This window comes from Streptomyces longwoodensis, assembly GCF_001514125.1.
Lineage (GTDB): Bacteria > Actinomycetota > Actinomycetes > Streptomycetales > Streptomycetaceae > Streptomyces > Streptomyces longwoodensis.
The window spans coordinates 1,024,193-1,081,358 of the sequence record NZ_KQ948549.1 but is presented as its reverse complement, the minus strand read 5'-3'; the positions used below and the strand labels follow the sequence as shown (position 1 = coordinate 1,081,358).

The window sequence follows — 57,166 nt, the reverse complement described above, 5'->3', positions numbered from 1 at the left end:
CCCCCGACCGACGGCCCCGGGTCCGATTCCGCCCCCGGCACCGGCCGCGGCCCCGCCGCTCCCCCGTCCGGTCCGTCGCCTTGGCCCTCTCCCTCGTTGCCGCGCTCAACGGGCTCACCGCGTCCACCGCCGGTCGCCCGCCCGCGCCGGCCGCGCACCCGGCACCGGGCGCGGGCCCCGCCCTGCAAGGAGCAGGGGTCGCCACCCCCGCCCCCCTCACCTGGACCGCCGACGACCACACCCTCGGGCTCACCAGCTGCGGCGAGGACTACGTCGTGGCCCAGCCGCCGCAGAACGTCCCTCCGCCGCCCCACCCCGAGGACATCGCCGCGTGGGCCACCTCGCAGCGGGCGGTGCACGCGGGCACGACCGGCGTGCGGATCACCGTGCAGGGACGCGGCTCCGCGGCCGTCGTCCTCCAGGCGCTGCACGTGCGCGTCGCCCACCGGACCACCCCCGACCGCGACCGGGGAGCCGTCTACTCCCTGAGTGACGGCTGCGGCGCCGGCATCACCCCCCGCTTCTTCTCCGTGGACCTCGACGCGTACCAGCCCGTGGCCCGTTCGATGCCCGGCGACGACGGGGCGGGCACGCCGGTCCCCGCGATCGGCTTCCCCTACCGGGTGTCCCTGCAGGACCCCGAGGTCCTGATGGTGTCCGCGCGCACCGAGTCCTGCACCTGCGACTGGTACCTCGACCTCACCTGGTCGTCCCAGGGCCGCACCGGCACGGTCCGCATCGACGACCACGGCCGACCGTTCCACAGCACCAGTTCCACGGGGCTGCCGGGCTACCGGTACGACCGCGTCTCCCACCGCCCCGGCCGCTGGGTCCCGATCCCCGCCGCGAACCTGGACGCCACCGCCGACTGACCGGGGGACGCCGCCGGGCCCGCCCCCGGACGCAGCCGGGAGGGGGCCCGATGGGACATCCGTACCGTCAGCGGGCGCTCAGGGTGCGGATGTCGGTGACATCACCGGACGCCGGCTCCAGCACGACCACCAGACGGGTCGTCACCGTCGGCGTCTCCCCGCCGCCGAAGGCGTGGGTGACGGCGACCTCGCCCGCGCGGGCGCCCTCGGTCACCGTCCAGTCCACGGGCACGTTCTGGGCGCGCAGGACGCCGTCCGCCCCGTTGGTGCGCTCCCAGGCCGCCAGCCGCTTCGCGTAGGCCGGGGTGAGGTAGTGCGTGCGCAGGGCCTTCGCCAGCGCGGAGTCCGGGCCGGCGGCGGCGTCCTCGGCGTCGACGTACGCGCCGTAGAAGTCGGCGACCCGAGTGACCGAGTCGCCCGTCCTGCCGCTGACCGACCGCGCCGCGGCGGGCGTCTTGGCGCGGGCGGCGCCCGTGACGCGGATGTCGGAGATGCCGCCGGCCGCCTCCTGCGTCACGACGAGCCTGGTGGTCGTCGTCGGGGACTCCCCGCCGCCGTAGGTGAGGGTGACGACGGCGTCGAGGCCGGTGGTGCCCTCGGTCACCGTCCACTCCACGGGCACGTTCTGGCCGCGCAGGACGCCGTCCGCCCCGTTCGTCCGCTCCCAGGCCGCCAGCCGCTTCGCGTAGGCCGGAGTGAGGTAGTGCGCGCGCAGGGCCTTCGCCAGCGCGGAGTCCGGGCCGGCGGCGTCGTCCTCGGCGTCCACGTAGGCGCCGTAGAAGTCGGCGACCTGGGTCACCACGTCGCCGTTGTAGCCGGTCACCGACCGCGCCGCGGCGGACGCCCGGACGGCGGCGGGAGCGGAGACGGCCTGCGCCGTCACCTGTGCCGACGCGCCGAGCCCGACCGCCAGGAGGAGCCCTGCGGCGACGGTCGCGCGGCGGCCCGGGCGACGGCGGGCGTGGGTGTTGCTGCTCATGTCGTGACTTCCTTCGTGAGGTGGCCGGCGCCGTGCACCGGTCATCCGGGCCCTGCGGGCATACGGATGCCCGGTGCGCGGGCTCGGGACGGGAGTCGTCACCGGCCCGCCACGAGGTCCTCGGAAGGCCCTCGGATCGACCGGGCCGGTGCGACACCCACAGCTTCGAGGACGCCGGGAGACCACCGCAACGCCCCCGGCCGCATCCGCGACGGCGCAACGGTCCCGCCCCTCCTGACCTGCAGGGACGTGGTGTGGGTGAGATGCCGTCCTGGGGTGCGGGGACGGCCCGCGTGCGGCCGGGGAGGCACGCGGGGCCGCCGGTCGCGGCGCTGGTGGAGCGGGGAAACGGTCAGGGCAGGATCGCGTCGACGTACCCGCCGTCGACGCGCAGCGCTCCCCCGGTGGTGGCGGAAGCCTGCTCGGAGCTGAGGTAGACGACCATGTGGGCGATCTCCTCCGGCTCGATCAGGCGTTGCAGCAGGGACTGCGGGCGGTGCTCGCGCATGAAGGCGCGCTGGGCCTCGTCCCAGGGCAGGGACCGGTCGACGAGTTCGTACACGAAGTCCTCGACCCCGCCGGTGTGGGTGGGTCCGGCGATGACGGAGTTCACCGTCACGCCGGTGCCCGCCGCCTTCTTGGCGAAGCCGCGGCTCACCGCGAGCAGAGCGGTCTTGGACATCCCGTAGTGGATCATCTCGGCGGGGATGACGACGGCGGAGTCGCTGGCGACGTACTGGATCCGTCCCCAGCCGCGCTCGGTCATCCCGGGCAGGTAGGTCCGGGTCAGCCGTACGGCGGCCAGGACGTTGACCTCGAAGTACCGCCGCCACTCGGCGTCGGTGATCTCCAGCGGGTCGGCGGAGCCGAAGATGCCGAGGTTGTTGACGAGGATGTCGACCCGCGGCAGCAACCGGGCCACCCGTTCGGCGCCCTCCTCGCCGGCCACGTCCGCGGCCACCGGCACCAGTTCAGCGCCGGGGACCTCCCGGGCCAGCCTGGCGACCGCGGCCGACACGCTCTCCTCGCTGCGTCCGTTGACCGCCACCCGGGCGCCGGCACGGGCGAGACCGGCGGCGATGGCGGCACCGATGCCCTGCGTCGAACCGGTGACGAGGGCCGTGCGTCCAGTCAGATCGATGTGCATGCGAGGACAGGTTCCCCGGGAGCCGGCCGCCCTACCGGGTTCCGGCCCGGCACGCCCACGCGTGCGTGTCGGCTCTCATGGATGGCGCGGCCCGACGGGTGGTGGAAGCATGGAGGTGGTGCTGTGCGCCACTCCACACGCCACTCCACGCTTTCGCGAGGAGGGATGGTCATGGCCAAGCGTCTGGTCGTCTGCTGCGACGGCACATGGAACTTCGCCGACCAACCGAGCAAGACGAACGTGGCAAAGGTCGCCCTGTCGGTGCGTCAGGGGTCCGCCGAGGGGGCGGACCAGCGGGTCTACTACCACAGCGGCGTCGGTACCCGGCAGTGGGAGCGGCTGCGGGGCGGCGCCTTCGGTGCGGGGCTTTCGCGCAACGTCGTGGACGCCTACCGGTTCCTCGTCGAGACCTACGAGCCCGGCGACGAGCTGTTCCTCTTCGGTTTCAGCCGGGGCGCGTTCACCGCCCGCAGCCTGGCGGGACTGGTGCGCAACAGCGGCATCCTGCGGCGCGAGCACGCCGACCGCGTGCAGGCCGCGTGGTCCCTGTACCGCAACCGGATCGAGCATCCGAACGGCGTGGCGTCGACGTTGTTCCGCCGCTCCCACGCGCGCGAGACGCGGATCCACTTCATCGGGGTGTGGGACACCGTGGGTGCCCTGGGCATACCCCTGCCGGACGCCGCACCGCTCCAGTCGGCGGTGAACGAGTTCAACCACCGCTGGGCGTTCCACGACACCGAGCTCAGTGCCTGGGTCGACGGGGCCTTCCACGCGCTGGCCATCGACGAGAAGCGCTCGGCGTTCCGGCCGACGCTGTGGCACCAGCGGCCCGACGCCGCCCGGCAGGGGCAGGAGTTGAAGCAGGTCTGGTTCGCCGGGGTGCACTGCGATGTCGGTGGCGGATACACGGAGGCGGGCCTGTCCGACATCGCCCTGCTGTGGATGGTCGATCAGGCCCGGCGCTACGGGCTGGCGTTCGACGCCGAGGCGCTCACCGCGGCCGGGCCGCAGGAGATGAGGCCGCGGCAGAGCGTGGACTTCCGGGTCGAGCCGGACGGCTCGGGTGAGCTGCACGAGTCGCGGACGCGCCTGTACCGGCTGGCCAAGGCCTACCACCGGCCGCTGCGCAGCGCGGTGAACGACCGGAACGAGCCCGACGGGAACGAGTTCCTGGCGGTCCCGGCCAAGGAGCGCTACGACCGCGACGCCGGATACCGGCCACCGGAACTCACGCGTTATCTCACCCGTCAGGAGGGGGTCCGGCTCGAGCCGGTCCTGCTGCCGGACCTCGCGGCCGGCCTCCCTCCGATGACGCCCGCACCGGCTGAGCCGAGGGCCGGGCGCACCGGCTGAGCCGGGAGCCGGCCGCACCGGCTGACGAGGCGCCCAACTCCCCTCCGGAGCCTGGCGGGCCGCTCCGCCCCGCCCGGGTCGGCGGCTTCCGCAAAGGCCTCACAGCGGGCGGGTGAACATCTTCCGGTCGGCGAAGTTGCGGTAGCCGGCGCGCTGGAACGCCTTGGCCATGGCCGTGTTGCCCGCGTCGCAGTCCCCGCGGATCTCGCCGCAGCCCGCCTCGGCCAGCACGTAGGTACCCCGGGCGACCACAGCGGTGGCGTAGCCCCGGCCCCGGCCGGCCCTCGCGACCGCCACGAGGCCGATCACCGCCGAGCTTGCCGTGCGCGCCGGCATGCTGAGGGCGACGGGCTCATCCGCCGCGTCATAACCGATCTCGAACCAACCGGGCCGGTGGTCCATCTCCAGCATGTCGGCCACGTTGCGTTCGGCAGCACCGCGCAGGCCGTGCTCGGCGATCTCGGCCCGGAAGATCGAATCCGCGGTGTCGGTGAACGTGTCGGCCAACAGGTCCACGAACGGCTCCACCCCCAGGTCGGCCAGGGAGCGCCAGTGCAGCCGCTGGTCCTGGGCCGGCATCGGGTCGCCCACGGTCCACGCGAATCGGCGGCCGTCGCGGGCCACGGTGAAACCGGCGCCGACGAGCAACGCCTCGCGCTCCTGCGGATCCCGTTGGAACTGGGGCGCCTGGGCCGGCGTGTCCAGCACGTGGCCCTGGACCTCCGCGCCGAGATCGCGGGCCTGCTGGGCGGCGTGGGCCAACAGCGCCCGGCCGGTGTCCGGGTCCCCGGGTTCCAGTAGCACGATGTCCGTCGGAACCTGTCGTCCGGGCATCGTCCAGAGCACGACGTTGCCCGCCAACCGGCCGTCCTGCTCGGCCACCAAGCACCACTCGGGCCGAGTGCACCCGCTCTCCAGCAGGGCCGTCAGGTAGGCGGCGGTGGCGGCATTACGCTCACCGTCGTCCGACGAGGTCGTCAGCGCGGGGAGCTCGTCGGGCCGGGCGGTACGGAGGGTCAGCATGTTCGGCATCCTTCACTCTTCGGTGAGCGGGCGAGCCACGCACAACGGCGCGACAGCGCCCCGTCCTTCGGGTACACGTGACGCAGGTCACGGGAAGTCGGGCCGGGCGCACGACAGGTTCCTGAGGTGAGCATCGACATGCGTTCCCGGCTGCGGGCGGGACAACCGGCGGCCTTCGCCGAGTTGTTCGACACCTACGCCCGCGGCGTCTACAACCACGCCTTCCGTCTGACGGCGGACTGGTCGACGGCCGAGGAGGTCATGGCCACCACCTTCCTGGAGGCGTGGAAGCTGCGCCACAGAATTGATCCCGAGGGCGGCCCTGGCGAGTGCGGCCGCGGAGCTGAACGTGCCGGACCACGCGGAGGAAGTCACCGACCAGCTGGACGACCAGCGCCGACTGGCCGTGGCCCTGGCGGGCCCGCCGGTGCCGCCTTCACCTGCTTCGGCGTTGTCCAACCCCCGAGTGCTGGAGCATGGGAAGCAGCAGACGGCTCGTCCTCCCCGGTGCGACGCTCACCGTGCGGTCCGGCAGGCGTACGTCGATGGGCCGCAGGTCGGAGGGCGGGACGCTGATCTCCATCCGGCCGCTCTCCAGTCGCAGCCGTACCCCCCAGTGCCCCTGGTAGTGCAGGGAGAGTCCGTACGACGACAGTTCCGGCAGCGGGACGGGGTCCAGCCAGAGCACTCCCCTGCGCGTCTCCAGACCGGTGAGGCCACGCTGGACCAGGTCCAGGGTGCCGGCCATCGCTCCCAGGTGGATGCCCTCGCCCGTCGTCCCGCCCTGCAGGTCGGCCACGTCGCCCTTGAGGGCCTCCAGGCAGAAGTCCCATGCTTCGGAGCGCCGGGCACGGGCCAGGATCCAGCCGTGCACGAGGCCGCTGAGTGTGGAGCCGTGGCTGGTGCGGGCCAGGTAGTAGTCGACCGTGCGCTGCCAGGTCTCCTCGGACAGGTCGTGGCCCAGCCGCTGGAGGAGGGACCGCAGTTCGGCGGGTGAGAACAGGTGGCCGAGCATGAGCGCGTCGGCCTGTTTGGACGCCTTGTAGCGGTTGACGGTGTCACCCTCGGCCTCGAGGATCCGGTCCAGCCGGCGGATGTCCCCGTACCGCTCGCGGTAGCCGTCCCAGTCGAGTTCGGCGAGGTCGCCGTAGCCGTCGAACTGGCTGATGACGTCCTCGTGGAAGGGGACGTGCAGGGTGCGCGAGACGTCCTCCCAGTGCTCCAGCTCACCGGCGTCCAGGGCGGCGCGCTCGAAGAGTTCGCGCCGGCGTGGTGCCGGGAGGTCGCGCAGCACCTCCAGGGTCCGGGTCAGCACCCAGGCGGCGGTCACGTTGGTGTAGGCATTGTCGTCCAGGCCCGGCGTGTCCGACCCGGGACAGGCGTCGTGGTACTCGTCCGGGCCGATCACGCCGCGGATGCGGTGCCGGCCCAGGTGGTCGTCCCACGTCGCGGAGTCCGCCCAGAACCGGGCGATGTGCAGCAGCATCTCGGCGCCCTTGGTGTGCAAGAACTCGGTGTCGCCGCTGGCCTCGCAGTACTGCCAGACGTTGTACGCGATCGCCGACCCCACGTGGTGCTGGAGGTGCGTGTGGTCCGGCAGCCAGCGCCCCGATCGCGGGTTCAGGTGGAGCCGTTGGGTCTCCTCACGCCCGTCGCTGCCGCTCTGCCAGGGGTAGAGCGCTCCCCGCCGGCCGATGGCCCGGGCCGCCGCTCGGGCCCGGTCCAGCCGGCGGTGGCGGTAGCGCAGCAGGGCGCGTGAGACCTCGGGGAAGTGCAGGTTGAGGTAGGGCAGCACGAACACCTCGTCCCAGAAGACGTGACCGCGGTAGGCCTCGCCGTGCAGTCCCCGGGCGGGCACCCCGACGTCGAGGCCCGCGGTGTGCGGGGACAGGGTCTGCAGCACGTGGAAGAGGTGCAGCCGGAGGATCGCGCCCGGCTCGCCGGGGACGTCGATCTGCGCCCGGCGCCACAGCTGGTCCCACGCCGCGCGGTGGGACGCCAGCAGTTCCTCGTACGCGGGTGCGGCGCTCACCCGGTCCACGGCCGTCTGCAACGGGTCGCTGATCGCCGGGTCGCGTGAGGTGTGCAGCGCGACGGTCTTGTCCACGGTGCGGCCACGGCCGGGCGTCAGCTGCAGGCGCAGCCGCTGCACGGCACGAGTGGCCTCGTGCGCGTCGGTGACGGGTGCGTCCGAGGTGAGCCGGGCCGCCAAGGCGATACGGACGTCCGAGGTGCGGGTACGGCTGCGCAGCCACACCACGTCCTGCCCGGCGCTGCCGGCGTGCACGTGGGTCAGGTGGCGCCCTTCCAGGCCGGAGTACCGCGGTACTCCGGCGTTGGTGACTCCGCCGTCCAGGGCCGCCTCCACCTCCAGTTCCACCTCCGCCCCGTCCACGGTGAACGTGGTGCGCAGCGCGGCGAGGTACGGGTCGGCCATGTGGACGAGGCGCTCCTGACGGACCCACAGCGTCGGCTGCCCGTGCAGTCCGTACCGGGTGGCCCGCTCCAGCACTCCGGAATCCAGGTGGAGCACCTGGCGGTGCTCCAGCACCGGCGCGGTGTCCGGTGCGAGCCACGCTCCCCCCGCGGGCCGGAAACGCAGCACGAGCCAGTTGGGCAGGTTGACCATGTCCTCGTTCTCGACCTGCCGCCCCGCCACGACGGAGGTGAGCCGGTTGTAGCAGCCGGCCGCGTACGTGCCCGGGTAGTGGACCGCGTCGGCGTCGCACTCGGGCAGTGCCCCGCGGGTGGCGAAGCGGCCGTTGCCCAGCGTGCACAGCGATTCGCGCAGGCGTTCGCCGGTGGGCTCGTATCCGTCGTACTGCCAGGTCCACGTCGCCATGGGGATGTCATACCCGCTGCGGGACCACCGCGACGGGGCAGGACGCCCGGTGCAGCAGGGTGTGCGTCACCCGGCCGAGCTGGAGACCGACGTGGGCGGACAGGCGGCGGGCGCCGACGATCACCAGGTCCGCGGCGGCCGACCGATCGACCAGGAGCTTGCCGGCCGGCCCCTCCATCACTGTGCGGCGGACCCGCACGGCGGGGCGGTCCTCGGCGGCCTCGGCGATCAGCGAGTCGATCAAGGCGAGGGCGCGTTCGTCGTGCCGGTGGGCGGGCTCCGCGGACGGTGTCGCGTGATCGGTGGCGCAGCGCCAGCAGTGCACGACGTCCACCTCGCAACCGCGCGTCTCCGCCTCCTGGAAGGCGAACCGGACGGCTTCGGCGCTCGTCTCGGCGTCCTTGACACCGAGCGTGATCCTCTCGTGGGTGGCGGCCAGCGCGGCCTTGTCGCCCCGGACGACGACCACCGGGCAGTAGGCACGGGCTGCGACCGCCAGGCTCACGGAACCCAGCAGGGTCTCCGCCACCTGTCCACGGCCCCAGGCGCCCAGGATGAGCGCGGAGGCGTTGTCGCCCTCGCTCATCAGGGCGAACACCGCTTCCGCGGGCAGCGTCTCGACGGTGACCTCGAGGTCGGGGGCCGTCCGCTGTACGCGCTCCGCGGCGGACGCCACGATGTGCTCGGCCAGCACCCGCCCCGAGGCACGCTCCCGCCTCAGCTTCGGGACCGCCTTCTCGTAGCGCTCCCACAGAGAGGCGTAGATCAGTCGCAAGGGCAGACCGTGGCGGGCCGCCTCGTCCACCGCCCAGTCGACGGCCGCGAGGCTGCCGTCCGATCCGTCCACGCCTACGACGAAGGGCAGTTCCATGACGCCACCGCCTTCTTCCGGGCTGCCTCACCGTGCAGCAGGGCTCTCACTGTCACGGTCCTCCCCCCGCGACGGTCCGGGCTTGAGCGGTTCGGTCCCTTTCCAGGGACCTTCGGGCCCCTGCCCTGCACGCCTTCCGGAGCGCACGCTGGCAGTGGAGGACAGCGGAGGGAGGTCGTGATGCCTGAAACCCTGTACAAGGTGAGCGACGTGATGACGCACACCGTCGTCGCCGTGGGCAGCGAGGCGCCCTTCAAAGACGTCGTGGAGCTGCTCGACCAGTGGAAGGTCAGCGCCGTGCCGGTGCTGGCCGGAGAGGGCCGGGTCGTGGGCGTGGTCTCCGAGGCGGACCTGCTCGCCAAGGAGGAGTTCCGCGACACGGACGAAGGCGGCCTCGCCGAGCGGGTCAAGGCGAGCGCCCTGACCGCGGGCGAGCTGATGAGCGCACCGGCCGTCACCGTGCACGCGGACGCCACCGTGGCCGAGGCGGCCCGCATCATGGCACGTCGGCACGTCAAGCGCCTGCCCGTCGTGGACGGGGTCGGCCTGCTGCAGGGCGTGGTCAGCCGCAGCGACCTGCTGAAGGTGTTCCTGCGCTCCGACGAGGACATCGCCGAGGAGGTCCGTCACGGTGTGCTGAGCCTGCTGCCCGTCGGTGACGCCCTCACGGTGTCGGTGACCGACGGGGCGGTCACCCTCGGCGGGTCCCTTCCCGAGCGCGGTCTCGAGCCCGTGATCGCGCGCGCGGTCCGCTCCGTCGAGGGGGTCGTGGACGTCCGGCTGGAACTGACCCACCGGTGAAGCATCACGGCACGGGGTCGGGGAGCGGGCCGTGAGCCGTCGGCCGGCTCGCGACCCCCTCCCCGTCTTCCAGGTCTTCTAGGCGCCGGCACCCACGGTGAGGTCCGCGGCGACCTGCTTCGCCCAGTCCGCGATGCGGGCGAAGTCCCGGAAGTCGCCGCCCTTGCCGCTGCGGAGGATCATCCGGGCGATGCGCCCCTCGGCGCCCTCTTCCAGGCGGCCGCCGAAGGTGACGTGGTCCCGGGCGTCGAGCCGCAGCACGGTGCGCCGCACCCCGGGGACGGGCGGGATGTCCCGCTCGGAGGCCGAGGGGTCCAGCGGCCCGCTGCTGAACAGCCACACCGGGCGCTCCCGCAGGGCACTCCGGTGGCGGCGCACGAACCGGCGGGCGTCCTTGTGCCAGCGTCCGGCGTACAGGGCGCCGCCGACGACGACGGCGTCGAACTCCGTCACGTCCTCCACCGTCGCGGCCGGTGCGGTCCGGACGGTCAGGCCTTCCTCGCGCAGCACATCGGCGACGGTCTCGGCGATGCCCGCGGTGGAGCCGTTGGTCGTTCCGAAGGCGACCAGTACGTTCGTGGTCATGGGATGCCGTCCTTTCGTCACGGTCGGCGGGTCCGGGCGACCGGCGATCGTTTAGTGCGGGGGCTCATGCGTCCTCACCTCAGCCGCCGCAGGTACGGGTCCCGGGGTCGGCGGGGCAGCAGGTGGACGCGGGCGTCGAGGACGCTGACACCGCCCGGCGCCGCGAGCAGGGGGTTGAAGTCCGCCTCGGCCAGTTGCGGCAGGTCGCTCGCCATCCGCGACAGGCGCAGCACCACCTGCTCCAGCGCCGCGAGGTCGACGGGTGGACGCCCTGCGCCTCCCAGCAGCAGTGGGGCGCACCGGGGTGACGTGATGAGGTCGTGGACGTCGTGGTCGGTGAGCGGGGCGAGCCGGGCGGCGTGGTCGGCGAGGACCTCGGTGGCGGTTCCGCCCGCGCCGAACACGACCAGCGGGCCGAACACGTCGTCCTGGACGACACCGGCGAGCAGTTCGGTGCCGCGGTCGGCGAGCGGCTGCACCACGACGCCGGTGAGCAGGCCGGCGAACCGGGTCTCCAGGTCGCGGTAGGCGGCCCGCACCTGCGCGTCGTTCTGCAGGTCCAGCAGGACGGCACGCCGGGCGCTCTTGTGCAGCAGTCCGGGCCAGTGTCCCTTGAGCACCACCCGGCCGTCGGGCCCGCGCAGCCGCTGGGCGGCGAGGACGGCGGCGTCCTCGGTGTCGGCCCAGGCCCACGGCGACTGCGGGATGCCGTAGCAGGCGAGCAGGTCGGCGCACTCGCGTGGCTCCAGCCAGCCGCCGTCCGGGTGGGTGTCCAGGTAGGCGTCCACGAGCCGCCGGGCCCGTTCCGTCTCGACGTCCGGCAGGGTCGGTACGGTGCCCGCCGGCCTCGCCAGCCAGGCCGCCCTGCGAGCGGCGTGGGCCAGCGCCCGGGCCGCGGCCCGGGGTTCGGCGTAGGAGGGGACGCTGGTGCCGTCCGGGGCGGGCAGCAGCTCGACGGGCAGGGCCTGTTCGAGACGCACGAGGACGACCGGCTTGCTGCCCCGGCCCACGGCGCCCGTGACGGCTCGTACGAGGTCGTCGCCGGTCGCCGCGGCCACTGCGGTGGGGACGAGGGTCACGAGGACCGCATCGGTCTCGTCGGAGTGCGTGACGCGGTCGAGGCAGACGCCGAGCTGCTGCTCCGTGACGGTCGCGCCGGCATCGGCGGGATTGCCCGGGGCGGCACCAGGGGGAAGCACGGTGCCCAGGTCGGCCGCCAGGGCCGGGGTCGGCTCCGGCACGGTCAGGCCGGCTTCCGCGCACGCGTCGGCCGCGAGGACGCCGGCTCCGCCCGCGTTGGTGACGATGACGACGCGGGGTCCGTCCGGCAGGGGCTGGGTGTGCAGGAGGGCGGCCGTCTCGAGGAGTTCGCCGATCGAGTGGGCGGCGGTGATGCCGGCCTGGGTGAACAGGGCCTGGCGGGTCATCGTGGGGGTGGCGGCGGCTGCCGTGTGCGAGGCGGCGGCCCGCCGGCCGGCGTCGGTGCGTCCGGCGTCGACCGTCAGCACGGGCATCCGGCGGGTGACCCGGCGTGCGGTGCGCGAGAAGGCCCGCGGGTTGCCGAAGGACTCCAGGTGCAGCAGGGCGAGGTCGGTGCGGCCGTCGCTCTCCCACCACTGCAGCAGGTCGTTGCCGCTGACGTCGTACTTGTCGCCGAGGGAGACGAAGGAGGACACGCCGATGCCCAGCCGGGACAACCCGTCCAGCAGGGCGATGCCGACGCCGCCGGACTGCACGGCGAGGCCGGCGGTCCCGGCACGCGGATGACCGGCGGCGAAGGTGGCGTCCAGGTCGACACCCGGCTCGGTGGTGGAAATGCCGAGGCAGTTGGGTCCGACCATACGCATGTCGTGGTTGCGGCAGGCCGCGAGGAGCTGCCGGGACTGGTCGGCGTCGAGGCCCGCGGTGACGACGAGCAGGGCCCTGGTTCCGCTCCTGCCGCACTCCTCGGCGACGGCCGGGACCGCCTCGGCCGGGACGGCGATGACGGCGAGGTCCGGTGGGACGGGCAGCGCGCTCACGGACGGGTAGGAGGGCACGGCGAGGAGGGAGTCGGCGGCCGGGTTGACGGCGAACAAGCGGCGGGTGAAGCCACCGGTCTTGATGTGGTGCAGGATCGCGCGGCCCACTGAGCCCGGACGGCGCCCGGCGCCGACGACGGCCACCGTGTGCGGCTCCAGCAGCGGGACCAGGCTGGCGAGGTCGGCGGCTCGCCCGCGGTCCTCCACCGCCGACAGGTAGGTGTCGCTCGCGTCGAGGGCGATGGTGCACTGCACCTCGGGGCCGTCGAAGTGGCGGGTCGTGCGCAGCCCGAGGTCGGCGAATACCTTCAGCACCGCGCGGTTCTCGTTGAGGGCGTCGGCGGTGAAGGCGGTGACGCCCTCGGCGCGGGCGGCCGACACCAGGTGCTCCAGGAGCAGGGTGCCCACGCCTCGGTGGTGCAGCCCGTCCGCCACGGCGACGGATATCTCGGCTTCGGTGCCGCTGCCCCCGGTGTCGTACTCGGCGAGCCCGAGCAGGCGCCCGTGCCGTTCGGCGACCAGGGCCCGGTAGCCGGGCCGGTGCGGACCGCAGGCCCGGACGGCGGCGGCGGCCGCGGAGCTCGGGCTCACCGCGAAGAACCGCAGCCGCAGGTTCTCCGGTGACATCTCCTCGTACAGCCGTCGCACGCCTGGGAGGTCGTCCGGCCGCGCCGGACGGATGCACACGGTGGTGCCGTCCGCCAGCAAGGCGTGCGCCAGCAGGGCGTGCACCGGCGGGGCGTGCGTCGGCGGGTGGTCGAGGATGTCGTCCTGCATCGCGGGCCTCCTTGTGGGCCTTCGCCCTGCTTCGAGCGTTCCGCACGTCGAGGAACCCGCCCAGGGGCCGCACGGCGGTGGATGAGGGCCGACCGGCCCCGTCGGGCGGGGCCCTCTGCGCATCAGCGGTGGGGCACGACCGCCACGGGGCAGACGCACCGGTGCAGCAGCGCGTGGACGGTCCGTCCCAGCCGCGGAACGTAGTGGTCGGACCTGCGCCGCACGCCGACGACCAGCAGGTCGGCCTCGCGCGAAGCTCCGGCGAGCACCCGGCGGGCGCGTCCCTCGGCGGTGTGCCGGTGCACCGTCGGTTCGGGCGCGAGGACCGCGAGCGCGGCCTCCAGCTCGTCGGCGGCGCTCTGCTCGTACGACCGGGCGGGTTCTCCGGCGATGAGCGGGTGATCCACCGCTTCGTGCGCCGGGCAGGTCCAGGCCCGCACGGCGTGCAGGGGCACACCTCGCAGCCTGGCCTCCTCCGCGGCGAAGGTGAGCACGGTCCTCACCTCGGCGCCGTCCCCGACGCCCACCACGACGCCGCCACGGGCCGCCGTGACCGCCTGGTTGTCGTGACTGCCGCGCAGCACGACGACCGGGCAGTCGGCGCGTGCGGCGACTGCCATGCTCACCGAGCCCAGCAGCGTCTCGGCGATGCCGCTGCGTCCTCGGCTGCCGACGACGAGGAGCGTCGCGCCGGCGCTCTCGCGCACCAGCGCGTGCTCCGCCTCTTCCGGCACCAGGTCGGCGGTCACCTTCAGATCGGGTTGCCGCCGCTGGACCCGCCGGCCCGCCGTGTCGACGATGTCCTCGGCCAGTAGTTCCTCGGCGGGCCTGCCCGGATCCCCGGCCAGTGCGGGGCCTTCGTAACGCTCCCACAGGGAGGCGTACACCACGCGCAGCGGCAGCCCCCTCAGGACGGCTTCGTCGGCCGCCCAGTCGGTGGCCCTCAGGCTCGGCTCGGAGCCGTCCACTCCGACGACGACGGGGAGTTCCATCCTCTTCGCTCCCTTTCCAGGCTCTCCAAGCTCTCCAAGCTCCCAAGAAGGGTTCGGTGGGACCGTGGGTCACTCGTGCGCCACGACGGCCACGGGGACGGGGGCGTGGTGCAGGACGGCGTGGGTGACGGGGCCGATGTGCAGGCCGACGGGGCTGCGCCGGACACGACGGCCGACCACGACCAGCGACGCGTCGCACGCGGCGCCGACCAGCCGGTCGGCGGCGCTGCCCGCCCGGGACTCCTCGCTCACCTGGACGGACGGGTACTTCTGGCGCCACGGCCGCAGCACCTCGGCCAGCTCCGCCGCCTTCTCCCGCACGATCTCGTTGTGCAGGGAGGCGTCGAAGGAGAGGCCGTAGAGGTAGTACGCCGGCAGGTACCAGGAGTGGACGGCCCGGACGGCGGTGCGGCGGCGCTCGGCCTCCTCGAAGGCGAAGGCGATCACGTCGTCGGCGGGCTGCTCCGTGTCGACTCCGACGACCACGGGCCGGTAGGCGGTGGCGGCGGACGGGATGCCCGCGGGGTCACTCTCGTGCTCGTCGGCGGCCTGCTCCCCGGCCCGTACGACCACCACGGGCACGTCGGTGCGCGCGATGACGGCCTGGCCCACGGACCCGAGCAGGAAGCCTCCGGCTCCGCTCAGGCCGCGGGAGCCGACGACGAGCAGTTCAGCGGCCGCTGCCGCGCCGACCAGGCGATCAGCCGGTCTGCCGGACAACCGCATCAGGCCGACGTCGACTCCGGGATGACGCAGCCGAAGGCCCTCCACGGCCTCCGCCTGGACGCGCGCGGACCACTGTGCCTGGGTTTCCCCGCCCAGCAACGGAGCCCGGGCCAAGGGGTGCGGGACGGGCTCCTGGACCGTCACGACGGTCAGCGGCAGACCACGCAGGTGCGCCTCGCGTGCCGCCCATTCGGCCGCGGCCCTGCTCTCGCGGGAACCGTCGAGCCCTGCCACAACGGTGCGGACCATGATGGTGCCTCCTGTTCGGCCGTTCCTGCTTCCAGCCTCGCGGCGCACCGGCCACCCCCACAGGGGCCGCACGTCCCGTGCCGGGACCATCCGGCCCAAGGGGCCGCAGCCGCCGGTGGACCCCGGGAGGAGGCCATGTGGCCCATGGCCCGTGCCGCCACCGGGGTCGACGCTGAAGTGGGACTGACGCACAGACCTGGAGGCGCGCCATGAACGCTCCCGTCCTGACGAGCACGCCGCGGGCCCTGCCCGCCGAGCACCGGCAGCAACTGATGGGGCTCGCCCGCGAGGTGGCCTTCCCGACCGGCACCCGCCTCTTCGAGGAGGGGCGTCAGGCCGACCGCTTCTGGATCATCCGGACCGGAACGGTCGACCTCGACATGAGGGTGCCGGGCCGCAGGGCCGCCGTCATCGAGACCCTGGGTCACAACGAACTCGTCGGCTGGTCCTGGCTGCTGGCCCCGCACCGGTGGCGTCTGGGAGCGGAGGCGGCGTCCCCGGTCCGCGCCTGGGAGTTCGACGCCGCCGCGGTGCGCGCGCTGTGCGAGGCCGACCCCGAGTTCGGCAGGGTCATCGCGCAGTGGGTGGGCGGGGTCGTCGCCCGGCGCCTGCAGGCCGCCCGCACGCGGCTGCTGGACCTGTACGGCCCCCACGGCAGCGGAGGCCTGCGATGACCGGAGCCTGGACCGAGGAGGAGAGGGGCCCCCGCGCGTGTGGTCGGTGTCGTGTCCGAGGCGGACCTGCTGCCCAAGGAGGAGTTCCACGACCTCGACCCCGACCGCCGCACCCAGCTGCGCCGGCTGGCCGACCTCGCGAAGGCCGGCTCGGACACCGCGCGTGTTCCCGCGCGACGACGAGGACATCGCCGAGCAGGTGCGGCGCGAGGTGACCGCCTACCTGTTCCCCGGACCGGCCTCCGACATCCGGGTCGACGTCCACGACGGCGTCGTCCACCTCGGCGGCCGCATGCGGGACCGCTCCCTGGTACCGGTGGCCGCGCGGCTGGTGCGCGCCGTCGAGGGCGTGGTCGACGTGCGGTTCGAGCTGGACCCGACCAGGGCGCCGACGGGGCCGATCGACCCCGGTGAGGGCGGACGGGCCGGGTGACGCCAGGTCGGGTGGTGGCTCAGTCGTGCGCGACGACGGCCACGGGGACGGGGGCGTGGTGCAGGACGGCGTGCGTGACCGGACCGATGTGAGTGTCGAGGGCGTGGCGGCGGACGCGGCGGCCCACCACGACGAGTGAGGCCCGCAGGGCGGCGGCGCCCAGGTGGTCGGCGGCACTGCCCACCCGGGAATGTGCGATCGCCTCCACGGCGGGGAACTTCCGCCGCCAGGGGCTCAGGACGTCGGTGAGGCGAGCGGCCTGCTGACGCGCCATCCCGTCGCGGCGTTCCGGGTCAGCGGCGAGTGCGTACACGGAGTACGGCGGTGGAGACCAGCTGTGGACGACCTCGAGGCCGGTCGCCCGGCGGTCCGCCTCCTCGAAGGCGAAGGCGAGTACGGCGTCCGCCGAGTTCGTGATGTCGATGCCGGCGACGACCGACCGGAAGCGGGTCGCAGCGGAGGGGTGCCCGAACGGATCCCGTTCGTGCTCGTCGTCGGCCTGTTCACCAGCGCGGACGAGGACGACGGGGACCTCCGTGTGCGCGACCACCGCGTGCCCGACGGACCCGGCGAGGAAGCCGCCGACGCCACTCAGGGCGCGTGAGCCGAGCACCAGCACGTCGGCGTCCTCGGCAGCCTCGGGCAGGACCTCCTCGGCCCGGCCCGGGATCTACTCCATGGTGACGGCGAGGCCGGGGTGGCGAAGCCGGATGTCGTCGGTCGCCTCCCGGGGAATGCGCTCCCGCCAGTGGGCCTCCGTCTCGGTACCCAGCAGGTGGGCCTGCGCGAGGAACTCCGGCATGGGCTCCCACACGTGCACGATCTTCAGCGGCACGCCCCGCAGCGTCGCCTCGCGCGCCGCCCACTCGGCCGCCGCGCGGCTCTCGTGCGAGCCGTCCAGTCCTGCGAGCACGGTGCGGACCATGATGGGGCCTCCCGATCGGGGCGTCGCCTCTCGAGCCTGGTCGCCCACGGCCGGCTGCCCCAGGGGCCATAGGTCCCCGACACGGGCCGACCGGCCCCACCCGTCCAGGCACCGGCACCGAACGGCCCGGCCCACGGGCCAGGTGGCCCATGGCCGGGCCGACGCCGTCGGCCCACCCTGGAGTTGACGGTTCCCTCGGCCTCCCGGAGGCGCGCCATGAACGCTCATCAGCGGGCACGCGCGACGAAGCCGCCCTCCGCGGTGCTGCGCACACGGGGAGGAGGTGCTCCGATCCGCTTCCAGGACCGCACGCGATGCCAGGACACCAGGCCGGAGGAGGCGGGAGCCCGGATCCCGCCGGCCGGTGAGGACTCGGCTGTCGAGGTACGCACCGGTCGTTTCCGCCTGACCGCCCGGCTCAGCCTGACCGACAGCGACCGCGCCGTGGCCGTCCTGGCCTCGGGAGGGCGGAGCACCCTGGCCGACAGGTATCTCGCCCGGGTGCTGCACCAGGCCGGTTTCGGCACCATGGTGACGGACCTGCTGGCCGCGGACGAGGTGGGCTGCCCCCACGACGCGTTCGACGTGCCGCTGCTGGCCGGCCGTCTGCGGGGTGCGGCCACCTGGCTGCACGGCCGGACCGGCCTGCCGTACGCCTACGTCGCCGCCGACACCGCTGCCGCCGCCGCGGTGGAGGCCGCGGCTCCGGGCCTGTTCGCGATCGTGTCCCGCGGCGGCCGCCCCGACCTCGCTTCCCCGGCCGCGCTCGCCGCCGTCCGCGTCCCCACCCTGGTCGTGGTGGGGTCGCTCGACACCCGGGTGCTGGGCCGCAGTCGGGTCGCCGTCGACTGGATGCGCTGCGAGCACCGGTTCGTGCTGGTGCCGGGCGCCACGCACGTGCTGGACGGGCCTTCGGCGCTGGCCGCGGTCGCCGACCTGGCGCGCGAGTGGCTGTCGGCGCGGTTGCCGCGGACGGTGCGGGAGGAGCGGCCGAGCCCGGTCTGACCGTCGCCCCGGATCCGTGCTGCCGCGGGCGTGCGCGCTGACGCGCTCATGCCTGCGGCAGCGGGACCCTCCACTCCAGGTGGGTGCCTCCGCTCTCGGCCGCCCGCCACGTCAGGCTCCCGCCCAGCTGCTCGGCCCGCTCGCCCATGTTGCGCAGGCCGCTGCGTCGGCCACCGGCCGCGATGCCCACCCCGTTGTCGGTGACGGTCAGCCGCACCTGCCGACCGTCGGACTCCAGCACCACGTCCGCCCGGTCGGCCCGCGCGTGCCGTGCGATGTTGGTCAGCGCCTCGGACAGGACGGCGACGACCTGGTCGGCGACGTCCCGGGGCACGTGCGTGTCCAGGAGGCCTTCCATGCGAACGCTGGGGGCGAAGCCGAGTGCCGGCACCGCGTCGCCGGCCGTCCGCACCGCACGGGTGCGCAGGCCGGATCCGCGGTCGCCCTCCCGGGCGCGCAGACCGAAGATCGTGGACCGGATGATCTTGATCGTCTCGTCCAGGTCGTCCACGGCCCGCACGACGCGCTCGGCCGCCTCCGGGTGCTCGATGAACCGGCCCGCGCTCTGCAGGGTCATGCCGGTCGCGAAGAGCCGCTGGATCGCCAGGTCGTGCAGGTCGCGGGCGATGCGGTCCCGGTCCTTGAGGACGGCGATCTCCTCGGCGTCGCGGCGGTGCTCGGCGAGCTCCATGGCCACCGCCGCCTGTGCCGCGAACCCCTGCAGCGGTTCGATCTCCTTGCTGGAGAAGGCCGTCCGACCGGCTTCCCGTACGAGGAGGACGACACCCCGCACGCCCTCGGCCGTGCCGATCGGTACGGCCACGGCCGGACCGAGCCCGACGAAGCGCCTGGGGCCGGCGGAGACCCTGTCGTCCTGGGAGACGTCACCGCTGGTCACCGGGGCCGCGCTGGAGAACGCCTCACCGATCAGGCTGCCGTCGACCGGCAGGACCAAGCCCTGGTGGCGCTCCGCCTCCGCGCCGATGGCCAGCTCGACCGTCAGCGATCCGGTGTCCTCCATCGGCATCGCGACCACCGCGAGTGCCGCGCCGGCGATGTCGCGGGCGCGTTCCGCGATCAGCCGGAGGACCGCGGTCTGGTCGCAGCCGGACATCAGGCTGTGCGTGATCTCGGCATTCGCCCGCAGCCAGCGTTCGCGCAGCCGGGCTTCCTCGTAGAGGCGGGCGTTGTCGATCGCGACTCCGGCGGCGACGGCGAGGGTCGACAGGACCGACTCGTCCTCCTCGTCGAACTCCGCACCGCCGCGCTTCTCGGTGAGGTACAGATTGCCGAACACCTTCCCCCGGACCCGGATCGGCACCCCGAGGAAGCTGTTCATGGGCGGGTGGTGGGGCGGAAAGCCGTAGGAGGCGGGGTGCTGGGACAGCTTGGGCAGGCGGAGCGGTTCCGGGTGGCGGATCAACTCGCCGAGGATCCCGTGCCCCTCGGGGTAGGGGCCGATCTGCGCGATCTGCTGCTCGCTGACACCGATGGTGTGGAACGCGGAGAGCCGCCTGCCGTCCGTGCCGATCACTCCGAGGGCGGCGTACTCGGCGTCGACCAGTACGGCGGCGGCCTGGACGATGCTGCGCAGTGCCTGTTCCAGGTCGAGTTCCCGCCCTACGGAGAGCACCGCTTCCAGCAGGCTGTGCACCCGGTCCCGGGTGCCACGGGCAGCGTCCAGCCGGGCCTGCAACTCGGCCAGCAGCTCGTCCAGCTTGAGCTGCGGCAACCGGACGCGGGCCTCCTTCTCCCCGGAGCCTGCCACCCGTGGTCCTCCAGATCCGCTCGCCGTGCGGCCTCTCGTCCCTCAGTGCCACGGTAGCCGTCCGGCTGGGGGAGGACCACGGCCGCAGGCGTCACTCCGCGTGGTGCTGGGCCCGGTCCTGTACCTGGGTGGCCAGTACGGCGGCCTGGATGCGGCGCTCCACTCCGAGTTTGGCGAGCAGGCGGGAGATGTGGTTCTTCACCGTCTTCTCCGCCAGGAACAGCCGTTGCCCGATCTGCCGGTTGGTCAGCCCTTCGCCGATGAGGGCGAGGATCTCGCGCTCCCGGCCCGTGAGCCCGGGCAGCTGGTCGGCCTCCTCGGGCTCCTGCTCGTGGCGCAGCCGGGCCATGAGACGAGCGGTGGCGCTGGGGTCGAGCAGGGACTGCCCCGAGGCCACTGTGCGGACGGCGGAGACCAGGTCGGAGCCCTTGATCTGTTTCAGCACGTACCCGGAGGCGCCCGCCATGATCGAGTCCAGCAGGGCCTCCTCGTCGTCGAACGAGGTCAGCATCAGACAGACCAGTTCCGGCATGCGCGAGCGCAGCTCCCGGCACACGGAGACGCCGTCCCCGTCGGGCAGACGGACGTCCAGTACCGCCACGTCCGGACGCAGCGCCGGGACGCGTGCCAGCGCCTGTTGCGCGGTGGCGGCCTCACCGACCACGGTGAGGTCGGCCTCGTCGTCGAGCAGGTCGTGCACCCCACGACGTACCACCTCGTGGTCGTCCAACAGGAAGACGCGGATGGCCTCCGCGTGGCCGGGTCCCTGGTCGTCCGCCATGGTCGCTCCTTGTCGTGGGGTGCCGCGTCGGGCACGCGGAGGAGTGTTCGGTGCGATCATCACGCAGGGGCGGGCTCGAGGGTAAGGGCCGTTCGGCCCTGTGGGGGACCTGCCGTCACTGGCGGTCCAGGCCGTACAGGCTGCGTCCGCCGACTAGCTCGCGCCCGGTCACCAGGTCCGACGAGACGTGGAGGAAGACCTCCCGCGGGGACGGCGCCCAGGACCGCGGGCCGGTGCGCACCAGGCGCTCGTGCTCCTCGGGATCGGTGACCACCGAGGCGGTTCCGGTGACGACCACGCTCCAGCCGCTCTGCCGTACGGCGTCGATGTCGTCCACCTCGAAGGCGACCACGGTGCCGTCGACCGCGCGCACCAGTTCCGACCCGGCGGCGGTGCGCAGTACCACCGTGCCGTCGGGCTCCAGGCAGAAGTTGACCGGCAGGACGGCGGGCAGGGCGCCCCGGGTGTGGACGATGCGGCCCACGGGCACCTCGGCCATCAGCCGGAGGCACTCCTGCCGGTCCAGCTCGCGAAATCCGTCGTTGCGGTACATGAGGTGTCCGTCCCTGGCCCGATGTCCGTCCTTCACACCGTGATCCGGCGTCCGCTGATGCCGGTCGCGTCGATGCGCAGCCACAGCGGGCGTTGTCCGCCGGCCCAGGGCTCGCCGTGGGCCCGCTCGGTCAGCCGGCGCACCTCGTCGGGGTCGGTGACCGCCCGGGCGGTGCCCCGTACCAGAACGCTCCAGCCGCGGCTGAACGCCTCGTCGATGCGGTCGATCTCGAAGGCGACCCGGCGCCCCGCCGCCCGGGCGGGTGTGGCGTGCGGCTCGGTGCGGAAGACGATGCAGCCGTCCACGACGCTGTAGTTGACGGGCACGATGGCCGGCCCGTCGACCGTGGGCACGGCGATCCGGCCCACCGCGTGGGTGCCGAGCAGTGCCCAGCACTCGTCGGCGTCCAGCCGGTCGAGGCCGGCGCCGCGGACGGCCCGGCCCTGCCCCGGTGGCCGCTCGGCGTTGCCGCCGGTCAGCTCGGCCACCGTCGTGCGCAGGGCTCCGGCGAGCCGGAGCAACGTGTCGGCGTTCGGTGCCGCCTCGGCGTGTTCCTCGAGGTGGCGGAGGTAGCTCGTGGCCATGCCCGCACGGGCGGCCGTCTCCTCCCGGGTCAGTCCGAGCCCGGTGCGGCGCAGTGCGAGACGGCGCCCGAGGTCACCGGCGCGGACGCGCACGGAGGCCGGCGCGGTGTACTGCTCGGTCATGGTGCTCACTTCCCTGCTGTCAGGCCGTGGGGACGGCCAGGTCCTTGGGTGGCTGCGCGCCCAGCGCCACCTTGAGCGCGCCGGTCTGTGCGGCCCGGCCGAACACGTCGTACGCCTCCTCCATGCCCTCCAGGGGGAAGGTGTGGGTGACCAGGGCCGAGGTGGGCAGCCGACCTGCCGCCGCCATGCGCAGCAGGGCGGGTGTGGAGTGGGTGTCGACCAGGCCGGTGGTGATGGTCACGTTCTTGATCCAGAGGTCCTCGAGGTGCAGCGTGGCGGGCGCGCCGTGCACCCCCACGTTGGCCACGAACCCGCCCGGGCGGACCATGCGGGTGCACAGCTCGAAGGCGTCCGGGACGCCGACGGCCTCGATGACGACGTCGGCGCCCAGTCCGTCGGTCAGGTCGGCGGCGAGCTCCTCGGGGGTCTCGGCCGGGTCGGCCACCGCGTCGGCGCCCAGGCGGCGGGCCGCCTCGCGGCGTGCGGCTGCGGGGTCGACGGCGATGACGCGCTCGGGCGAGAACAGGCCGGCGGTGGCGATCGCGGCGAGCCCGATGGGACCGGCGCCGACGACGGCGACGGTGTCGCCGGGCCGTACGCGACCGTTCAGGACACCCACTTCGTAGGCGGTCGGGAAGATGTCCGCGAGCAGCACCGCGTCCTGGTCCGCGAGGGTCTCGGGGAGCGGGTGCACGGACAGGTCGGCGAACGGCACGCGGACGTACTCCGCCTGGGTCCCGTCGATCAGGTGGCCCAGGATCCAGCCGCCCCCGCCCCGGCACTGCCCGTACATCGCCCTGCGGCAGTAGGGGCACCGGCCGCAGGCGGTGATGCAGGAGACGAGGACCCGGTCGCCGGGCCGCACGGTACGCACGTCCGGGCCCGCCTCGACGACCGTGCCGACGGCCTCGTGGCCGAGCACGGTACCGGGCAGCACCTCGGGCACGTCGCCCTTGAGGATGTGCAGGTCGGTCCCGCAGATGGTGACGCAGTCCACCCGCACCACCACGTCGGTCGGTTCCTTGACCACCGGGTCCGGCACGTCGTCCCAGGAGGACTGGCCGGGGCCGTGGAAGACGTAGCCCTTCATGACGATCCCTCTCCTCCGCGCTGCGGAAATCCCCCGATGCCCCAAGCGTCGTCGGGGTGCGGGGATGTCGCTTGGGCCGGTCGGCCCCGGTGCCGTGCCGGTCGTCCCGTCCGCGTCAGTGCGCCGCGAGGCCGCGCTCGCGGAACCGGTCCCGTACCCGGTCCACCAGCGCCGGGCCGGGCACCGGGGTCTCGCGCAGGGGGAACGGGATGCCCAGGGCGTCGTACTTGGTGGCGCCGAGCTTGTGGAAGGGCAGGATGTCGACCCGCTCCACGCAGCCGAGGCCGGAGAGGAACCCGGCGAGTCCGTCGACGGCGTCCTCGTCGTCGGTCCAGCCGGGCACCAGGACGTACCTGATCCACACGCGCTTGCCCAGCCGGTCGAGCCGGGTGGCGAAGTTCAGGGTGGGGGCGAGCGCGCCGCCGGTCAGCTTCCGGTAGGTCGTGACGTCGAAGGACTTGATGTCCAGCAGCACCAGGTCGGTGTCGGCCAGGAGCGCGTCCGAGGCACGGGCCCCGAGGAAGCCGGAGGTGTCCAGGGCGGTGTGCAGGCCGGCCTCCTCGCAGCGGCGCAGGACCGCTGCGGTGAAGGCCGGCTGCAGCAAGGGCTCGCCGCCGGTGAGGGTGACGCCGCCGCCGGCCGTGGTGACGAAGCCGCGGTACTTGTCGATCTCCGCCATCACCTCGTCGACGGTGACCTCCCGGCCGTCGCGCAGGTGCCAGGTGTCCGGGTTGGCGCAGTAGAGGCAGCGCAGGGGGCAGCCGCTGGTGAAGAGCACGAACCGGGTCCCGGGACCGTCCACGCCGGTGGACAGGTCCCAGGAGTGGATCCGGCCGGTGACCGCTCCCGGCGCCGTGGCCTTGGGCATCGTGCTCACAGCGATCCGTGGAAGGTGCGGCTGATCACGTCGAGCTGCTGCTCGCGGGTCAGGCGGACGAAGTTCACGGCGTAGCCGGAGACCCGGATCGTCAGCTCCGGATACCTCTCCGGGTGCTCCATGGCGTCCTCCAGCACGGCGCGGTCCAGCACGTTGACGTTCATGTGGAATCCGCCCGCGGACATGTAGGCGTCGAGGATGCCGACCAGGTGGCCGGCCCGCTCCCCGGGGACGTGCCCCAGTCCTTCCGGGGTGATCGTCGTCGTCAGGGAGATGCCGTCGCGTGCCGCTTCGTACGGCAGCTTGGCGACCGACAGGGCCGAGGCGGCCACCCCGTGGCGGTCGCGGCCGTTCATCGGGTTGGCGCCGGGCGCGAAGGGCTGTCCGGTGCGGCGGCCGTCGGGGGTGTTGCCGGTGTGCTTGCCGTAGACGACGTTGGAGGTGATGGTCAGCACGGACTGGGTGTGCTCGGCGTCCCGGTAGGCCGGGTGCTCGCGCACCTTCGCCATGAAGGACTCCACCAGTTCGACGGCGAGGGCGTCGGCGCGGTCGTCGTTGTTGCCGTACGCCGGGAAGTCGCCTTCGGTGCGGAAGTCCACGGCGAGGCCGGTCGCGTCGCGGACGACCTTCACCCGGGCGTGCTTGACGGCGGAGAGGCTGTCCACGGCGACCGAGAGCCCGGCGATGCCGCAGGCCATGAAGCGGTGGACGGGATGGTCGTGGAGGGCCATCTCCAGGCGCTCGTAGGCGTACTTGTCGTGCATGTAATGGATGACGTTGAGGGCGTCGACGTACGTCCGGGCCAGCCAGTCCAGCATCCGGTCGTAGGCGGCCGACAGTTCGTCGTAGTCGAGGTACTCGCCGGTCAGCGGGGGCATCGCGGGGGTGACCTGCTCGCCGGTCATCTCGTCCCGGCCGCCGTTGACCGCGTAGAGCAGCGCCTTGGCGAGGTTGACCCGGGCGCCGAAGAACTGCATCTGCCTGCCCACCGCCATCGCGGACACGCAGCAGGCGATCGCGGTGTCGTCGCCCGTGCGCGGGCGCATCAGGTCGTCGGACTCGTACTGGACGGCGCTGGTGTCCACGGACACCTGGGCGCAGAACTGCTTGAAGCCCTCGGGGAGGCGGGGCGACCACAGGACGGTCAGGTTCGGTTCCGGGGCGGGACCGAGGTTGTACAGCGTCTGCAGGAAGCGGAAGGACGTCCGGGTCACCAGCGGACGGCCGTCGGTGCCGATGCCGCCGATGGACTCCGTCACCCAGGTCGGGTCGCCGGAGAAGAGGGCGTCGTACTCGGGCGTGCGCAGGAAGCGCACGATGCGCAGCTTGATGACGAAGTCGTCGATCAGTTCCTGGGCGTGCGTCTCGTCGAGGAGTCCTTCGTCGAGGTCACGCTGGAGGTAGACGTCGAGGAACGTGCTGGTGCGGCCCAGGGACATGGCCGCGCCGTTCTGCTCCTTCACCGCGGCGAGGAAGCCGAGGTAGAGCCATTGCACGGCCTCGTGCGCGGTGGCCGCCGGCCGGGTGACGTCGCAGCCGTAGGAGGCGGCCATGGTGGCCAGTTCACCCAGGGCCCGGATCTGCTCGGCCAGTTCCTCGCGGTCGCGGATGACGTCGGCGGTCGACGGCATGGCGTCCAGCAGGGCCCGCTCCGCCCGTTTGGCCTCGACGAGCCGGTCGGTGCCGTAGAGGGCGACACGGCGGTAGTCGCCGATGATCCGGCCCCGGCCGTAGGCGTCCGGCAGGCCGGTGATGATGCCGACCCTGCGGGCGGCCCGCATGGCGGGGGTGTAGGCGTCGAAGACGCCGGCGTTGTGGGTCTTGCGGTAGGTGCCGAACACCTTCGTCACGAACGGGTCGGGCTCGTAGCCGTACGCCTTCAGCCCGTTCTCCACCATGCGCAGGCCGCCGTTGGGCATGATCGCCCGCTTGAGGGGCGCGTCGGTCTGCAGGCCGACGATCAGCTCGCGGTCGCGGTCGATGTAGCCCGGGGCGTGCGAGGTGATGGTGGAGGGGGTCGCGGCGTCCACGTCGAGGACACCCCTGCGCCGCTCCTCGGGGAACAGCGCGCTGACCTTCTCCCAGACCACGCGGGTGCGTTCGGTGGGGCCGGTCAGGAAGGAGCCGTCGCCCGCGTAGGGCGTGTAGGTGGCCTGGATGAAGTCGCGCACGTCGATGCGCTCACGCCAGCCGCTGCCGGCGAACTGCCGCCAGGCGTCGGCGGTCCGGGGGCCGACTGTCACCGTCGCGGTCATCGCAGGTCCTCTCGTCGCACGGTCTCGTCACCGTCGATGCTCGTCGTACGGGTCCGCGGCGAGGAGTGCCGGACAGGGCACCGGCGGGTCCCGTGCGGCCCCTGCCGGTCGGGACCTTCGGCCCCGGCCGCGACCGTGGTGCCGCAGGCCCGCGGACCGGCCGGCCCGCACCCGCTCCGGGCCGACCGGTCCCCCGCGCGGGACGGCCGGCACCTCGCGCCGGGCCCGCGCCCGTCCGACGCTGGAAGCACCACGCCCCGACGCCCGAGGAGCGCAGTGACATGGGCCGTTACGTGTACGACTTCACCGAAGGCGGCCGCGACATGGCCGGCCTGCTCGGCGGCAAGGGAGCGAACCTGGCGGAGATGACCCGGCTGGGGCTCCCCGTGCCGCCGGGCTTCACCCTCACCACCGAGGCGTGCCGCGCCTTCCTGGAGGCGGGCAGCGCACCCGCGGGTCTGTGGGAGGAGGTCTCCGCGCACCTCTCGGCCCTCGAAGCCGGCGCCGGCCGGGTTCTGGGCCAGCCGGACGACCCCTTGCTGGTGTCCGTCCGCTCGGGGGCGAAGTTCTCCATGCCCGGCATGATGGAGACGATCCTCGACATCGGTCTCAACGACGAGTCCGTGCTCGGTCTGGCCAAGGTCTCCGGCAGTGAGCGCTTCGCCTGGGACTCCTACCGGCGCCTCGTCCAGATGTTCGGCAGCACCGTCATGGGCGTCGACTCCTCCCGCTTCGAGCGGGCCCTCGCCCTCCTCAAGGACCGGCGCGGCGTCCGGGACGACGTGGGGCTGGCGGCATCCGACCTGGCCGGGCTGGTCGGGACGTACCAGGACCTGATCCGTGAGGAGACGGGCGCCCCCTTCCCGCAGTCCCCCGCGGAGCAGCTGCGCCGGGCGGTCCTGGCCGTCTTCCAGTCCTGGAACGGCGAACGGGCGCGCCTGTACCGGCGCCGCGAGCACATCGCCGACGACCTGGGCACCGCCGTCACCGTGCAGCGCATGGTCTTCGGCAACCTCGGGGCCGACTCCGGCAGCGGCGTCGCCTTCACCCGCGACCCGGCCACCGGACGCCCCGGCCTGTACGGCGACTACCTGCCCGACGCGCAGGGCGAGGACGTCGTCGCCGGCATCCGCAACACCGTGCCGCTGGCCGAGCTGGAGCACGTGGACGCCACGTCCTACGACGCGCTGTGCACGCACGTGCGCACCCTGGAACGCCACTACCGCGACCTGTGCGACATCGAGTTCACCATCGAACGCGGCACCCTGTGGATGCTGCAGACCCGTGTCGGCAAGCGCACCGCCGAGGCCGCCTTCGTCCTCGCCGCCGAGCTGGCCGACGAGGGACTCATCACCCCCGACGAGGCGCTGGCCCGGGTGAACGGCGAGGGACTGGCCCGGCTGATGTTCCCGCGGTTCGACAGCTCCGCGGCCGGCAGCGCGCTGGCCCACGGCGTGCCGGCCTCTCCCGGTGCGGCGGTCGGGGCCGTGGTCTTCGACTCCGGGCAGGCCGTGCGCCGCGCCGCGGCCGGCGAGAAGGTCGTCCTCGTCCGCCAGGAGACCACCCCCGACGACCTGCCCGGCATGATCGCCGCACAGGCGGTCCTGACCAGCCGGGGCGGCAAGACCAGCCACGCGGCCGTCGTCGCCCGCGGCATGGGCAAGGTCTGCGTGTGCGGCGCCGAGGAGCTCACCGTGGACACCGGGGCCCGTCGCCTCACCGCCGCGGACGGCACCGTGGTCGAGGAGGGCACCGTCGTCTCGGTCGACGGCTCCACCGGGGCGGTGTACGCGGGTGCGGTGCCGATGGTGGACTCGGCGGTCATCCGCCACCTGGAGGACGGCCGGGGCGACGGGGGCACGCGGGGCGTGGTCGACGCGGTGAGCCGGGCCCTGGCCCGCGCCGACGCCGTGCGGCGCCTCGAGGTACGGGCCAACGCCGACACCCCGCAGGACGCCGAACGGGCCCGCCGGTTCGGCGCGCAGGGCGTCGGACTGTGCCGCACCGAGCACATGTTCCTCGGCGAGCGCCGCAAGCTGGTCGAGCAGATGATCCTGGCCGGCACGGACGCGGGGCGCGAGCGGGCCCTGGCGGCCCTGCTGCCCCTCCAGCGGCAGGACTTCGCCGGCATCCTGCGGGCCATGGACGGGCTGCCGGTCACGATCCGGCTGCTGGACCCGCCGCTGCACGAGTTCCTGCCCGACCCCACCGAACTGGCGGTGCGGATCGCCTCCGCCCGGGCCCGCGGCGAGGAACCGGACGCACACGAGGTCGAACTGCTGGGCGCCGTGAACCGCATGCACGAGGAGAACCCGATGCTCGGGCTGCGTGGTGTGCGCCTGGGGCTGGTCGTTCCCGGCCTGGTGGCCATGCAGGTGCGGGCGATCGGTGAGGCCGTGGCCGAGCGCCTGCTGGCCGGTGGCGCACCCGAGGCGGAGGTCATGGTCCCGCTCGTCGGTGACGTCCGTGAACTGCGCCTCGTGCGCGAGGAGGTGCAGCGTGTGCTGGGCGAGGTCTCCCGGGAGGCGGGGGTCACCGTCCGCTGCCCGGTGGGAACCATGATCGAGCTGCCGAGGGCCGCCCTGACGGCGGGCCGGATCGCCGAGGAGGCCGAGTTCTTCTCCTTCGGCACCAACGACCTGACCCAGACCACCTGGGGCTTCTCCCGCGACGACGTCGAGGCGGAGTTCTTCTCCGCCTACCTCGACCAGGGCGTCTTCGCCACGTCGCCGTTCGAGACGCTCGACCGCGAAGGGGTCGGCCGGCTGGTGGGCATCGCCGTCGCCGAGGGCCGCGCCGCCCGCCCGGACCTCACGATCGGGGTGTGCGGTGAGCACGGCGGCGACCCCGACTCGGTGCACTTCTTCCACGCCGCCGGGCTGGACTACGTCTCCTGCTCGCCGTTCCGGGTGCCGGTCGCGCGACTGGAAGCGGGCCGGGCGGCGCTGGTGGAGACGCTGGGGAGCGACAGCAGGTGAGACGCGGGGCGGGGCCGGCCGTGGGTCGCTCCGGCCGAGGGCCGACGACGGGTCGCTCCGGCCGGGGGCCGACGGCGGGTCGGTCCGGCCGGGGGCCGACGGTCCCTGCCGGGCCCGGGCCGGACGGACGCGAGTGGGGCCCTTCGGCGCCTGCCACGGCGCCTGGTCGTGCGAGGAGGGTGGAGTCAGGGAGGGGCACCGATCCCCCGCGGTGTCCCTCCCGTTTCCGGGCCGCCGCCCGAGTACGGCGGCCCCTTGACGACGGAGGCTCACCACCATGACCCGACAGGACGAGCGGACCGAGGACCGCGTCGCCACCGACGCCCCGTCCGACACCGCGGTGGCCGTGGACCGTCTGGTCGCGGCCGGCCTCAAGGCACTCGCCGACTACGAGGCCCTCTCCCAGGAGCAGGTCGACCAGATCGTCAAGAAGGCATCGGTCGCCGCCCTGGACCAGCACACCGCGCTGGCCCGCCTGGCGGTCGAGGAGACGGGGCGCGGGGTCTTCGAGGACAAGGCCGCCAAGAACATGTTCGCCTGCGAGCACGTCACGCACAGCATGGGCCACCTGAAGACCGTCGGGGTCATCGCCCGGGACGACATGGAGGACATGGTCGAGATCGCCGAACCGGTCGGCGTGGTGGCCGCGGTCACGCCGGTCACCAACCCGACGTCGACCACGGTCTTCAAGGCGCTGCTCGCGCTGAAGACCCGCAATCCGGTGATCTTCGCGTTCCACCCCTCCGCCCAGCGGTGCAGCGCCGAAGCGGCCCGGGTCGTCCGGGACGCGGCCGTCGCCGCCGGGGCACCGGAGCACTGCGTGCAGTGGATCGAGGCCCCGTCCGTCGAGGCCACCCGCACGCTCATGCGTCATGCGGGCGTCTCGCTGATCCTCGCCACCGGCGGCAACGCCATGGTCAAGGCCGCCTACTCGGCCGGCAAGCCGGCCCTCGGTGTCGGCGCCGGCAACGTCCCGGCCTACGTCCACCGCAGCGCCGACCTGCGCCGGGCCGTCAACGACCTGGTGCTGTCCAAGTCCTTCGACAACGGCATGATCTGCGCCTCCGAGCAGGCCGTCGTCCTGGACACGGAGATCTACGACGCGGCGATCACCGAGTTCCGCGCACTCCACGCCCACGTGGCCACCGAGCAGGAGAAGGCACAGCTGGAAGCCTTCCTGTTCCCGGCCGACGGCGGTTCGGGCGCCGGGTGCGAACCCAAGGTCAACGCGGCAGCCGTCGGACAGAGCCCGGCATGGATCGCTGAGCGGGCCGGGTTCTCGGTGCCGGCCGACACGTCGGTCATCCTCGTCGAGGCCGAACGGGTCGGACCCAGCGAGCCGTTGACCCGCGAGAAGCTCTGCCCGGTCCTCGCCGTGCTGCGCGCCGCGGACGAACGGCACGGCTTCGACCTCGCCGCCGACATGGTCGCCTTCCACGGCCAGGGCCACAGCGCGGTCATCCACACCGGGGACCCCGCGGTGGCGGAGGCGTACGGCATGCGGATGAAGACCGTACGGATCCTCGTCAACTCCCCGTCCTCGCAGGGCGCGATCGGCGGCATCTACAACGGGCTGCTGCCCTCGCTGACCCTCGGCTGCGGCTCCTGGGGCAGCACCTCCGTGTCCGACAACGTCTCCGCCGCCCAGCTCCTCAACATCAAGCGGGTCTCCACCCGTCGCAACAACCTCCAGTGGTTCAAGGTCCCGCCGAAGATCTATTTCGAACCGCAGGCCATCCGCTACCTGGCCTCGATGCCCGACGTCCACCGCGTCACCATCGTCACGGACACCACCATGACGCGCCTCGGCTTCGTCGACCGCATCAGCCGCGTCCTGCAGCGGCGCCACGAACCGGTCACCGTGCAGATCATCGACACCGTCCAGCCCGAGCCCAGCATCGACTCCGTCCAGCACGGCGCCGACCTGATGCGGGACTTCCGCCCGGACACGATCATCGCGCTCGGCGGCGGCTCCCCCATGGACGCCGCCAAGGTCATGTGGCTGCTGTACGAGCAGCCCGGCGTCGACTTCGCCGACATGCGGCAGAAGTTCTCCGACATCCGCAAGCGGGCCTTCCGCTTCCCCACCCTCGGCCGGCTGGCCCGTCTGGTGTGCGTGCCCACCACCTCCGGCACCGGCGCCGAGGTCACCCCGTTCGCCGTCATCTCCGACCCCGCGACCGGCAAGAAGTACCCGCTCGCCGACTACGCCCTCACCCCCAGCGTCGCGATCGTCGACCCCCTCCTGACCACCGCCCTGCCCCCGGCGCTCGCCGCCGACAGCGGCTTCGACGCCCTCACCCACGCCATCGAGGCGTACGTCTCCGTCTACGCCAACGACTTCACCGACGGCCTCGCCCTGCACGCCGTCCGCCTGGTCTTCGCCCATCTCGAGGCGGCCGTGAACGACCGTGCGGACGCCGCGGAAGCCCGGGAGAAGATGCACAACGCCGGCACCATCGCGGGCATGGCCTTCGGCAACGCCTTCCTCGGCATCGTGCACGCCATGTCGCACACCCTGGGCGCCACCTTCCACATCGCGCACGGCCGCACCAACGCGGTCCTGCTCCCCCACGTCATCCGCTACAACGGCACCGTCCCGACGAAGCTGACCGGCTGGCCCAAGTACGAGCACTACCGTGCCCCCGAACGCTTCCAGGACATCGCCCGTACCCTCGGTCTGCCCGCGGCCACTCCGGCCGAGGGAGTGGAGTCCCTCGCCGCGGCCGTCGAGCGCCTGCGCGACGCCGTCGGCATCGAGCCGACGTTCCGGGCCCTCGGCGTCGACGAGCGTGCCTTCCTCGACGCCCTGCCCCGACAGGCCCTCAACGCCTACGAGGACCAGTGCGCACCGGCCAACCCCCGCATGCCGATGCTCGACGACATGCAGGAACTCATGCGCACGGCGTACCACGGGCTGAACCCGGCTGTGGCGTAAGCCGCCGCGGGGCCTGACAGCTCGGGAACCCCGCGGCAGGCCGCTCGTCCCCCTACCGGTGCTCGGGGTTCTCGTAGTCGTGACGGCAGCCGGCGTCCCACGCGGTGCGCTGGTTGCCGAAGGCGGGGATGCCGCCGAGGTCCTTCAGGGCGCGGGCCAGGTGCAGCAGGTTCCAGGTCATGAAGGTGGTGTTGCGGTTGGTGAAGTCGTTCTCCGGTCCGCCCGAGCCGGGGTCGAGGTACGACGGGCCCGGACCCGCCTCGCCGATCCACCCCGCGTCGGCCTGGGGAGGGATGGTGTACCCCAGGTGCTGGAGGCTGTAGAGCACGTTCATGGCGCAGTGCTTGACGCCGTCCTCGTTGCCGGTGATCAGGCAGCCGCCGACCCGGCCGTAGTACGCGTACTGCCCGGCGTCGTTGAGCAGGCTGGAGCAGGCGTAGAGGCGCTCGATCACCTTCTTCATCACCGAGCTGTTGTCACCCAGCCAGATCGGGCCCGCCAGGACGAGGATGTCGGCCGCCATCACCTGGCGGTACAGGTCCGGCCAGGCGTCCGCCGCCCAGCCGTGTTCCCTCATGTCAGGCCACACACCGGTGGCGATGTCGAGGTCCACCGCCCGTACGACGTCCAGCCGCACCCCCTGCGCCTCCATGACGGCCGCGCTGCGGTCGATCAGCCCCTGGGTGTTGCTCGTCTCCGGCGAGCGCTTCAGGGTGCAGTTGATGACCAGTGCGCGCAGGTCGTCGTACCGGGCCGGCGGCGTGTCACGGACGGGCGGCGAAGCAGTCACAGGTCCTCCTGACACCGGTCGCCGCGCGGTGCCGGGCGGCGTGTCCCTCTCTTGGTCCATTGCCAGTGTGTGGGGCACCCGGGGTACGGACCAGCCGCTGTCGGCCGTCCGTGTCGGAGGTGGACCCCCACGATCAGGCCCGCGGCCGCGCCGATCGCACGTTCGCCTCGGCGTTCCGGCGTTCCCTGCTCCGGCGGACGGCGCCCACGACGAGCTTGAGAGCCAGGCCGAAGATGATCAGGTCCGTGAGCATCTGCACGGTGACCACCAGCTGCGCCGTGCCGGTCTTGGGCGTGATGTCGCCGAACCCCACGGTGGAGAACACGGTGACGGTGAAGTACAGCCCCTGGGTGTGGGAGAGGGCCTCGCCGAAGCTGGCCGAGGACTGTGCGGCCATCGCGACGTAGGTTCCCGCGAACAGCAGCAGGAAGAAGGGGACGCCGGTGGCCAGACCCTCGGCGGCCCGCAGCCCCGGGTGCCGGGAACGCAGGATCGCGGTGACCTGGAGGGCTGTCAGGGCGACGAAGACGACCAGTCCGACGGCGAGGATCGTGATGGCGGCAGCCGTGGAGGTGCGGTCCAGGGGCAACAGGTAGTACGCGGTCACCAACACGGTGACCGAGCCGACCACCCGCAGGGCGGTCCAGACGATCCGCAGGGCAGGAGGTCGGCCTTCGACGTCCTCCTGGGGTACGGCTCCGGTGCGCGTGGTCATGACGCCCACCTCATCCCGTGGGAGGGGCCGGTGGAGGGGCCGGAGCCGCTCGGAAGGTGTTTCCTACGATCCGGAAGAGCAGCACGTGATCGCTCACCTCCAGGAAAGCTGCCGCCGGCCCGCCCCTCACCTCCGCAGCCCAACGGGCGGAAGGCTCGTGTGAGGGGCGGGCCGCCCGGCGCGTCAGCGGTCGCCGGTCGGGGCGTGCAGCACGCCGGCGGCGGCCGGGCCCGTCGGGGCCACGGGTGCCGCCTTGACGGCCTCAAGGCTTTCCCGGGCCGCCGCGACGACCGCGTCCGCGGTCAGGCCGAACTGCTCGTACAGGACGGTGTACGCGGCGCTGGCGCCGTAGTGGTCCAGGCCGACGGTCCGGCCGGCGTCGCCGACGAAGTCCCGCCAGCCCAGGGGGACGCCCGCCTCGACGCTGACCCGGGCGCGCACGGTGGGCGGCAGGACTTCTTCGCGGTAGGCCTGGTCCTGGGCGGCGAACCACTCCCAGCACGGCAGTGACACGACCCGCGTCGGGATGCCGTCGGCCTCCAGTGCCTCGCGGGCGGCGACCGCGATCTGCACCTCGGAGCCGGTGCCCATCAGGATGACCTCGGGGGTGCCGCCGGAGGCCTCGGCCAGGACGTAGCCGCCCTTGGCGACGCCCTCGGCCGACGCGAACCGGGTGCGGTCGAAGACGGGGAGGTTCTGCCGTGACAGCGCCAGCCCGGCCGGGCGGTCGTTGTGCTCGAGGATGGTGCGCCACGCCACCGCGGTCTCGTTGGCGTCGGCCGGGCGGACGAAGTCCAGGCCGGGGATGGCCCGCAGCGCCGCGTAGTGCTCGACGGGCTGGTGGGTGGGACCGTCCTCGCCCAGCCCGATGGAGTCGTGCGTCCACACGTAGGTGACCGGCAGCTGCATGAGCGCGGCCAGCCGCACCGCACCGCGCATGTAGTCGGAGAAGGTGAGGAACGTGCCCCCGTACACGCGGGTCCCGCCGTGCAGCGCGATGCCGTTCATGATCGCGCCCATGCCGTGCTCGCGGACGCCGAAGTGCAGCGTGCGCCCGTAGGGGCCGCCGGACCACATCTTGGTCTGCCGGTCCGTGGGCAGGAACGAGGCCTCCCCCTTGACCGCGGTGTTGTTGCTCTCCGCGAGGTCGGCCGAGCCGCCCCACAGTTCCGGCAGGACCGGGTACAGGGCGGTGAGGACCTCGCCGGAGGCCTTCCGGGTCGCCACACCCTTCGGGTCGGCGTCCCAGGTCGGCAGGGCCTCCGCCCAGCCCTGCGGCAGCCGGCGGGTGGACATCCGCTCCAGCAGGGCGGCGCCGTCGGGGTTGCCGGCCTGCCAGGCGTCGAAGCGCTGCTGCCACGCCGCGTGCGCCTGTGCGCCGCGCTCGGCGACCCGGCGGGCGTGGGTGAGGACCTCGGGGGCGACCTCGAACGTCTTGTCGGGGTCGAAGCCGAGGATCTCCTTGGTCGCCCGGACCTCGTCCTCGCCCAGCGCCGCCCCGTGGGCCGCGCCGGTGTTCTGCTTGTTGGGCGCGGGCCAGCCGATGATCGTGTGCAGCACGATCAGCGACGGGCGGCCGGTCTCCTCGCGGGCGGCGGCCAGGGCGCGGTCGACGGCGGCCAGGTCCTCGCCGTCGTCCACGTGCTGCACGTGCCAGCCGTAGGCCTCGTACCGCTTGCCGACGTCCTCGGTGAACGCGACGTCGGTGTCGTCCTCGATCGAGATGCGGTTGGCGTCGTAGACCAGGACCAGGTTGCCCAGTTCCTGGGTGCCGGCCAGCGACGACGCCTCGCCGCTGACGCCTTCCTCGAGGTCGCCGTCGGAGGCGAAGGCCCAGATGGTGTGGTCGAACACGCTCTCGCCCTCGGGGGCGGACGGGTCCAGCAGGCCGCGCTCCCGGCGGGCCGCCATCGCCATGCCGACGGCGTTGCCGACACCCTGGCCCAGCGGGCCGGTCGTCGTCTCCACGCCCGGTGTGTGGTTGACCTCGGGGTGGCCCGGGGTCAGGGAACCCCAGGTGCGCAGCGCCTGCAGGTCGGAGAGCTCCAGGCCGTAGCCGGACAGGAAGAGCTGGATGTACAGGGTGAGGCTCGAGTGCCCCATCGACAGCACGAAGCGGTCACGGCCGACCCAGTTCGGATCGGCCGGGTCGTGGCGCAGCCACTTCTGGAACAGCAGGTAGGCCGTGGGAGCCATGCTCATCGCGGTGCCGGGATGGCCGTTGCCGGTCTTCTGCACGGCGTCCATCGCCAGCACCCGCACGGTGTCGATCGCGCGCCGGTCGAGATCACCCATCCCCTTGGGCAGGGTGGGGCGCGGCTGGAAGGGACTGCCGGTGGGCGCGTCGCTCGCAGCCTCGGCGGGCGCCTCGGGGCGGGTGCTCTCCGTTCCCGTGGCGGAGTCTTTGTCGTTGGTGGTCATCGGTCGCGGTGCTCCCTCGTGGGTGGGGGGGTGGGCGTTCGGGCTGCTCGGCCGAACCGGCGCGCGCCCGTTCGGGCTACGGGGCCGACCGGAGCGCGCCGCATCCGGCCGCCGGTCGGGCAGGTCAAGCGAGTGGGGTGTCGTCCAGCGCCTTGGCGAGGTCGCCGGGGGTGTCGTAGAGGGCGATGGCACCGGCTTCGCGCAGCTCGTCGTCCCCGAAGCCGCCGGAACGGACGACGATCGCCGGCATCCCCGCCCTCTTCGCCGCCTCGACGTCCCACACCGAGTCGCCGACCATCACACTCGGCGCACCGGACGGCGCGCCCAGCTTCTCCAGCGCCACCTGCAGCAGGTCCGGCGCCGGCTTGGACGCCTCGACGTCGGCGCTGGTGGTCCAGTCGTCGACGATGTCGCGGGCGTCCAGCACGTCCAGGAAGGCGTCCACGTGGCGCTGCTGGCCCGAGCTGGCCAGCACCAGGCGGTGACCTCGCTCCTTGACGGCCAGGAGCAGGTCGCGCGCCCCGGGCAACGGCGCCATCTCCTCCAGGAGCGCGTCGACCTCCTGGCCCTGCCGCTCCCGGGCCTGGTCGCCGACCCGGCGCTCCAGTTCCTCGCCGCCGACGGCGGTGACCATCTGGTCCCCGCCCATCCCGATGAGCCGGTGCAGCCGCCACACGGGGTAGGTCTCGCCCACCGAGCGCAGTGCCCGGTACCACGCGAGCGCATGGTGGTAATTGGAATCGATGAGCGTCCCGTCGATGTCCAGGACGGCGATGGCAGAGTCGGTCACGCCCACCGGCTACCCGCCAGCCCGGTACCCACACGAAGTCCGCGAGACCGACAAGGCGGACGCCGGCACGGTCCAGCTCCCCGGACACCGCCGCTCGGCGGACCGTGCGCCGTCCTGTGCTCCGGCTCGGCCACCGCCCCCTGCCCCCGAACTTCCTCGTCGGGCTGCCACCCGACCGGCTCACACCACCCTTGTTGCGCATAGTATGCAACAGCTTGTGATCATCAATAAGGGTGGGGAGCCATGACGGTTCGACGGATACGGACAGCCGCCGCCACGGCGGCGATACTCACGGGTGCCGCGGCGTGCTCGGCCCCCGGCAGCGGCACGGCGAGCGGCAACGGCGCCGGTTCCGTCGTGATCGGGGTGGCCTCCGAGCCGGACACGCTCAGCCCGCTGCTCGGCTACGGCAAGGACGGCAACTCGAAGATCTTCGACGGGCTGCTCGCCCGCGACGCCGGCATGGAGCTGGGACCGGCCCTGGCGAAGGCGCTGCCCGAGGTCACCGCCGACGGCCTGACCTACACGTTCACCCTGCGCGAGGGCGTGAGGTTCAGCGACGGCGAGCCGCTGACCCCCGCCGACGTCGTCTTCACGTACGACACGATCCTCGACGCGAAGACGAACAACGCCTACCGCAGCGAACTGGACGCCATCGCGGACGTGCGGGCGGACGGCGGCGACAAGGTGGTCTTCACGCTCAAGTACCCGTACGCGCCCTTCGCCGGGCGCACGGTGCTGCCCATCGTCCCCGAGCACGTCGCGGGCGGGCAGGACCCCAACACCGGCTCCTTCAACACCGAGCCGGTCGGCACCGGCCCCTACCTGCTCACCTCCTGGAGCAAGGGCGAGAAGCTCACCTTCAAGGCCAACCCCGGTTACTGGGGCGGCGCGCCGAAGGTCGGGAAGGTGACCATGGCGATCGTCAAGGACGACGACGTGCGGGCCACCCGGCTCCGCTCCGGCGACCTCGACGGTGCGGTCCTGCCGCCCAATCTCGCCGCCACCTTCGAGGACGACAGGTCGAAGAAGACGTACGACGCGACGACGTACGACTTCCGCGCGGTAACCCTCCCCCAGGCCGGCGCGGTCACCGGCGACCGCGCGGTCCGCCAGGCCCTGGACGCGGCCGTGGACCGGCAGGCCATGGTCGACGAGATCCTCGACGGCGCCGGGCGTCCGGCATACGGGCCGCTGCCCGTGGACGACCCGTGGTTCGCGCAGGGCATCCAGCGCGGGCAGGACCTCGCCGAGGCCCGGCGCATCCTGGACCGGGCCGGCTGGAGGAGCGGCGAGGGAGGCGTCCGCGCCAAGGACGGGCGGCGGGCGTCGTTCACCCTGCTCTACCCCTCCGGCGACAAGGTCCGCCAGGACCACGCCCTCGCGTACGCCTCCGACGCCGAGAAGGCCGGGATCGAGGTGAAGGTGGAGAGCGCCACCTGGGAGGTCATCGAGCCGCGGATGAAGACGGACGCGGTCCTGGCCGGCTCCGGCAGCAGCGGTGACCCCGACTACGGCCTCTACACCCTGCTGCACTCCTCCCTCGCCGGCGACGGCTTCAACAACATGGCGCGCTACGACGATCCGGTGGTGGACGAGGCGCTCGACACCGGCCGCCGCACCTCGGACGAGGCGACCCGCCAGGCCGCGTACGACGCCCTCCAGCGCGAGTTGGTGAAGAACCCCGGTTACACCTTCCTCACCCACATCGACCACGTGTACGTCCTCGCCGACCGCTGGCAGGCCCTGTCCACCCAGGTCGAACCGCACGAGCACGGCTTCTCCTCCGGCCCGTGGTGGAACCTCCAGGCCTGGCGGCCGAAGAAGTGACGAACTCCCTCCCCTGGGCGGCGATCGCCCGACTGGCCGGGCGACGGCTGCTGTTCGCCGCCCCGGTCCTGCTCGTCGTCACCTTCGGCGTCTTCGCGATCGCCGCCGCCTCCCCCTTCGACCCCGTCAAGGCGTACGCCGGCACGGCCGCCCTCGGCGCGGACGCGGAGACGCTGGCGCGGCTGCGGGAGAACCTGGGCGTGGACCAGCCGTTCACCTCGCGCTGGTGGCACTGGGTGACCGCGGCCGTCACGGGCGACCTCGGGCACTCCAGCGTGATGCGGCAGCCGGTCGGCCAGGTCATCGGCGAACGTCTCGCCTGGTCCACGCTGTTGTGCGCGGTCGCGTTCGCGGTGGCCGTGCTGGCGGGCACGGTCCTGGGCGTGCTGGCGGCCCGGCGCCCGGGATCGCCGCTCGACCGGGCCGTGACGTCGCTGGCCTACTCGCTGGAGGCGGCGCCCGTCTTCTGGCTGGCCCTGCTGGTCGTCTGGCTGTTCGCGCTCCACCTGGGCGCGCTTCCGGCCGGTGGTCTCACCGACACCGCGAGCGAGCAGGTCACCGTCGCCCAAGTCGCCCGTCACCTCGTGCTGCCGGCCGGAGTCCTCGCCGTCTCCCAACTGCCCTGGTTCATCCTGTACGTCCGCCAGGGCGTCGGTGACGCCCTCGCCGAGGACCCCGTACGCGGAGCCCGCGCACGGGGGGTGAGCGAGCGGACGGTCCTGCTCGGCCACGCCCTGCGCTCCGGCCTGCTGCCGGTCCTCACCCTGGTCGGCTCCCGGGTGCCCGAGCTCATCACCGGAGCACTGCTGGTGGAGAGCGTCTTCAGCTGGCCCGGCATCGCGGCGGCCACCGTCCAGGCGGCCACCGCCGTCGACTTCCCGCTGCTCGCCGCCCTCACCACGCTCGCCACCGCCGCGGTGCTCGTCGGCAACCTCCTCGCCGACCTCCTCTACGGCCTGTTCGACCCGAGGGTGACGTTCGATGACATGTGAACCCGTGACCACGGCCGAACCCGCCTGGCGGTCCCACGGCACCGAGCGCCGCTCCACCCGGGCGGTACGCGTCCGCGTCTGCGTCGTCCTGGTGGCGGCGACCGTGCTGGCCGTGCTCCTCGTCCCGCCCCTGGTGCGGCTCGACCAGCAGGCCGTCGACCTGTCCGCCAAACTGCTGCCGCCGAGCTGGTCGCACCCCTTCGGCACCGACGACCTCGGCCGCGACCTCCTCCTGCGCTGCGTCTACGGCCTGCGCGTGTCCCTGCTGGTCGGGGTCGCCGCCGCCCTCACGGCAACCGTGATCGGCACCGCCGTAGGGGCGACCGCCGGAGCGCTGGGCGGCTGGGCCGACCGGGCTCTCATGCGGGTCGTCGACACGTTCTCCTCCGTGCCGCACCTGCTGATGGGCATCTTCATCGTGGCCGTGTTCCGGCCCGGGGTGTGGCCGGTGATCGTGTCCGTCGCGCTCACCCACTGGCTGTCCACCGCCCGGATCGTGCGCGCCGAGGTGCTGTCCCTGCGCGCCCGCCCGTACATCGACGCCGCCGTCTCCGGTGGCGCGTCCCGGTGGCGGGTGACGGTACGGCACCTGCTGCCCGCCGTCCTGCCGCAGGCCGCGCTGGCCGCCGTCCTGATGGTGCCGCACGCCATGTGGCACGAATCGGCGCTGTCCTTCCTCGGGCTCGGCCTGCCCACCCACCTGGCCAGCCTCGGCAACCTCATCCAGGCCGCGCGGGGACCGCTGCTCGCCGGGCAGTGGTGGCCGACCCTCTTCCCGGGCCTGTTCATCATCGTCCCCACCCTCGCCGTCGCCGGGCTCGCCGGCGCCTGGCGGGAACGGATCAACCCGCGCCGCCGATCGGAGCTGATGCTGTGACCGACGATGCTGTGACCGAGAACGAAACGGTCCTGTCGGTACGGGGGTTGTCCGTGCGCTTCCTGATGCCGGGCGGCCGGCGGATCGCCGCCGTCACCGACGCGCACTTCGACGTGGCGGCCGGCGAGTGCCTCGCCCTGATCGGCGAGAGCGGCTGCGGCAAGTCGGTCCTCGCCTCCGCCCTGCTCGGTCTGCTGCCCGCCAACGCCCGGACGGCGGGCGAGGCCCGGCTCGGCGACCTGGACCTGCTGGCCGCCGACGAACGGACACTGGCCCGGACGGTACGGGGCCGCCTGATCGGCCTCGTCCCGCAGAGCCCCGCCGCACACCTCACGCCCGTGCGCACGGTCCGCTCCCACCTGCGGGAAACCGTGGCCGCGTTGACCGGCACACGAGGACGGGCGGCCCTGCGTGCGGCGGTCGAGGCAGCCGCCGCACGCGCCGCCTTCCCCGCCGATCACCTGGACCGCCACCCGCACCAGCTCTCCGGCGGCCTCGCCCAGCGCGCCGCCACCGCCCTCGCCCTCGTCGGCGACGCGCCCCTGCTGCTGGCCGACGAACCCACGACCGGCCTCGACCGCGACCTGGTCGACCACACCGTGGACGAACTGCGCCGCCACGTCGACACCGGCCGCCGGAGCCTGCTCGTGATCACCCACGACCTGGCCGCCGCCGAGCGCATCGCCGACCGGGTGGCCGTGATGTACGCGGGCCGGATCGTCGAACTCGCCGACGCGAAGGCCTTCTTCGGCACACCGGGCCCCCGCCACCCCTACAGCCGGGGGCTCCTGCAGGCCCTCCCCGACCGCGCCTTCGCTCCGATACCCGGCATGCCACCGGAACTCGGCAGCCTCCCCGAAGGCTGCGCCTTCGCCCCCCGCTGCGACCGGGCCACCGACGCCTGCACCGCCCTCCCCCCGCTCGCCGACGGCATCGCCTGCCACCACCCGCGCCTCCCGGAGGACCTCCGTGCTTGAACTGCGCGACATCACCGCCGGATACGACCCGGCCGCACCCGTCGTACGCCACGCCACCCTGGCCCTCGCCCCCGGCGAGAGCGTCGGATTGCTGGGACCCAGCGGCTGCGGCAAGTCCACCCTCGCCCGGGTCGCCGCCCTGCTGCACCGCCCCGACGCCGGAACCGTGACCCTCGACGGCACCCCCGTACGCGGCTGGCGCCACCGCGCGCCCCACGCCCAGCGCACCGCCATCGGCGTGGTCTTCCAGCAGCCCCGCCTCTCCGCCGACCCGCGGCTACGGCTCAGCGACCTGATCGCAGAGCCGTTGCGCGCCACGAGACGCCGGGACGAGATCCCCGAGCGCCTGGCCGAACTGACCCCGGCCGTCGGCCTCACACCCGACCTCCTGGACCGCCGGCCCCACGAGGTCAGTGACGGCCAGCTCCAACGCGCCTGCCTCGCCCGCGCCCTCGTCCTGCGGCCGCGCTGGCTCGTGTGCGACGAGATGACCGCCATGCTGGACGCCTCCACCACCGCCGCCCTGGTGGCAGCCGTCGAGGACTACCGCGCCGCCACGGGCGCCGGACTGCTCGCCGTCGGCCACGACCACGTGCTCCTGCACCGCTGGTGCGCGCGCACCCTCCACTGGAGCGACCTCATCACGACGCAGGACCCAGAACCCGTGTGGCTCCCGGCGGAAGTCGGCCTCCAGTAAGGGGCACAGGACGCGCCGATCAGGCGTCAACGCACCGGGCGGAGACGGTCCAGCTCATCCTCGATCGCCCTGCGCAGGGGGTCGTGCTGCGGGCCGAGGGCGAACTGCTGGCCCCTGGGCAGGTCCGACAGTCTCTCCACCGTCGGGTCGTCCACCAGGAGCACCGAGTAGCCCGGCAGGAACTGCACGTCGCCGATCACGGCGAACCCCGCGTCCAGGCGGCGCAGCACAGCCGGGTTCTCACCTCGCAGAGCACTGCCGATCCGGTCCATCCGCCAGTCACCGACCATGGCCCGAACCTACCTGGCCGGAGGGGCGTTGATCATCAGCTTGGGTCAGTCGGGGAATCCGGCGTGGGGTGTTCGACACGGCAGATCAAGGAGTCGCCCACCACGTCGGCGACGATCGTGTCGCCGGGGCCGGCTTCGTCGGCCAGGAGCAGGGAGGCGATGCGGTTGTCGAGTTCGGCCTGGATGGTGCGGCGCAGCGGGCGGGCGCCGAACTCCGGCTGGTGGCCGTGCGCGACGAGCAGTTTCTTCGCCGCGTCGGTGACCTCCAGCTCTAGGCCCTGGGCGCGCACCCGGCGCCGGCTGCCGTCCAGCAGCAGGTCCACGATGCGGTCGAGGTCGGCCTCGGTGAGGGCGTGGAAGACGACGATGTCGTCGATGCGGTTGAGGAACTCCGGCAGGAACCGGCCGCGCAGGTCCTGCATCAGTTCGTCCTTGATGGCGCCGACGTCGCCGTGGTGGGCGAGGATGCGCTGGGCGCCGATGTTGGAGGTCATGACGACGACCGTGTTGCGGAAGTCGACCGTGCGGCCCTGGGCATCGGTGAGCCGCCCGTCGTCGAGGACCTGCAGCAGGGTGTTGAAGACGTCCGGGTGGGCCTTCTCCACCTCGTCGAACAGCAGCACGCTGTAGGGCTGGCGGCGTACCTTCTCGGTGAGCTGGCCGGCCTCCTCGTGGCCGACGTATCCGGGCGGGGCGCCCACGAGCCGGGAGACGGTGTGCTTCTCCTGGAACTCGCTCATGTCGAAGCGCACCAGCCGGTTGTCGTCGCCGAAGAGCAGCTCGGCGAGCGCCTTGGCCAGTTCGGTCTTGCCGACACCGGTCGGTCCGAGGAACAGGAAGGAGCCGACGGGCCGGTTGGGATCACCCATGCCGGCCCGGTTGCGGCGTACCGCCTGCGCGATGGCGGTGACCGCCTCGTCCTGGCCGACGACCCGCGAGTGCAGGGCGTCCTCCAGTTTCAGCAGACGCTCCTTCTCGGTCTCCGTCAGCTGCGCCACCGGGATGCCGGTGCGCCGGGAGAGGACCTCGGCGATGTCGGCGGCGGTGACCTCCATGACGCCCTCGCGGCGTTCCGCGACGCCGGCGATCTCCGCCTCCACGTCGGCGATGCGGTCCTTGAGTTCGGCGGCCTTCTCGAAGTCCTCGCCGGCGACGGCTTGGTCCTTCTCCCGGTTCAGCTTGGCCAACCGGTCCTGGCGCTCGGTGACCTCGGTGGACCTGCCCAGCGAACGCAGCCGCACCCGCGCCCCGGCCTGGTCGAGCAGGTCGATCGCCTTGTCGGGCAGGAAGCGGTCGGTGACGTACCGGTCGGACAGCACGGCCGCGGCCGCGAGGGCCTCGTCGGTGTAGCGGACCTGGTGGTGGGCCTCGTAGGAGTCGCGCAGGCCCTCCAGGATCTGCACGGTCTCCTCGATGCTCGGCTCGGGAACCATCACCGGCTGGAAACGGCGCTCGAGCGCGGCGTCCTTCTCCACGTAGCGCCGGTACTCGTCCAGCGTCGTGGCGCCGACCACGTGCAGCTCGCCGCGGGCGAGGGCGGGCTTGAGGATGTTCCCGGCGTCCATGGAGCCCTCGCCGGTGGCGCCCGCGCCGACGACGGTGTGCAGCTCGTCGACGAACAGGATCGTCGACTCCGAGGCGGACTTCACTTCGTCGATCACGTTCTTCAACCGCTCCTCGAACTGCCCGCGGTACTGGGCGCCGGCGACCAGTCCGGTCAGGTCCAGAGCGACGACCCGCTTGTCCTCCAGTGTCTTCGGTACGTCTCCCGCGACGATCCGCTGCGCGAGGCCCTCGACGATCGCGGTCTTGCCGACGCCCGGCTCGCCGATGAGGACGGGATTGTTCTTCGAACGGCGCGACAGGATCTCCACGGTCTGCTCGATCTCCTCGGCGCGGCCCACGACCGGGTCGAGCCGGCCCGCCTTGGCCTCCTCGGTGAGGTCGCGGCCGTACTCGTCGAGGGTGGGTGTCGCGCTCGCCGGGCGGCCCTCGGTCCCCTCGGAACGGGCTGTGCCGTCGGCGGCGCGGCGCAGCCCGTCCAGCTCGGCTCCGGAGCGGCTGAGCACCTTGGTGCCCGCGGCATCCGGCGTGTCCAGCAGCGCACCGAGGATGTGCTCCGGGCCGATGTACGACACGCCGGTCGCCTGGGAGCGGGCATGGGCGCGCAGCAGCACCCGCTTGGCCGCCGGGGTCAGACCGGGCTGTGCCGAAGGAGTGCTGCTCTCGCCGGGCAGGACCGCGGCGATCTCCCCGGCCAGGTCGTCCGGGTCGACACCGGCCTGGGCGAGGAGGCCGCGGGCCGGTTCGACCTGGGTGCAGGCCCAGAGCAGGTGCTCGGTGTCCAGGTCGGTGCTGCCCTCATCGGCGGCCTTCCGGGTGGCCTGGTTGATCAGGTCCTGCGCGGACTCGGACAGCAACCGGCCGATGGGCACGCGCTGCACCTGCGGCGGGGAGGCACCCGGGGACATGCCCAGGAAGCGGTTGAGGATATCCGAGAAGGGGTCCTGGCCTCCGAAGGAGGCGCCGAAGGGGGACATCGTCATAGTGGCCGTCCGGGGCACGGGAGAAGGAGACGCAGACCCATGCGAACGGGCCGGCGCCGGCCTCCCGTCCGCCGGGCGCCGCACCACGCGCGTCTGTGGCCTGCCTGCCGTTACCCAGTCGACCAGCACCGACCCGGCCTCGCAACGCGAGAAGGGCGGTGCCGCAGCTGGTGCATCCCCCGCACCCACTCGTGGCGAAGCAGAAGGGGGCAGCGCTCATACCGTCCCGGGTATCACCAGCCCCGACTCGTACGCCACTATCACCAGCTGCGCCCGGTCGCGTGCGCCCAACTTGCCCATGATCCGGCTGACATGGGTCTTCGCGGTGAGCGGGCTGAGCCCCAGCGCTTCGGCGATCTCGGTGTTGTTGCACCCGCGCGCGACCAGGGTGAGCACCTGCCGCTCCCGCTCGGACAGCCCGTCCGGGCCGCCCAGTGCCGACATCAACGTGTCGGGGGCGCGCAGGAATCGGGCGATGAGCCGCGAGGTGGGGCCTGGCGAGAGCAGGGAGTCCCCGGCGGCCACGGTCCGGATGGCGTCGAGGAGTTCGGCCGGCCGGATGTCCTTGACCAGGAAGCCGGACGCCCCGGCCCGCAGCGCGTCGACGATGTGCTCGTCGGTGTCGTACGTCGTCAGGACGAGCACCTTCACGCCCACCAGGTCCTCGTCGGCGGCGATGAGCCGGGTCGCCTGGATGCCGTCCAGGTCGGGCATGCGGATGTCCATCACGACGAGGTCGGCCCTCGCGGAACGGGCGAGGTCCACGGCCTCCCGCCCGGTGCCCGCCTCGCCGACGACCTCCATGTCCCCGGCGGACGCGACGAGCATCGCGAACGAGGCCCGTACCAGGGTCTGGTCGTCGGCGAGCAGGACGCGGATGGGCATCGGGGCCGTCACGAGGGTTCCTCCCGGGGCAGCGGCAGCTCGGCGATCACTTCGTAGCCCACGGTGGGACCCGGGCCGGCGTCCAGTGTGCCGCCCACGCTACGGGCCCGCTCCTGCATCCCGACGAGCCCGAACCCCGGCGTGCCGCCGACGGCTCCCTGCCCGTGCCCGACCCCGTTGCGCACCGCGCCGCTCACCCGGTGGCCCGTCCCCGGCCCCGTCCCGTCGTCGGCGACGGTCACCCGCAGGGTCCCCTCCGCCACCCGCAGTCCCACCCGGACGGTCAGGTCGTCGCGGCCCCCGTGGCGTACGGCGTTGGTGAGCGCCTCCTGCACGATCCGGTAGGCGGCGGCACCCACCGAGGGCGGTACGCCGTCCGCGTGGACGGACAGTTCGACCTCGGCCCCGGCCACCCTGGCCGCCTCCGCGAGCGCGCCCAGCCCGTCGAGCCCGGGCAGCGGCCCGCGCCCGTCCGGGGAGCCGAGACCGGAGCCGGAACTCGACCCGGAGCCGGGGTCGGCCACCCACTCCCGTTCCCCTTCGACACTCTCGCTCACCTCGTTCGCCCGCAGCACCTCCAGCGTCGTACGCAACTCGCCCCGGGCCGTCCGGCAGGTCTCCGCGATGTCGTCGAGCGCCTGGGCGACCGCCTCGCGGTCGAGCCGGTCCGGATCCGCGGTGAGGACGTGGGCCGCCACGGACGTCCGCACACCGATCAGGGTGATGCTGTGCGCGAGCAGGTCGTGCAGGTCGCGGGCGATCCGCAGCCGCTCCTCGGCGACCCGGCGCCGCGCCTCCTCCTCGCGGGTCCGTTCGGCCCGCTCGGCCCGCTCGACGATGGAGGCGACGTACTGGCGGTAGAGACGGGCGTCGACGCCGACGAACAGGACCGCGATGACCCAGCCGGAGATCCGCAGGAGCTCCAGTGCCCCGTCGGGGTTGGTGAAGCTGTTGATGATCAGTGTCGGGCCGAGGACGAGGACAGCGGTGAGCAGCGAGCGGCGTACCGTGCCGGTCGCCGCGACCGTGTAGAGCGCCAGGAGGGTCGCGGGGATCGGTACGGCGTGGTTGTAGTCGAGGACGTGGTACGGGGTGACGCAGGCCGCCACCGCGAACAGTACGAGCAGCGGACGGCTGCGCCGCCACACGAGCGGCACATGGGCGCCCGCCAGCAGGGTCCAGCCGCGCGGACCGAGCGGGAGTCCGTCGTCGACGAGCAACGCGAGGACGACGGCCAGCACGGCGACACCCACGGTGAGGAACGCGTCGTTGCGGGTGCGGTGCGGCGCGGTGAGCGGGTCCCGGTTGACGACCGCCATGACGCGTTCGATGCGTCGGGGCCGCGCGTCACCCCGTACGACGGTGGTTTTCAGGTCCCCTGCGGCTGAGTTCGCTCCCCGATCGTGCACGGCTCCATCTTCCGTCATGGGGGTGTCCCTTCGGCAGGAGGCCGGAGGGACACCCGGTCGGCTGTGGTGAGGTGAGCCCGGTCGGTCAGGGCGTGCCGACCTGTTCCGGCTGCCGCGGCGGCTCGGTCGGTTCGGACGGCCCGGCGCCGCGCGCGGGTTCGCGGGAGAGGCCGCCCGGCCACCACATCTTCCGGCGCAGGGCGACGCTGGCACTGGTCACCAGGTACGTCCGTACGAGGAAGGTGTCGAGGAGTACGCCGACGGCGATCACGAAGCCGAGTTCGACGAGTTGCACGAGCCCCATGTTCATCAGCACGGCGAAGGTCGCGGCGAGGACCAGGCCGGCCGAGGCGATGACGGCGCCCGTGCTGCGCAGGGCGGTGAGCGCGGCGGCGGCCGGTTCCGCGCCGGCCAGGGACTCCTCGCGCATCCGGTGCATGAGGAAGATGCCGTAGTCGACGCCGAGGGCGACGAGGAACACGAAGGACAGCAGCCCGAGCCCCGGATCGGTTCCCTTCAGGCCGAGGACCGGCCCGAAGACCAGCCCGCCGATCCCGAGGGCGGCGCCCCAGACCGCGACCACGGCGGCCACCAGGACGAGCGGCGCGACGAGACTGCGCAGCAGGACGAACAGGATGAGCAGCACCGAGACGAGGACCAGGGGTACGACGATCTTGATGTCCCGGCTGTTGGTGTCCTCCAGGTCGATCTGCTCGGCGCTGTCCCCGCCGACGTACGAGCCCTTCAGTTGGCTGCGCAGGGACTTGATGGTGGCGGTCTCTCCCGCCGACTGGGGTGTGTCCTTCGCGATGACGGAGACCTCGGCCCAGCCGTCCGCGGTACGGCCCTTCTCGGCGCTCTCGACTCCCCGGGTGCCCCGGATCGTCGCGAGGGTCCGGTCGACGCGGTCCGCGGGGGTGATCACGTCGATGGGCTGGGTGCCGCGCTCGGGGTAGGCCCGGGCGAGGGTCTCCATGGCGGTGACGGACTCCGGCTTGGTGACGAAGGAGTCCTCCTGCTTGACCGGTCCCGGCAGGTTGAGCGTGCCGAGGGCGAGGGCGCCGAGCAGGACGGCTCCGGTCGCGAGCACGGTCAGCGGCCTGCGTCCGGCGGAGTCGCCCATCGCGGCGAAGAGGCTCCGCCGCTGTGCGGGCTCGCTGCCGTAGGCCGGTACGAGCGGCCAGAAGACCCGCCGCCCGAGCAGGACGAGGACGGCGGGGAGCAGGGTCAGCATCGCGATCAGCGCGCACAGCACACCGACCGTGCCGAGCGGGCCCATGCCGCGGCTGCTGTTGAGATCGGCGGCGAGCAGGCACAGCAGGCCGGCGGCGACGGTGCCGGAGGAGGCGAGCACGGCGGGCCCGCAGCCGCGCAGGGCGGCGACCATGGCCTCGTACGGGCGCTCGATGCGCCGCAGTTCCTCCCGGTAGCGGGAGACGAGGAGCAGTGCGTAGTCGGTGCCCGCGCCGAACACGAGGATCGTCATCACGCCGGAGCTCTGGCCCGTGACGGTGGTACCGAAGGCCTGGTTGAGCCCGTACGCGACCCCCATGGACAGGTAGTCGGCGATGCCGGCGACGACGAGCGGCACGAGCCACAGCACCGGGCTGCGGTAGATCAGGATCAGCAGGAGGGCGACGACGGCGACGGTGGTGTAGAGCAGCGGCCCGCCGAGTGAGTCGTAGACCTTCCCGGCGTCGGTGCCGAGCGCTCCGGTGCCGCCCACCTCGACGCTCAGCCCGTCCTGGCCGCGGGCGATGCCCCGGACGTCCTCGACGAGCGCGTCCCGCAGCTTCTCGTCGTGCCCGGGCTCGTTGCTGACGACGGGGTACATGAGCGTCGTACCGTCGTCGGACGGAATCCCCTCGGGCGCCCCGCCGACCAGCTCGTGCGCTGCGGCGACCTTCCCGACCTGCCCGGCCGCCACCCGCCGGTCCTCGGCGCTCAGCCCGCCGTCCCGGTGGTACACGATCACCATCTCGGTGCTCTCGCCCCCGGGCAAGGCGTCCTGTATCCGGGCCACTTGGGTCGAGTCGGCGCTGGAGGGCAGGTAGTCGGTGGCCCGGTCGTGCTGCACGTCGGCGAGCTTCGCCGCGAACGGGCCGACCAGGGCGAGCACGGCCACCCAGAGCCCGAGCAGCGCCCAGGGCACGGCCCGCCTGCGTCCCACGCCCTTCGTGGGTGTCTTCCCGACCGTCATGAGCAGTTCTCCCTCACTACGACGACTTCCGTTTCAGCTGTCAGCCTTCCGGCAGGGGGAAGGCTTCGCGTCGGACGGGAGGGGGAGCCCGCGGGTACTGCCTGGGGTGGCGGGGGGTGCGAATTACTCCCGCGGGAGTAAGGGGAGGCGCGGGTGCGTGTTCGCCTGGGGGTAGGGGGCTGGTCGCGCAGTTCCCCGCGCCCCTGAAAAACGCGGCTGCGCCAGTTCTTCGCCTCCGTGGCCTTCGGGTTTTTCCAACTGCTCGCCGGGGCCTGAGCAGCGGCGTAGCGCCCTCGTCAGGTCTGGGGCGGCGTCACCGGCGGCACCGGCGGTACCGCGCCGCGCGCCCGCAGGTCGGCGGCGCCGCCCGCGCCGAGCACCCCGGTGGACCGCTCCAACTCCTCGGCCGGCAGCGCCGACAACGACCGCCGTGCCACCGCCGACACCACCAGCGGCAGCACCGGACGCAGCGGCTGCACCAGGCGCAGCCACGGAGGCGCGTAGACACTGACCGCGCGCCGCTCCACCCCGCGCACCAGCCATCCGGCGACCTGCTCGGGACTGTGCACGCGCCGGGCGGGCGCGGGCTGGTGGGACCGCAGGGCCCGCAGCACCGGATGCTCGTCGAGGGCCGCGATCATGTCGGTGCCGGTCCAGTGCAGGTACGCGATGCCCACCCCCACGCCCGTCGGACGCACCTCGGTGCGCAGGGCCTGGGCGAACGACTCGACGCCCGCCTTCGACGCGCAGTAGGCGCTCATCAGCGGCGCCGAACCGAACGCGGCGGTGGACGCGACCTGGAGGAAATACCCGCCGGTGCGGACGAGTTGGGGGAGGAAGACGCGGGCGGTGTTCGCGCTCCCGATCAGGTTGACCTCGACCACCCGGTCGAACAGTGACGCCTCGCACGTGGCGAACGGGCCCGCGGCGGCGATCCCCGCGTTGGCGACCACCACCGAGGCGGGCCCCAGCCGTGCGCCGACGCTGAGGGCCGCGCCCTGGAGCGCCGCCTCGTCGGTGACGTCGACCTCGAAGCAGTGCGCCTCGGTCGGCAGCCCGTCCGCGACCCGGCGCAACGAGTCGAGTTCCCGGCCCAGCAGTGCCACCCGCATGCCCCGCAGGGCCAGCCGGCGTGCCACCGCCGCTCCCACGCCGCGCGCCGCCCCGGTGACCACCGCGACCCGCGCGTACGGTCCGCCCTCCGCCATGACCGCCTCCCGGCCCACCCTTACGACCCGCGCCGCACCGCGCACCCGGCCAGTCGACCACGCCCCTGCCCGGTCCGCCCGCCACCGCGAGCCGCAAGGGTGACGGAGGGGGAGCCGCTTCGGTCGGGGCGGGGAGTTCACGACCAGGCCATCTCCCCGTGTCGGGAGACGAAGCGTCCGGTGCCCGCACCGGGGGGCTCCGTGGCGAGGGACACGATCGCGTCCGTGCCCTCCGTGACCGTCTGGGGGCCGCTGTGGCCGTTGAGGTCGGTCGCGGTGTAGCCGGGGTCGGCGGCGTTGACGCGGACGTCCTCGAGCGCCTTGGCGTACTGGGTGGTCAGCATCGTCAGGGCGGCCTTGGACGAGGTGTACAGCGGGGCGACGACGCGTGACTCGGGACGGTCGGGGTCGTGGGTGAGGGCAAGGGAGCCCATGCCGCTGCTGACGTTGATGATCACGGGGTCGTCCGAGCGCCGCAGCAGCGGCAGGAAGGCGGTCGTCGTACGGATGACACCGATGAGGTTGACGTCGAGGACGGCGAGGGCGTCGGCGGCCGTGAGGCCGCTCGGGTCACCCAGGGGGCCGTGCACGCCGGCGTTGTTGATCAGGACGTCGATCCTGCCCTCGTGTGCGGCCACGTCCGCCACGGCGGCCGCCACGGACGCGTCGTCGGTGACGTCGAGGGGGACGTGGCGGGCGCCGAGGGCTGCGGCGGCCTCCTGGCCCAGTTCGGGGTCGCGGGCCCCCAGCAGCACGGTGTGGCCGTGCTCGATCAGGCGGCGGGCCGTCTCGCGGCCGAGTCCCTTGTTGGCTCCGGTGATGAAGGTGATCGTCATGCCGTCCATCCTGGGCCCGGCCGGGAGGGCGTGGCCAGGGACGCCGCGACGGTAGGAAGAGCCGTACCACCTTCACGACGACGCGCGCCGCCCCCGATGCGGGAGCATGGAAGACATGCCGACGACACCCGGAACCGGACTGGGCACCATGATCCGCACCTGGCGCGACCGGCTGCCCCCGTCCGCCGCCGGACTGCCCGTGGGCCGGGGGCGCCGGGCGACCGGGCTCCGGCGCGAGGAACTCGCCGAACTGGCCGGGATGTCGGTCGACTACGTCGTCCGCCTGGAACAGGGGCGGGCCACGACCCCCTCCCCGTCGGTGGTGGCCGCCCTGGCACGCGCCCTGCACCTGTCCAGCGCCGAGCGCGACCACCTGTACCGGCTAGCCCGCCTGGCACCACCCGCGCCCGGTGTCATCCACGACCACCTCCCGCCCGGCGTGCAACGGGTGCTCACCCGTCTCGCGGACGTGCCGGTCGCCGTGTTCGCGGCGGACTGGCAGTTGCTGTGGTGGAACCGCGGCTGGGCCGCCCTGCTGGGCGACCCCTCCCCCGCACCGCCCCGGCGGCGCAACTTCGCCCGCGACCGCTTCCCCGTGGACGGCAGCCCTCCCTGCCTCGCGCTGTGGCCGGTCACCGAGACGGACCAGGAGGCCACCGACGTCGCCGTGGTCTCCGACCTGCGCCGCGCCACCGGTCGTTTCCCGCAGGACGAGCGCCTCGCGAGGCTCGTCCGCGAACTCCTCGCGGGCAACGAGCGGTTCGCCGCCCTGTGGGCGACCGGCGAGGTGGCCGCCCACCGCGAGGACCACAAGAGCATCGACCACCCGGCGGTGGGCCCGGTCGAGGTCGACTGCGACGTGCTGACCGACGGCGACTCCGACCTCAAGATCGTCATCCTGACCGCCGCGCCGGGCAGCGAGGACGAGAGCAAGATCCAGCTCGCCACCGTCACCGGCCCACCGGCCACCACGCCGGCCTGAGCGCGCGGCCGCCATGCAGGGCTGGGCGCGCCCAGCCACCGCGCCCGCCCGAGCGCGCCGGCGCATCGACGCCCCGGCTGACGGCGAGCCAGACACCCGCGAGGCGCCGGTGGGGGCCCGGCGACCTGAGTGCGAGGACGACGGCCGCCGGGCTCCGACCTCCGGCCCCGGTCACCGCGGAGAGTCAGCGGCCCCACAACGTCCGCCGACGCTCCGGGCACCGCGAGGCGTCACGCAGGCGCCGTCACCTTCTGCTGACCGAGCCAGTCGGCGAAGGTCTGGGTGCCACGGAGGCCCGGCCCGGTGGGCAGCAGGCCGCCGGAGCTCATGCCGCCGGGGAAGTACATGGGCAGCACCGGCCGCCGCCGCGCGCCCCCCGCGGCGATCAGGGCCCGGGCCATGTCGACCAGCGACTCGACCCGCGGGCCGGCCAGTTCGCCCGCCATGCCCTGCGGCTGCCCCACCACGAGGTCGGCCAGGGCCTCGCCCACCTCCCGTACGGCGATGGGCTGGACGGGTGCCTTCGGCACCGCCGCGATCGGCCCGGGCACACCGCTCAGCACCTGCCCCGCGAACTCGTGGAACTGCGTCGCCCGCAGGATCGTCCACGGCACCGCCCCGCCCCTGGCGATCTCCTCCTGGCGCAGCTTGCCCGCGTAGTAGGGGTTCCTGACCCGGTCGACGCCCACGATCGACAGCGTCACCAGGTGCCGTACCCCGGCCCGCTCGGCCGCCGCGACGAGGTTGCGTCCCGCCCGGTCGAAGAAGTCGACCGCCACCTTCTTGCGCATCGTGGTGACGTTGGCGACGTCGACGACGCCCTCCGCCCCGGCGAGCGCGGCCTCCAGCCCCGTCCCGTCGAGCAGGTCCACCCCCTTGGCACGCGACAGCACCACCGGCTCGTGGCCGCGGGCGCGCAGCGCCTCCACGACGTAGCGCCCGGCCACTCCGGTACCACCGGCAACCGCGATCTTCATGTCCACTCCCATCCGCTAGGCGCTGTACGCAATGAGGACAGCGGGGCGGTTCCGATCGTGACATCCGGGGGCGTGATCCGCCTCACAGGAGGGTTGCGCCTGCCGTGCACGGATCGGGCCTCGTGCGGAACGGTCGTCCGGAGACCGGGGATCACCGACGATCAGAGCCCTGCCGCAGGTGCGGGGGCCGGGCACAGGGGTAACCGGGGGCCATGTTCTTCTTCAGCAACCGTGTCGGCTGCCTCGGTTCCCTGCTCATCAGCGCAGTGGCGACGATCGTCCTGTTCCTGCTGCTCAACCGCTGAGCACGCCCGGCGAGCGCGCGCGGCCCCGGGGCGACGGCAGCACCGGCGAGAGCCGGGCCGCCGAACGGGTGAACGCCGCCGGATGCGCGGCCACGGCGCCGTTCAGGCCGGCGCGTCCGTCGGCCGGTCCAGCCACTCCGCCAGCAGGGCGCGCTCGGCGCCGGTGAGCATCGGCAGCTCCGGTACGACGGCCCGGAACGCGACGGCCGCGGCAGCGGTGTCGTTCGCGTCCACGGCCGGTACGTCGGTGAGGACCGCCCGGGTGACCGCGTCGTACATCGCGTCGGCGAGGCCGAGGTCACGCCGCTCGGGCGGCATGGCGAGCAGGGCGAGCACGGCGCCGGTCCCGGCGGCGTGGATCAACTCCACCGCGCGCCGTTCGGGCACGCGCAGGCGTCCGGCGGTGGCGAGGCGGTGCACACGGGCGCGCAGGACGTCCAGGCCGGCGACCGTGGCCGGTGAGCGCAGCGCGCGCTCGGGGTCCGCGAGGAGGCCGAACACCGCCGGGTTGGTGAGACCGAATCCGATGTGCGTGTCCCACCCGGCCCGCAGGTCCGCCACCGGGTCGCCGTGCTCGGAGCGCTTCCCTGCGACGTAGGTCGCCAGGACGTGCTCGGCGACCGAGTCGAGCAGCCCGTCCTTGTCCCCGAAGAGCCGGTAGATGGCGGGCGCCTGCACGCCCGCGGCCTGGGCGACCGCCCGGGTGGTGACCCCGGCGGGGCCGTGTTCACGCAGGAGGCGCGCGGCGACTTCCACGAGGTTCGTCCGCGTCGCGGACCGGCCGTCCAGGGGCTTGGCGGTGTCTGTCACGGTCCGACGATAACGCATCCCCGCTATCGTCGTTATTAACAGCGATACCGTTGCGACGATAACGGTGATACCGTCGATGGTGACGGCAACCCAGCCATGGAGGTACAGCATGTTCGTCATCACCGGCGCCACCGGTCAGCTCGGCTCCCGGATCGTCCGCCGACTCCTCACCCAGGTGCCGCCGGAGCAGCTCGTCGCCTGTGTGCGCGATCCCGAGCGAGCGGCCGGCCTCCTCGCCGAGGGCGTGGACGTGCGGCGCGGCGACTTCACCGATCCGGCCTCGCTCGCGGAGGCGTTCAAGGGCGCCTCGCAGGTCCTCGTCGTCTCCGTCAACGACAGCGGTGACGGGGCGGTCGCCCAGCACAGGGCCGCGATCGACGCGGCCCGCGCGGCCGGTGCCGAGCGGATCCTCTACACCAGCCACCAGGGCGCCGACGCCGACTCGCTCTTCGCGCCCATGCCCGACCACGCGGCCACGGAGCGGTACCTGACCACCACCGGCGCGCCGTTCACGTCGCTGCGCAACGGCTTCTACGCCGCCACCGTCCCGCTCCTCCTGGGCGGGGCGCTGGAGACCGGCGAGCTGCGGGCGCCGGCCGACGGGCCCGTGTCCTGGACCACGCACGACGACCTCGCCGAGGCGGCCGCCGTCCTGCTCGCCGACGAGGGCCGGTACGAGGGCCCGACCCCGCCCCTGACCGCGGCACGGGCGTACGACCTGGACGACGTCGCCGGCATACTCACCCGGATCGGTGGACGCACGGTCCGCCGCGTGGTCGTGGAGGACGAGGACTGGGCGGCCGGGCTCGTCGGGCACGGCATGCCCGCCGAACAGGCCGACCTGCTCCTCGGCATGTTCCACGCCTCCCGGCGCGGCGAGTTCGCGACCACGGGGAGTGCGCTGGAGGACCTTCTCGGTCGTCCGGCCACGATCCTCCCCGCGTTCCTGGAGGGAGTCGTCCCGGCCGCCCGCTGAGACGAGGAGCGGTGGGTCACGCCGAGCGGGACCGCGAGGGGAAGCCGGATGCGGGCCGGCGACCTGTGTGTGTCGGCCGGCGACCTGTGCGGCCATCGGTCGGATGTCGGTGACCGGTCGGTGCTGTCGGTACGACGTCGGCGATGTGTCGACCGGACCTGGAACCTTCTCCAGCAGAACGGCCGGGACCCCACCCGGCCTGCTCGCGAAGGCGCGGAAGCTGACGCAGACGCAGCCGCGGACGCAACCGCAGCCGCTCGCGAAGGCGACGACGGAGACAAGGACCCACCATGACCACCGACATCACCATCATCGGCGCCGGGCTCGCGGGGCTGACCTTCGCCCGCGTGCTCCACGTCCACGGCATCCCCGCGACGGTCCACGAGGCGGAGGCCTCGGCCGGAGCCCGTTCGCAGGGAGGCATGCTCGACATCCACGAGGACAACGGGCAGCCGGCCCTGGAGGCGGCCGGGCTGACGGACGCGTTCCGTGGCCTCGTCCTGGAGGGGCGCCAGGCCATACGCGTCCTCGACCCCGACGGGACGGTCCTGTTCGACCGGGCCGACGACGGCACGGGCGGCCGACCCGAGGTGCAGCGCGGCGAGCTGCGGCAGCTCCTGCTCGACTCGCTCCCGCCGGGCACGGTCCGGTGGGGGCACAAGGTCAGCGGGGTCCGTTCCCTGGGCGGGGGACGCCACGAGGTGGCCTTCACCGACGGCACGTCGGTCGACACCGGGCTGCTGGTCGGCGCGGACGGGGCGTGGTCGCGCGTCCGGCCGCTGCTGACCGACGCCCGGCCCGAGTACACCGGCAGGTCGTTCGTCGAGACCTACCTGTTCGACAGCGACACCCGGCACCCGGCCGCCTCGAAGGCGGTCGGCGGCGGGTCGATGTTCGCGCTCGCGCCCGGCCGGGGCATCCAGGCGCACCGGGAGAAGGGCGACACGCTGCACACGTACGTGGCGCTCACCCGGCCGCGGGACTGGTTCGACGCGATCGACTTCAGCGGCCCCGAGGCCGACGCCGGCAGCGCCGCGGCGCGGGTCGCGCGGGAGTTCGACGGGTGGGCGCCGGAGCTCACCGCGCTGCTGACCGACAGCGACTCCGGGCCGGTGCTCCGCCCCCTGTACGCCCTGCCGGCCGGGCTCAGCTGGGACCGGGTGCCGGGGGTGACCCTGGTGGGCGACGCCGCCCACCTCGCCGCCCCGAACGGCGAGGGCGCCAACCTCGCGCTGTACGACGGCGCCGAACTCGGCCTGGCCCTCGCCGCGCACCCGGACGACGTCGAGGCCGCCTTGACCGCGTACGAGCGGGCCATGTTCCCCCGCGGGGCGCGGGCCGCCGAGGAGGGCGCGCAGCTGCACGACCTCCTCTTCGGAGAGGACACGCCCCACGGGCTGGTGACCGCGTTCGCGGACCACTAGGGGG

The 57,166-nt window shown here is 73.3% G+C and carries 43 protein-coding genes and 4 pseudogenes (1 of these 47 only partly in view); 17 read left to right on the top strand and 30 right to left on the bottom strand.

The features are described from left to right. A protein-coding gene (locus AQJ30_RS04955) for a helix-turn-helix domain-containing protein (protein ID WP_067228793.1) crosses the window boundary here: on the top strand, positions 1-872 show its 3' portion. The gene continues 409 nt to the left of window position 1, outside the view; 872 of the gene's 1,281 nt are visible here — the last part of the coding sequence; the start codon falls outside the window, past its left edge; the stop codon is at positions 870-872. Between the two features lie 67 nt (positions 873-939). Here the strand turns inward: AQJ30_RS04955 and AQJ30_RS04950 are convergent, their stop codons facing one another. After that, positions 940-1,851, bottom strand: coding sequence for a hypothetical protein (locus AQJ30_RS04950; RefSeq protein ID WP_211278924.1), 912 nt, complete (start codon positions 1,849-1,851; stop codon positions 940-942). Positions 1,852-2,203: 352 nt separating this feature from the next. Further along, the gene (locus AQJ30_RS04945; protein WP_067228790.1) at positions 2,204-2,998 is read right to left on the bottom strand and encodes an SDR family NAD(P)-dependent oxidoreductase; all 795 of its coding nucleotides are present in this window, start codon (positions 2,996-2,998) and stop codon (positions 2,204-2,206) included. Positions 2,999-3,169: 171 nt separating this feature from the next. On the opposite strand from AQJ30_RS04945, the gene AQJ30_RS04940 reads away from it, so the two are divergent. Then, positions 3,170-4,354 (top strand): DUF2235 domain-containing protein, encoded by a 1,185-nt coding sequence (locus AQJ30_RS04940; protein ID WP_067229075.1) that lies wholly within the window; start codon positions 3,170-3,172, stop codon positions 4,352-4,354. 99 nt (positions 4,355-4,453) lie between these two features. Here AQJ30_RS04940 and AQJ30_RS04935 read toward each other — a convergent pair whose 3' ends face one another. Further along, on the bottom strand, positions 4,454-5,377 hold the full coding sequence (locus AQJ30_RS04935) for a GNAT family N-acetyltransferase (RefSeq protein WP_067228789.1): 924 nt from the start codon (positions 5,375-5,377) through the stop codon (positions 4,454-4,456). A gap of 138 nt (positions 5,378-5,515) precedes the next feature. Here AQJ30_RS04935 and AQJ30_RS39120 point away from each other — a divergent pair. Beyond that, positions 5,516-5,792, top strand: a pseudogene (locus tag AQJ30_RS39120) (RNA polymerase sigma factor); the annotation flags it as partial. Positions 5,793-5,813: 21 nt separating this feature from the next. Here AQJ30_RS39120 and AQJ30_RS04930 read toward each other — a convergent pair. Together AQJ30_RS04930 and AQJ30_RS04925 are read right to left on the bottom strand one after the other, a co-directional pair. After that, on the bottom strand, positions 5,814-8,219 hold the full coding sequence (locus AQJ30_RS04930; protein WP_067228787.1) for a glycoside hydrolase family 65 protein: 2,406 nt from the start codon (positions 8,217-8,219) through the stop codon (positions 5,814-5,816). Between the two features lie 7 nt (positions 8,220-8,226). Then, positions 8,227-9,090 carry a universal stress protein gene (locus AQJ30_RS04925; RefSeq protein WP_067228785.1) on the bottom strand — a complete coding sequence of 288 codons (864 nt, stop codon included), beginning with the start codon at positions 9,088-9,090 and terminating at the stop codon, positions 8,227-8,229. Positions 9,091-9,270: 180 nt separating this feature from the next. Between AQJ30_RS04925 and AQJ30_RS04920 the strand changes: the two genes are divergently transcribed. Continuing rightward, complete coding sequence (locus AQJ30_RS04920) at positions 9,271-9,891, top strand: CBS domain-containing protein (RefSeq protein WP_067228784.1); 621 nt, start codon at positions 9,271-9,273, stop codon at positions 9,889-9,891. Positions 9,892-9,969: 78 nt separating this feature from the next. On the opposite strand, the gene AQJ30_RS04915 is transcribed toward AQJ30_RS04920, so the two are convergent. The 4 genes from AQJ30_RS04915 to AQJ30_RS04900 all read right to left on the bottom strand — a co-directional run bounded on the left by AQJ30_RS04915 (position 9,970) and on the right by AQJ30_RS04900 (position 15,241). Further along, positions 9,970-10,476 carry a flavodoxin domain-containing protein gene (locus AQJ30_RS04915; RefSeq protein WP_067228782.1) on the bottom strand — a complete coding sequence of 169 codons (507 nt, stop codon included), beginning with the start codon at positions 10,474-10,476 and terminating at the stop codon, positions 9,970-9,972. A gap of 74 nt (positions 10,477-10,550) precedes the next feature. Next, on the bottom strand, positions 10,551-13,274 hold the full coding sequence (locus AQJ30_RS04910; protein WP_067228780.1) for a bifunctional acetate--CoA ligase family protein/GNAT family N-acetyltransferase: 2,724 nt from the start codon (positions 13,272-13,274) through the stop codon (positions 10,551-10,553). A 122-nt stretch (positions 13,275-13,396) separates the two neighbouring features. After that, the gene (locus AQJ30_RS04905) at positions 13,397-14,266 is read right to left on the bottom strand and encodes a universal stress protein (protein ID WP_067228779.1); all 870 of its coding nucleotides are present in this window, start codon (positions 14,264-14,266) and stop codon (positions 13,397-13,399) included. Positions 14,267-14,335: 69 nt separating this feature from the next. Then, positions 14,336-15,241, bottom strand: a complete 906-nt coding sequence (locus AQJ30_RS04900; RefSeq protein ID WP_067228777.1) for a universal stress protein — start codon at positions 15,239-15,241, stop codon at positions 14,336-14,338. Between the two features lie 209 nt (positions 15,242-15,450). Between AQJ30_RS04900 and AQJ30_RS04895 the strand changes: the two genes are divergently transcribed. Then, positions 15,451-15,915, top strand: coding sequence for a cyclic nucleotide-binding domain-containing protein (locus tag AQJ30_RS04895; RefSeq protein ID WP_067228774.1), 465 nt, complete (start codon positions 15,451-15,453; stop codon positions 15,913-15,915). A 36-nt stretch (positions 15,916-15,951) separates the two neighbouring features. Continuing rightward, positions 15,952-16,348, top strand: a pseudogene (locus AQJ30_RS04890) (BON domain-containing protein); the annotation flags it as partial. Positions 16,349-16,367: 19 nt separating this feature from the next. On the opposite strand, the pseudogene AQJ30_RS04885 reads toward AQJ30_RS04890, so the two are convergent. Next, a pseudogene (locus AQJ30_RS04885) lies at positions 16,368-17,273 on the bottom strand (universal stress protein). 216 nt (positions 17,274-17,489) lie between these two features. Between AQJ30_RS04885 and AQJ30_RS04880 the strand changes: the two are divergent. Continuing rightward, positions 17,490-18,278: a dienelactone hydrolase family protein gene (locus tag AQJ30_RS04880; protein WP_159052294.1), complete on the top strand. Its 789-nt coding sequence runs from the start codon at positions 17,490-17,492 to the stop codon at positions 18,276-18,278. Between the two features lie 46 nt (positions 18,279-18,324). Here the strand turns inward: AQJ30_RS04880 and AQJ30_RS04875 are convergent, their stop codons facing one another. From AQJ30_RS04875 to pflB, 7 genes are all read right to left on the bottom strand, one after another. Further along, on the bottom strand, positions 18,325-20,046 hold the full coding sequence (locus tag AQJ30_RS04875) for a sensor histidine kinase (RefSeq protein ID WP_067228771.1): 1,722 nt from the start codon (positions 20,044-20,046) through the stop codon (positions 18,325-18,327). Between the two features lie 91 nt (positions 20,047-20,137). Next, positions 20,138-20,827: a response regulator gene (locus AQJ30_RS04870; protein ID WP_067228769.1), complete on the bottom strand. Its 690-nt coding sequence runs from the start codon at positions 20,825-20,827 to the stop codon at positions 20,138-20,140. A 115-nt stretch (positions 20,828-20,942) separates the two neighbouring features. Further along, positions 20,943-21,380, bottom strand: a complete 438-nt coding sequence (locus AQJ30_RS04865) for a pyridoxamine 5'-phosphate oxidase family protein (RefSeq protein ID WP_067228767.1) — start codon at positions 21,378-21,380, stop codon at positions 20,943-20,945. A 32-nt stretch (positions 21,381-21,412) separates the two neighbouring features. Further along, positions 21,413-22,087: a helix-turn-helix domain-containing protein gene (locus AQJ30_RS04860; RefSeq protein WP_067229070.1), complete on the bottom strand. Its 675-nt coding sequence runs from the start codon at positions 22,085-22,087 to the stop codon at positions 21,413-21,415. Between the two features lie 19 nt (positions 22,088-22,106). Further along, positions 22,107-23,177 (bottom strand): zinc-dependent alcohol dehydrogenase family protein, encoded by a 1,071-nt coding sequence (locus AQJ30_RS04855; protein ID WP_067228766.1) that lies wholly within the window; start codon positions 23,175-23,177, stop codon positions 22,107-22,109. A gap of 115 nt (positions 23,178-23,292) precedes the next feature. Beyond that, positions 23,293-24,045 carry a pyruvate formate-lyase-activating protein gene (gene pflA / locus AQJ30_RS04850; protein ID WP_067229068.1) on the bottom strand — a complete coding sequence of 251 codons (753 nt, stop codon included), beginning with the start codon at positions 24,043-24,045 and terminating at the stop codon, positions 23,293-23,295. 5 nt (positions 24,046-24,050) lie between these two features. Beyond that, complete coding sequence (gene pflB / locus AQJ30_RS04845; protein ID WP_067228764.1) at positions 24,051-26,309, bottom strand: formate C-acetyltransferase; 2,259 nt, start codon at positions 26,307-26,309, stop codon at positions 24,051-24,053. 281 nt (positions 26,310-26,590) lie between these two features. On the opposite strand from pflB, the gene ppdK reads away from it, so the two are divergent. Together ppdK and adhE are read left to right on the top strand one after the other, a co-directional pair. After that, entirely contained in the window at positions 26,591-29,287 is a 2,697-nt protein-coding gene (gene ppdK, locus AQJ30_RS04840) for a pyruvate, phosphate dikinase (protein WP_067228763.1), read from the top strand. 277 nt (positions 29,288-29,564) lie between these two features. Next, positions 29,565-32,225 carry a bifunctional acetaldehyde-CoA/alcohol dehydrogenase gene (gene adhE, locus AQJ30_RS04835; protein ID WP_067228761.1) on the top strand — a complete coding sequence of 887 codons (2,661 nt, stop codon included), beginning with the start codon at positions 29,565-29,567 and terminating at the stop codon, positions 32,223-32,225. A gap of 52 nt (positions 32,226-32,277) precedes the next feature. Here adhE and AQJ30_RS04830 read toward each other — a convergent pair whose 3' ends face one another. From AQJ30_RS04830 to AQJ30_RS04815, 4 genes are all read right to left on the bottom strand, one after another. After that, positions 32,278-33,015, bottom strand: a complete 738-nt coding sequence (locus AQJ30_RS04830) for a flavodoxin family protein (RefSeq protein WP_067228759.1) — start codon at positions 33,013-33,015, stop codon at positions 32,278-32,280. Between the two features lie 133 nt (positions 33,016-33,148). Beyond that, on the bottom strand, positions 33,149-33,730 hold the full coding sequence (locus AQJ30_RS04825) for a potassium channel family protein (RefSeq protein WP_067228757.1): 582 nt from the start codon (positions 33,728-33,730) through the stop codon (positions 33,149-33,151). A gap of 183 nt (positions 33,731-33,913) precedes the next feature. Continuing rightward, positions 33,914-36,151 carry a transketolase gene (gene tkt, locus AQJ30_RS04820; RefSeq protein WP_067228755.1) on the bottom strand — a complete coding sequence of 746 codons (2,238 nt, stop codon included), beginning with the start codon at positions 36,149-36,151 and terminating at the stop codon, positions 33,914-33,916. A gap of 124 nt (positions 36,152-36,275) precedes the next feature. Continuing rightward, a complete protein-coding gene (locus AQJ30_RS04815) occupies positions 36,276-36,941 on the bottom strand; it encodes an HAD family hydrolase (protein ID WP_067229066.1) in 666 nt (221 codons plus the stop codon). Positions 36,942-37,184: 243 nt separating this feature from the next. Between AQJ30_RS04815 and AQJ30_RS04810 the strand changes: the two genes are divergently transcribed. The 5 genes from AQJ30_RS04810 to AQJ30_RS04790 all read left to right on the top strand — a co-directional run bounded on the left by AQJ30_RS04810 (position 37,185) and on the right by AQJ30_RS04790 (position 42,314). Beyond that, positions 37,185-38,771, top strand: a complete 1,587-nt coding sequence (locus AQJ30_RS04810) for an ABC transporter substrate-binding protein (RefSeq protein WP_067228754.1) — start codon at positions 37,185-37,187, stop codon at positions 38,769-38,771. Between the two features lie 23 nt (positions 38,772-38,794). After that, on the top strand, positions 38,795-39,763 hold the full coding sequence (locus AQJ30_RS04805) for an ABC transporter permease (RefSeq protein ID WP_067229063.1): 969 nt from the start codon (positions 38,795-38,797) through the stop codon (positions 39,761-39,763). Further along, positions 39,753-40,640: an ABC transporter permease gene (locus tag AQJ30_RS04800; protein WP_067228752.1), complete on the top strand. Its 888-nt coding sequence runs from the start codon at positions 39,753-39,755 to the stop codon at positions 40,638-40,640. Before AQJ30_RS04805 ends, AQJ30_RS04800 begins: the two co-directional genes overlap by 11 nt. Positions 40,641-40,705: 65 nt before the next feature. Continuing rightward, positions 40,706-41,617 (top strand): ABC transporter ATP-binding protein, encoded by a 912-nt coding sequence (locus tag AQJ30_RS04795; RefSeq protein ID WP_067229061.1) that lies wholly within the window; start codon positions 40,706-40,708, stop codon positions 41,615-41,617. Continuing rightward, positions 41,610-42,314 carry an ABC transporter ATP-binding protein gene (locus AQJ30_RS04790; protein WP_067228751.1) on the top strand — a complete coding sequence of 235 codons (705 nt, stop codon included), beginning with the start codon at positions 41,610-41,612 and terminating at the stop codon, positions 42,312-42,314. Before AQJ30_RS04795 ends, AQJ30_RS04790 begins: the two co-directional genes overlap by 8 nt. Positions 42,315-42,423: 109 nt before the next feature. Here AQJ30_RS04790 and AQJ30_RS04785 read toward each other — a convergent pair. The 7 genes and pseudogenes from AQJ30_RS04785 to AQJ30_RS04755 all read right to left on the bottom strand — a co-directional run. Then, positions 42,424-42,604: pseudogene (locus AQJ30_RS04785) on the bottom strand (diadenosine tetraphosphate hydrolase); the annotation flags it as partial. A 35-nt stretch (positions 42,605-42,639) separates the two neighbouring features. Further along, positions 42,640-45,150, bottom strand: a complete 2,511-nt coding sequence (locus AQJ30_RS04780; RefSeq protein ID WP_067228747.1) for an ATP-dependent Clp protease ATP-binding subunit — start codon at positions 45,148-45,150, stop codon at positions 42,640-42,642. A 216-nt stretch (positions 45,151-45,366) separates the two neighbouring features. Beyond that, positions 45,367-46,035, bottom strand: coding sequence for a response regulator transcription factor (locus AQJ30_RS04775; protein WP_067229058.1), 669 nt, complete (start codon positions 46,033-46,035; stop codon positions 45,367-45,369). 8 nt (positions 46,036-46,043) lie between these two features. Continuing rightward, complete coding sequence (locus AQJ30_RS04770; protein WP_067228746.1) at positions 46,044-47,354, bottom strand: sensor histidine kinase; 1,311 nt, start codon at positions 47,352-47,354, stop codon at positions 46,044-46,046. A 175-nt stretch (positions 47,355-47,529) separates the two neighbouring features. Next, complete coding sequence (locus AQJ30_RS04765; RefSeq protein WP_067228744.1) at positions 47,530-49,644, bottom strand: MMPL family transporter; 2,115 nt, start codon at positions 49,642-49,644, stop codon at positions 47,530-47,532. A gap of 296 nt (positions 49,645-49,940) precedes the next feature. Next, entirely contained in the window at positions 49,941-50,852 is a 912-nt protein-coding gene (locus AQJ30_RS04760) for an SDR family oxidoreductase (protein ID WP_067228742.1), read from the bottom strand. 137 nt (positions 50,853-50,989) lie between these two features. Then, positions 50,990-51,688, bottom strand: coding sequence for an SDR family NAD(P)-dependent oxidoreductase (locus AQJ30_RS04755; protein ID WP_067228740.1), 699 nt, complete (start codon positions 51,686-51,688; stop codon positions 50,990-50,992). Positions 51,689-51,794: 106 nt separating this feature from the next. Here AQJ30_RS04755 and AQJ30_RS04750 point away from each other — a divergent pair, with 106 nt between their 5' ends. Next, positions 51,795-52,670: a helix-turn-helix transcriptional regulator gene (locus AQJ30_RS04750; protein ID WP_067228739.1), complete on the top strand. Its 876-nt coding sequence runs from the start codon at positions 51,795-51,797 to the stop codon at positions 52,668-52,670. Between the two features lie 230 nt (positions 52,671-52,900). On the opposite strand, the gene AQJ30_RS04745 is transcribed toward AQJ30_RS04750, so the two are convergent. Next, complete coding sequence (locus tag AQJ30_RS04745; RefSeq protein ID WP_067228737.1) at positions 52,901-53,647, bottom strand: SDR family oxidoreductase; 747 nt, start codon at positions 53,645-53,647, stop codon at positions 52,901-52,903. A 407-nt stretch (positions 53,648-54,054) separates the two neighbouring features. Further along, on the bottom strand, positions 54,055-54,762 hold the full coding sequence (locus AQJ30_RS04740; protein WP_245726799.1) for a TetR/AcrR family transcriptional regulator: 708 nt from the start codon (positions 54,760-54,762) through the stop codon (positions 54,055-54,057). 109 nt (positions 54,763-54,871) lie between these two features. Between AQJ30_RS04740 and AQJ30_RS04735 the strand changes: the two genes are divergently transcribed. Next, positions 54,872-55,738 carry an NAD(P)H-binding protein gene (locus tag AQJ30_RS04735; RefSeq protein WP_067228734.1) on the top strand — a complete coding sequence of 289 codons (867 nt, stop codon included), beginning with the start codon at positions 54,872-54,874 and terminating at the stop codon, positions 55,736-55,738. Between the two features lie 290 nt (positions 55,739-56,028). Next, entirely contained in the window at positions 56,029-57,162 is a 1,134-nt protein-coding gene (locus AQJ30_RS04730; protein WP_067228732.1) for an FAD-dependent oxidoreductase, read from the top strand. Positions 57,163-57,166: the final 4 nt, after the last annotated feature.

Bases quoted from the DNA above. Each gene is read 5' to 3' on its own strand.
- AQJ30_RS04950 (WP_211278924.1), bottom strand. From the start codon at position 1,851: ATGAGCAGCAACACCCACGCCCGCCGTCGCCCGGGCCGCCGCGCGACC.
- AQJ30_RS04945 (WP_067228790.1), bottom strand. From the start codon at position 2,998: ATGCACATCGATCTGACTGGACGCACGGCCCTCGTCACCGGTTCGACG.
- AQJ30_RS04940 (WP_067229075.1), top strand. From the start codon at position 3,170: ATGGCCAAGCGTCTGGTCGTCTGCTGCGACGGCACATGGAACTTCGCC.
- AQJ30_RS04935 (WP_067228789.1), bottom strand. From the start codon at position 5,377: ATGCTGACCCTCCGTACCGCCCGGCCCGACGAGCTCCCCGCGCTGACG.
- AQJ30_RS04930 (WP_067228787.1), bottom strand. From the start codon at position 8,219: ATGGCGACGTGGACCTGGCAGTACGACGGATACGAGCCCACCGGCGAA.
- AQJ30_RS04925 (WP_067228785.1), bottom strand. From the start codon at position 9,090: ATGGAACTGCCCTTCGTCGTAGGCGTGGACGGATCGGACGGCAGCCTC.
- AQJ30_RS04920 (WP_067228784.1), top strand. From the start codon at position 9,271: ATGCCTGAAACCCTGTACAAGGTGAGCGACGTGATGACGCACACCGTC.
- AQJ30_RS04915 (WP_067228782.1), bottom strand. From the start codon at position 10,476: ATGACCACGAACGTACTGGTCGCCTTCGGAACGACCAACGGCTCCACC.
- AQJ30_RS04910 (WP_067228780.1), bottom strand. From the start codon at position 13,274: ATGCAGGACGACATCCTCGACCACCCGCCGACGCACGCCCCGCCGGTG.
- AQJ30_RS04905 (WP_067228779.1), bottom strand. From the start codon at position 14,266: ATGGAACTCCCCGTCGTCGTCGGAGTGGACGGCTCCGAGCCGAGCCTG.
- AQJ30_RS04900 (WP_067228777.1), bottom strand. From the start codon at position 15,241: ATGGTCCGCACCGTTGTGGCAGGGCTCGACGGTTCCCGCGAGAGCAGG.
- AQJ30_RS04895 (WP_067228774.1), top strand. From the start codon at position 15,451: ATGAACGCTCCCGTCCTGACGAGCACGCCGCGGGCCCTGCCCGCCGAG.
- AQJ30_RS04880 (WP_159052294.1), top strand. From the start codon at position 17,490: ATGAACGCTCATCAGCGGGCACGCGCGACGAAGCCGCCCTCCGCGGTG.
- AQJ30_RS04870 (WP_067228769.1), bottom strand. From the start codon at position 20,827: ATGGCGGACGACCAGGGACCCGGCCACGCGGAGGCCATCCGCGTCTTC.
- AQJ30_RS04865 (WP_067228767.1), bottom strand. From the start codon at position 21,380: ATGTACCGCAACGACGGATTTCGCGAGCTGGACCGGCAGGAGTGCCTC.
- AQJ30_RS04860 (WP_067229070.1), bottom strand. From the start codon at position 22,087: ATGACCGAGCAGTACACCGCGCCGGCCTCCGTGCGCGTCCGCGCCGGT.
- AQJ30_RS04855 (WP_067228766.1), bottom strand. From the start codon at position 23,177: ATGAAGGGCTACGTCTTCCACGGCCCCGGCCAGTCCTCCTGGGACGAC.
- pflA (WP_067229068.1), bottom strand. From the start codon at position 24,045: ATGCCCAAGGCCACGGCGCCGGGAGCGGTCACCGGCCGGATCCACTCC.
- pflB (WP_067228764.1), bottom strand. From the start codon at position 26,309: ATGACCGCGACGGTGACAGTCGGCCCCCGGACCGCCGACGCCTGGCGG.
- ppdK (WP_067228763.1), top strand. From the start codon at position 26,591: ATGGGCCGTTACGTGTACGACTTCACCGAAGGCGGCCGCGACATGGCC.
- adhE (WP_067228761.1), top strand. From the start codon at position 29,565: ATGACCCGACAGGACGAGCGGACCGAGGACCGCGTCGCCACCGACGCC.
- AQJ30_RS04825 (WP_067228757.1), bottom strand. From the start codon at position 33,730: ATGACCACGCGCACCGGAGCCGTACCCCAGGAGGACGTCGAAGGCCGA.
- tkt (WP_067228755.1), bottom strand. From the start codon at position 36,151: ATGACCACCAACGACAAAGACTCCGCCACGGGAACGGAGAGCACCCGC.
- AQJ30_RS04810 (WP_067228754.1), top strand. From the start codon at position 37,185: ATGACGGTTCGACGGATACGGACAGCCGCCGCCACGGCGGCGATACTC.
- AQJ30_RS04800 (WP_067228752.1), top strand. From the start codon at position 39,753: ATGACATGTGAACCCGTGACCACGGCCGAACCCGCCTGGCGGTCCCAC.
- AQJ30_RS04795 (WP_067229061.1), top strand. From the start codon at position 40,706: ATGCCGGGCGGCCGGCGGATCGCCGCCGTCACCGACGCGCACTTCGAC.
- AQJ30_RS04780 (WP_067228747.1), bottom strand. From the start codon at position 45,150: ATGACGATGTCCCCCTTCGGCGCCTCCTTCGGAGGCCAGGACCCCTTC.
- AQJ30_RS04775 (WP_067229058.1), bottom strand. From the start codon at position 46,035: ATGCCCATCCGCGTCCTGCTCGCCGACGACCAGACCCTGGTACGGGCC.
- AQJ30_RS04770 (WP_067228746.1), bottom strand. From the start codon at position 47,354: ATGGCGGTCGTCAACCGGGACCCGCTCACCGCGCCGCACCGCACCCGC.
- AQJ30_RS04765 (WP_067228744.1), bottom strand. From the start codon at position 49,644: ATGACGGTCGGGAAGACACCCACGAAGGGCGTGGGACGCAGGCGGGCC.
- AQJ30_RS04760 (WP_067228742.1), bottom strand. From the start codon at position 50,852: ATGGCGGAGGGCGGACCGTACGCGCGGGTCGCGGTGGTCACCGGGGCG.
- AQJ30_RS04755 (WP_067228740.1), bottom strand. From the start codon at position 51,688: ATGACGATCACCTTCATCACCGGAGCCAACAAGGGACTCGGCCGCGAG.
- AQJ30_RS04750 (WP_067228739.1), top strand. From the start codon at position 51,795: ATGGAAGACATGCCGACGACACCCGGAACCGGACTGGGCACCATGATC.
- AQJ30_RS04745 (WP_067228737.1), bottom strand. From the start codon at position 53,647: ATGAAGATCGCGGTTGCCGGTGGTACCGGAGTGGCCGGGCGCTACGTC.
- AQJ30_RS04735 (WP_067228734.1), top strand. From the start codon at position 54,872: ATGTTCGTCATCACCGGCGCCACCGGTCAGCTCGGCTCCCGGATCGTC.
- AQJ30_RS04730 (WP_067228732.1), top strand. From the start codon at position 56,029: ATGACCACCGACATCACCATCATCGGCGCCGGGCTCGCGGGGCTGACC.